Source organism: Kitasatospora sp. NPDC088742 (assembly GCF_055584905.1).
In genome coordinates this window covers 1-42,477 of sequence record NZ_JBVJLD010000066.1, presented here as the reverse complement: position 1 = coordinate 42,477, position 42,477 = coordinate 1, and the positions used below count along the sequence as shown (strand labels likewise).

Sequence of the window (42,477 nt, the reverse complement as noted above, 5' to 3'; positions counted from 1 at the left end):
ATCATCAGCAGCATGGCGCCGATGAACAGGTAGGTGGGCGCGGCGAAGGCCTTGCCGGACTCGCGGACGCCGCGCAGGTTCATCGCGGTGAGCAGTGCGACGAAGCCGACCGCGAGGAACACCCGGTGGTCGTCCAGGCCGGGGAAGGCCGAGATGATGTTGTCCACCCCGGAGGCAACCGAGACGGCGACGGTCATCACGTAGTCGACCAGCAGCGAGGCGGCCACCACCAGTCCGGCGTTGGGCCCGAGGTTGCGCGAGGCCACCTCGTAGGAGCCGCCGCCGCTGGGGTAGGCGTGCACGACCTGACGGTACGACAGCACCACGACCACCATCAGCCCCACCACCGCCGCCGCGATCCACGGGGTCAGGTAGAGGAAGGCGGTGCCGCCGACGGTCAGCACCAGCAGGATCTCCTGGGTCGCGTACGCGACCGAGGAGAGCGGGTCCGAGGCGAAGATCGGCAGCGCCAGCCGCTTGGGCAGCAGCGTCTCGCCCAGCTCCTCGCTGCGCATGGCCTTGCCGATCACGAGGCGCTTCAGCGCCTGGGGCAGATTGAACACACCGGCGAGAGTAGGACGCGGGGGTGATTCCCCGAAACGGGACGGAGTACCCCTCCAGGGCCGTGTTTCCGCAGGTAGGAGGGGGTTTCGGTAAGGTGACTGATCGTCAGGGAGGGTGTTAAGGGTCCGTCAAGGTCTGTACGCAGAATCAGGCCAAAGGGTGTATAGCGCTCAATTCGCCGAGCGCATCCGGAGCCGGAGGCGGCAGACCGTGGCGTCGGTGTGGCGCCGCAGGGCCCGGTCGATCACCGCCCCGCGCTGGTTCTGCAGCGCGCGCTGCCAGAGGTGGGCCGGCTCCACCTCGGGGATCAGCACCGTCACCCGGCGGCCCTCGCCGAGCCCGTTCACATAGGCCGCGATCGGCTGCCCGAGGCGGCGGTGCGGGTCGGTGATCTCCACCAGTTCGACGCCCGGCCGCCAGAGCTCCCAGTCCCGCCGCAGCGCCTCGGCGGCCTCCCGGTCCTCGCGGTCGGGGTCGGCCGGCACCACCGTGAAGGCGCGCACCTCGTCGCCGAGCGAGCGGGCGGTGGAGAGGGCCTCCCGGGTGAGCCGGGTGAGCGTGCCGACCGGGACCAGCACCAGGGACGGCGTGGCGGCGGTCAGCGGCCCCGGCACCCGGCCGAGTTCGAGCCGCGCGCCGATCCGGGCGTAGCCGCGGTGGACTGCCTCGAAGAGCAGGACCAGCAGCGGCAGGGCCAGGCAGATGCCCCAGGCGCCCTCGGTGAACCTGGTGCCGGTGACCACCACGGCGGCCACGCCGGTGAGCAGCGCGCCGAAGCCGTTCAGCACGGCGCGGGCGCGCTGACGGGCGATCAGCTGGTGCCGCACCATCCCGACCTGACAGATGGTGAAGCCGACGAACACCCCGATCGCGAAGAGCGGGACCAGCGTGTTGACGTCGCCGCCCGAGCCGGCCAGCAGGACGGCGGAGACCAGCGCCAGGAAGAGCACGCCGTGCCGGTGGACCCGGCGGTCGGCGCGCAGCGCGAAGACGTGCGGCAGGTGGTTGTCCCGGGCCAGCAGGTGGAGCAGGACCGGCAGGCCGCCGAAGGAGGTGTTGGCGGCCAGGCCGAGCAGGATCACGGTGGCGAACTGCACCAGGTAGAAGCCGAAGCCGTGGCCGAGTGAGGCGTCCGCCAGCTGGGCCAGCACGGTGACGCCCTCGACCGGCTGGAGGTGGAAGCGGCCGATCAGCACCGCCAGCCCGATCAGCATCACGCCCAGCAGGCCGCCGAGCGCGACCTCGGTGTGCTGGGCCCGCCGGACGGCCGGGGCCCGGAAGGAGGGGACGGCGTTGGCCACCGCCTCGACGCCGGTCAGCGCCGAGCAGCCGGCCGCGAAGGCCTTGAGCAGCAGCAGCGCGCCGACCGCGGTGGCGTTCTCGCCCAGCACCGAGGCGTGCCCGGCGGCCGCCTCGGTCGACAGCGGCGCGTCCCGGAACAGGCCGGCCATCACCAGCGTGAGGATCGCCAGCACGAACACCGCCGTCGGCACCAGGAACCAGCGCGCCGACTCGGCGATCCCACGCAGGTTCACCGCCGTCACCAGCGTCAGTACGCCCAGGCAGAGCCAGACCCGGTCCCCGTTCAGGCCGGGAAAGGCCGAGGTCAGTGCCGCCACCCCGGCCGTCACCGAGACCGCCACGTTCAGCACGTAGTCGATCACCAGCGAGGCGGCGGCGGTCAGCGCCGTGCGCCGCCCCAGGTGCGCCTTGGCCACCGCGTACGAGCCGCCGCCGTCCGGGAACGCCGCGATCACCTGCCGGTACGAGGCCACCAGCACCCCCAGCAGCACCGCGATGGCGACCGTCACCGGCAGCGTGAATCCCAGCCCGTACGACCCGGCCGCCGCGAGCACCAGCACGATCGCCTCGGGCCCGTACGCCACCGAGGCCATCGCGTCCAACGACAGCGCGGACAGCCCGCCCAGCGCCGTCAGCCGGTGCCGCTGCTGATCAGGGGGCTCCTCGGCCCCGGCCTCGGCCGGGGTGGCGACGGTGACGGACATGCTGGTCCTCCGGTGCGGCGGGATCGTTCCGTCCCGATCCTCGGCCCGCTGCCCGGCCGCGCCCCGTTCCCTGACGCTTTCCTGACGGCCCGGCAGCTTCCGTTGACGCCTCGTTGACGTCCTGGGCAGCCCGGCTGCTCAGCGGGTGCGGCCGTCCCGGACCACGATCTCGCGGTCGGCGTAGGCGGCCACCCGGGAGTCGTGGGTCACCAGGAGGACGGCGGCGCCGGTCTCCTTGGCGGTGGTGCGGATCAGCTGGAGGACGCGCTCGCCGCTGAGGGAGTCCAGGGCGCCGGTCGGCTCGTCGGCGAACAGCACGCGCGGCCCGGTCACCAACGCCCGTGCGGTGGCCACCCGGTGGGCCTGCCCGCCGGAGAGCTCGCCCGGACGCTGCCCGGCGGTGCCCTCGGCGCCGAGACGCTCCAGCCACTCCCGGGCCCGCGCCTCGGCGGGGCGGCGGCGCAGACCGGACAGCCGCAGCGGCAGCGCCACGTTCTCCAGGCAGGTCAACTCCGGTACCAGCTGGCCGAACTGGAAGAGGAAGCCGAAGTCGGTGCGGCGCAGCGCGCTGCGCTCGCCGTCCGAGAGCAGGTCCAGCCGCCGGCCGTCGTACTCCACGGCACCCGCGTCGGGCCGGACGATCCCGGCCAGGCAGTGCAGCAGGGTGGACTTGCCGGAGCCGGACGGGCCCATCACCGCGACCAGTTCGCCGGGGGCCAGCCGCACCGAGGCGTCGTGCAGGGCGGTGGTCGGTCCGTAGTTCTTGGCCAGCGCGGTGGCGCTCAGCAGGGCAGGGGTCACCTCCGCCTCCGTCCGGGTCTCCGCGGGCGCGGTCACCGCAGCACCTGCCCGCTCAGCTCGTCCAGCCGGGCCGCGGTCAGCTCCAGCCAGCGCAGGTCCGCGTCCAGGTGGAACAGCGCGTGGTCGCAGATCAGCTGGTCCGCCAGGTCCCCGCTCTCCTTGCGCCGGGTGAGCGCCCGCATCTGCCGCAGGTGCTCGGTCCGCTGGGTGTCCAGCACCTCCGCCGCCGGACGCCCCGTCAGCAGCGCCAGCACCACCTTGGCGTACAGCGTGTTCTGCAGGTACGGCTCCGGGCTCTCCGCCCGCCCCAGCCACTCACCGACGTCGGTGACCCCGGCCTCGGTGATCGCGTACCGCTTCCGCTCCGGCCCGTCCCCCGGCTCCACGCCCTCGACCTCGACCAGCCCGCTCTTCAGCAGCCGCGACAGTGTCGAGTACACCTGCCCGTAGTGCAGCGACCTGGTCCGCCCGAACTGCTCGTCATAGGCCCGCTTGAGGTCGTACCCGTGGCGGGGCTGCGACTCCAGGAGCCCGAGGAGGATCTGACCGAGTGACATGGTCCGCACTATACCCACGGTGTATAACCCGGCCGGATCGCCCCTGAGCACCGAGGGCGCGGCCCGATCGGGGAACGGACCCCGGGGTGCGGGGGCGGCAGGCTACGGTGGGCGGAGAGTCGGTCGGACCAGGGGGAGTGTCGTGCTCGATCCGCTGTCGGTGACTGCTGTGCTGACCGCCGTCGGGACGTCGATGGGCAGCGAGGCCGGGAAGGCCGCCTGGGTGTCCGTGGGCGGGCTGGCCCGGCGGGCGTTCGGGCGGGAGGTGGCCGCGCCGGTCGGGGCGGCCGAGCGGGAGGTGGTGGCCCTGCGGTTGGTCGAGCGGGCCGGGCGGGACCCGGAGTTCGCGGAGCGGCTCGGGGCCTGGGCCGGCGGCTACGCCGGGCTGGACGGTCACCAGCTGACGGTGCCTCGGCTGCTGCCGCCCTCGGTGCGCTTCTTCACCGACCGCAAGGACCCGCTGAAGGAGCTGGACCGGGAGGCCGACCGCAAGCCCGACGGCCGCCCCCGGATCGCCGTGGTGCACGGGCCGGAGGGCATCGGCACCAGCGCGCTCGCCGTGCACTGGGGCGTCCGCGAGGCCCGGCGCTTCCCGGACGGGCAGCTCTACCTGGACCTGCGCGGCGGCACCTTGGCCACGGCGCCGACCCCCGCCGCGCTGCTGCGCCACCTGCTGACCGACCTGGGCTGCCCGCCCGAGTCCGTGCCCACCGTCCTCGAGGACCTGCTGGACCGCTACCGGAACCTGCTGGCGGACCTCCGCCTGCTGCTGGTGCTGGACCACGCGCAGTCCGCCGCCCAGGTGCTGCCGCTGGTCACCGCCGCGCCGGGGGTCTTCACCGTGGTGGTGGCCCGTCGGCCGCTGGCCGGCCTGGACGCGGTGAGCGTGCCGGTCGGGCCGCTCTCCGAGAAGGACGCCCGGAAGCTGCTCACCGAACTGGCGGGCCGTCAGGCGATGGGCGAGGCACGGGCCGCACTGCCGGAGGCGCTGGCGCGCTGCGCCGGCTCGCCGTTCGCGCTGCGCGCCGTGGCCGAGCACCTGGCGACCGTCCCCGCGCCCCGGGCGGGCGATGCCGACGCCGTGCTGGTCGCGGTCGAGGACGCCTACGCCCGGCTGGGGCCGGAGGCAGCCCGGCTGTACCGGCTCTGCTCGCTGCGGCCGTGGTCGGCGATCGGCCCCGGGCTGGCCGCTGCGGTGGCGGGGAACTCCGGGGAGGAGGAGACGTCCGCGCTGCTGGAGGAGCTGGCCGGGCAGCGGCTGCTGGAGACGGTGCCGGACGGCCGGTACCGGTACCGCCCGCTGGTCCGGGCGCACGCCGAGCAGGCCGCCGTCCGCGAGGACGGGCTGGCCGCCGGCGCGGCGGCGGTCCGGCGAGGGGTGACGTGGCTGCTGCGCTTCGCGGTCGCGGCGGACCACGCGGCGCTGCCCAAGCGCTGGCATCTCGGGCCGCTCTACCGGGAGTTGGGCCCGGGTTCCTACCCCACCGAGGGCGAGGCGCTGGCCGCGCTCCGGGCCGAACTGGGCAACCTGGTGGAGGCCGCGCGGGCCGCGGAGGAGTTCGGACTCGAAGAGCTGGCCTGCCAGTTGACCGAGGCGCTGTGGGCGGTGCAGCTCAAGGCGGGCAGCCACGAACTGCTGCTCCCGGCGCTCCGGGCCGGTGCCCGTTCGGCCCCGGAGGGCACCGAGCTGGCCGGGCGGATGCACACCCAACTCTCCTTCGCCCTGGTGGAGTTGGGCCGCTACGACGAGGCCGAGACCGAGCTGATGGCCGCCGCCGAGGCCGAGCGGGCGGCCGGTCATCTGCGCGGGCAGGCCACCGCCGTGGAGTCGCTCGGGCTGCTGCGCCTGCGGCAGTGGCGCTGGGCCGAGGCCCGGGGCTGCTTCGAGGACGCGGCGGAGCTGCTGGCCGGGATCGGGCCGGGCGACCGCGGGGAGGCCGACCTGCCCAGGGCCCGGGCCCTGCTCCGCCGTCACCTGGGCCGGGCGCTCAAGGGCGCCGGGGAGTTGGCCGCGGCGGTCGAGGAGTCGACGGCCGCGCTGACCTGGTTCCGGGCCAACGGCGACGCCTACAACGCCGCCCGGACGCTGACCGAACTGGCCGAGGAGCACATGGACATGGGCCGCCCGGAGCAGGCCGCCCCGGCGGTGGAGGAGGCCCTCGCGCTGCTCACGGCCGAGGGCGCGGTGCTGCACCTGCCGTACCTGCGCGAGCTGCGCGGTCGGCTGGAGGGTCGTTAGCGGCTGCTCCGCTCCGTGACCCGGATGGTGTGGGTCGCGGTGCCGGTGCGGACGGTGAGGGGCGCCGGGGTCGGGCGGGCCAGTAGGGCGGAGGCCCAGGCGGCCGGGTCGGCGCCGCCGGTGACGGTGGTCAACTCGGCCAGCAGGCCGGAGCGGTGGCGTACCAGGCAGGTGTCCGGGCCGGTGACGTAGGCGGTGGCGGTGCAGGAAGGGAAGCGGGCCAGCACCTCGGCCGTCCAGGCGGCCGGAGAGCCGAAGCGGGGGTCGTCCGGGGCGCCGTGACGGTGGATCAGGTCGGCCAGCTCCAGGAGTTCGCGGTCGAGGGTGTCCTCGTGCACGGCGAGGTGATCCTCGCCCGGCCCGTCCGACGGGCGGCCGCTGTCCGCGACGCGGTGCAGCTCGACCACGCCGTCCGGCAGCACGTGGGTACGGACCCGCAACGGTGCGGTGGCGATGGGCGGTTCGTAGGGCGGCGGCACCAGGCGGTCGAGTCGGGCGGGGCCGGGCGGCTCGGGGAGTTCGAGCAGGCGGTAGCAGAGCTCGCGCAGCAGCCCGGCCGAGCGGCCGGGGGCGGAGGTGGTCAGCTCGGCCGGTCCGGGCAGGGGGCGGTGGTCGGCGAACAGCCGCTCCAGCTGCGGGAGCAGGGTGGCGTGCGGGTCCAGCCGCGGTGCCTTGCGGACGAAGTCGGCCACCGGGGTCTCCGGGCCGAGCGGTACGGCCTCGCCGGTGCCGAGCAGGACCGGGGTGCCGAGCGCGGCCGCGTAGTAGCTGACCGAGCCGAAGTCGCCGATCACCGCGTCCGCCGCCAGCAGGGCCTGCCGCCAGTGGTGGACCGGGTCGATCAGGGTCAGCCCGGCGCGGCGGGCGGCGTCCAGCCAGAGCCGCAGCTGGCCGGGGCCGTGGCCGTGCCAGATGTTGGGGTGCAGGACGGCCGCCAAGCGGTAGTCGTCCAACGGGAGTTCGGCCCGCACGCGGGGCAGCAGGAGTGGCAGCACGTCCACCGGGCCGCCGTCGCCGAAGAGCGACTCGGGGTTCCAGGTGGAGTTCAGCAGCAGGAGGCGTTGGCCCGGGTGGAGGCCGAGGGCGCGGCGGAAGCGGTCGCGCAGCGGGCGCTCGGCGAGCAGGCGGTCGTAGCAGGGGTCACCGGCGAGGACGGCGGTCGCGGCAGCCGGCGGGCAGGCGGCCGACAGGCGTTCGTACTGCTCGGGGTGGGAGAGCACCATCGCGGCCATCGTGGGGCGGCCGTCGGCGTCGAGCAGCCAGTGCGGGTCGAGACCGAAGACCGGCCGTCCGGTGTCCGGTGTCCGGTGTCCGGTGTCCGGTGTCCGGTGTCCGGTGTCCGGTGTTGTCAGCGTCTTATTGTAACCGACGCCGTGTGAGAGGACAGCCAACTTCCCTGGAATGGAGGAGAGTTGGCCGCCTAGGCTGGCGGTGAGCGCGAGGTCCACCGGAGTGGCGAGGGCCTGCTCCCAGGGCAGCACCGGCACCCCGAGTTCGGCGAACAGCTCCGGCACACCGGCCTGGAACGGCGAGGACCCGGTGCAGGTGGCGATCAGCTGCACCCGGAGGTCGTCGCGGAACAGCGGCATCACGTCGAGCAGCCGGGTGGCGGAGGTGACGTTGTGCACGACCAGCAGGACCAGCTTGGCGCCGCCCCTGGTCCGCCACCGTGCGGCCTCGTCCCCGACCGGGACCCGTACCCACTCACCCCGCCCATCGCCCACCCCCTCAACCTACCGTCGCGGGGGTGGGTGTGGGCAGGAGATCGCGGATCAGGCGTTCCTAGACCGACCGGCACATGGGGGGCAGCGTCGCGACGCCGGGGCACGCACCTCGACGGCTTCTCGTCAGTCGCCGATGCTCCGCATGGGCTCCCTCCTCGGCGCCGCCGAGGCACCTTTCGGAGCGGGGATCTGTCGTCTTCGACCCCAACATCCGTGCGCCGCAAGGGGCAAGGAGCAACGGGACGGTTCCGACCAAGGTCCGAGCCAGCCTAGGTCCGAAGACCTATCGGGCTTGTTGCACAATCAATGCAAGTACTTGAACCACTGCAACAAGAGACGGACCGAGGTAGGCAATGCCGGATTCACCCGTGGTGCTGGGCATCGAGTCGTCCTGCGACGAGACCGGCGCCGGACTGGTCCGGGACGGGGTCCTGCTCGGGCAGGCCGTGGCGTCCAGCATGGACGAGCACGCGCGCTTCGGCGGCGTCGTGCCGGAGATCGCCGCCCGGGCGCACGTGCACGCGGTGGCCCCCGTGGTCCGCGAGGCGCTGGACCGGGCCGGGCTGACCCTGGCCGACGTCGGGGCGGTCGCCGTCACCACCGGGCCGGGGCTCTCGGGGGCGCTCCAGGTCGGGGTGGCCGCGGCGAAGTCCTACGCTTTCTCGCTCGGCGTGCCGCTCTACGGCGTGCACCACCTGGCCGGCCACGTGGCCGCCGCCACCCTGGACGGCGGGCCGCTGCCCGACCCGTGCGTGGTGCTGATCGTCTCCGGCGGCCACACCTCGCTGCTGCTGGTCCGCGACCTGGCCCGGGACCCGATCGTCCACCTCGGGGACACCCTGGACGACGCGGCCGGCGAGTGCTTCGACAAGGTCGCGCGCATTCTCGGCCTGCCCTACCCGGGCGGCCCCGCGATCGACCGGGCGGCCCGGGAGGGGGACCGGAAGGCGGTGCGCTTCCCGCGTCCGCTGACGGGTGCTCAGGACGCCCCGTACGCCTTCTCGTTCTCCGGCCTGAAGACCGCCGCCGCCCGCTGGGTGGAGGCCCAGGAGAACCCGCACGTGCCGGACGCCGCGGCCGCCCTCCAGGAGGCGGTGGCCGACGTGCTCACCCGCAAGGCGGTCCGGGCCTGCACCGACCACGGGATCGGGACCCTGGTGGTGGTCGGCGGGGTGGCCGCCAACTCCCGGGTGCGCGAACTGGCCGAGCGCCGCTGCGCCTCGGCCGGCATCACCCTGCGCGTGCCCCCGCTGGGCCTGTGCACCGACAACGGCGCGATGATCGCCGCCATCGGCGACCTGCTGGCCCGCTCCGGCGCCGAGCCCGCCCCGGCCGACGTCTCGGTCGACCCCTCCGCCCCGCTGGAGTACGCCGCGCTGGTCCCGCTCGCCCACCGGCGCGTCAGGGCCGCCTGACGGTACGGTCGGCCCCGACGATCGAGCGACGATCTAGCGGAGGAGGGGCATGACCACCACGGTGCTGGACGCCAGGGCGCTCAACCGGGCGACGCTGGCGCGGCAGTTGCTGCTGGAGCGGGCCGAGCTGACGGTGCCGCAGGTGCTGGAGCGGCTGGTCGGGCTGCAGGCCCAGACGCCGCAGACCTGGTACGTCGGGCTGTGGAGCCGGATGGCCGCCGACCCGGCGGCCGAGGCCTCGGCGCTGCTGGCGGACGGTACGGCGGTGCGGATCGCGGTGATGCGCGGGACCATCCACCTGCTGACCACCGAGGACGCGCGCTGGCTGCGGCCGCTGGTCGACCCGGTGATCGAGCGCGGCACGCTGTCCGCCTTCCGCCGCAGGCTGGCCGGGCTCGACCTGGCCGAGCTGGCGGCCGACGGGCGGGCCGCGTTCGCCGAAGGGCCGCTCACCTTCGCCGAGTTGGGCAAGCTGCTGGCCGAGCGGCGGCCCGGGCACGACGGGGCGGCGATGGCGCAGGCGGTGCGGGCCGCGGTGCCGCTGGCCCAGGTGCCGCCGCGCGGGCTCTGGGGCCGCAGCGGGCCGGTGGCCCACCTGCCGCTGGAGCAGTGGACCGGGAAGGGCCTGCGGGCGGCGCCGGTGGAGGACCTGGTGCGGCGCTACCTGGCGGCCTTCGGCCCGGCCACCGTCAAGGACGTGCAGCAGTGGTCCGGGCTGACCAGGCTGGCCGAGGTGCTGGACCGGCTCCGGCCGGAGCTGGTGACCTTCCGGGACGGCGAGGGCCGCGAGCTGTTCGACCTCCCGCAGGCGCCCCGTCCGGACGGGGACGTCCCGGCCCCGGTCCGCTACCTCTACGACTTCGACAACCTGCTGCTCTCGCACGCCGACCGGACCAGGGTGCTGACGGTGGACTTCGCCGACCAGGGCTTCGCGGGCGTCAACGAGATGCCCCGCTCGGTCCTGGTAGACGGCACGGTGGCGGCCACCTGGCGGATCGAGGCCGGGAAGCAGGACGCGGTGGTGACGGTCCGTCCGTTCCGCCGGCTGACGGCCGCGCAGAAGCAGGAGCTGGAGCTGGAGGGCACCGCCCTGGCCCGCTTCCTCGCCCCGGAGGCCGGGCGGCACGAGGTCCGGACCACCGCTCCCGAGCCGGGCTAGCGGCACCTGACACTGTCCCGTCCGGACCATGGCGACCTTCACCGCCCGTTTACATACTCGGTGGTGCGCCCAACCCTCGACGACGAGGCGCCACAGGCACGTTGACCGGAAGAGGTGATGGTCGGTGCGCAGGGTGAGTGCGGCTGAGGGCTTCCTCGGTGCCGAGCCGTGGCGGGCGAACGGGCGCTGGGACGTGGTGGTGGTCGGGCTCCCGTACAGCGGGAGCAGCGCGGCCGGGCGGGCCGACCTCGGGCCCGGGATGCTGCGCAGCGTCTCACGGGCCGTCAGCCCGGGCCCGCTGCGCGGGCCGGTGCCGGGCTGGTACGACCGGGCGGAGCAGGAGCTGCTCTGCGCCGGGCTGACCTTCGCCGACGCCGGGGACCTGCGGATGGACCCGCTCAACGCCGGACAGGACCTGGACCTGGTGCCGGAGGTGCTGGAGCGGCTGCGCGGCACCTGCCGGCTGCTGGTGGTGCTGGGCGGCGACGACTCGCTGGGCTACTGGGTGCACGAGGGCTTCACCGGCGTGCTGGTGCACCTGGACGCCGAGGAGGACGCCCAGCAGCCGCGCTGCCCCTCCGGCCCGACCAGGGCCGACTTCGTCCGCCACCTGGAGCGGCTGGACGGGCTGCGGATCGTCCAGTACGGGCAGCGCGGCCTGGTGCAGGGCCGCCCCGAGCCGCCCGGCGACAGCCGGGACCTGGCCCGGGACGTGGCCGAGCTCAAGTCCCTGGTGGCGGGCTCCGGTTCGGCGGCCTGTGCGGTCTCGCTGGACGTGTCGGTGTTCGACCCCGGGGTGGTCCGGAGCGTGGCCGCGCCGCTGCCGGACGGGCTGACCGCCGAGCAACTGGGCGTCGCGCTGCGGGCGGTGGGCTCGGCGGGGGTGCCGGTGCGGCAGCTCACAGTGACCGAGTTCGCCCCGGAGGGCGCGGAGGGCGCGGCCGGGCGGCTGGACGCGATGCGGCTGGTGCAGCTGGTCGTCCGGGCCTGCCACGACTGGCTGACCTGAGCCGATACCCCGCCCGGCCGCTGCGGTGGTGGACCGCGGTGGTGGGCCGGCAACCGTCAAGTCCCGGTGCTGTGTGGCCGGTTCACCTCGTCCCGGACGGTGTCCCGAGGTCACGGTGGAAGGGCGCAGCCACCCCGGCTGCCGTTCGCCGAGGGACGAGGGTGCTGTGAACGAGTCCGCGCTGACATGGGGGAAGGCCCGGCGGCCGATGCGGGTGCCGGCGGCGGCGTACGCCGAGCCGGCCGACGACGTGCTGACCGAACTGGTCGCGGAGGTCTTCAGCCCGCTGCGCCGCAGGGACCAGCGCCGGAAGGCGGAGCAGTACCTGCACGGGCTGCTGCACGCCCAGGGCCGCAAGTCGATGCGCAACATCGCGGCGGCGCTGGCCGGGCCCGCCGCCGAGCAGAGCCTCCAGCACTTCATCTCCAACTCGACCTGGGACTGGCAGCTGGTCCGGGCCCGGCTGGCCCGCCACCTGGACCGGGTCTGCCCGCCCGAGGCCTGGGTGGTGCAGCCGATGCACATCCCCAAGGCGGGCAGCCAGTCGGCCGGGGTGGAGACCAGGTACGTGCCCGAGTACGGGCAGGTGATGAGCGGTCAGCAGGCCTTCGGCGTCTGGTTCGCCGACCGCGAGGGCTCCACCCCCGTCAACTGGCGGCTCCACCTGCCGCCGTCCTGGGTGGACGACCCGGTGCGGCGCGGCCGGACGGAGATACCGGAGGAGGTGACCGAGGAGCAGCCGGAGGCGTGCGCGGTGGCCGCCGTGGCCGGACTCCGGGGCTGGGGCCTGACCACCCGTCCGGTCCTGCTGGACGCCCGGCTGCCCGGGCTGCGGCCGGCGCTCGGCCGGCTGCGGGCCGAACACATGCCGGTGCTGGCCCGCACCACGGGCTCGGCCCGCTTCGAGGTGGCCGACCCGACGGTGCCGGGGTACGGGGCCGGGCCGGTGGCCGCGCAGCGGATCGTCGAGGCGGTCCGCGGGCTGCGGCGGCCGGTGGCCTGGACCGACCCGGTGGTGGGCTGGGGCACCCGCACCTCGCTGTACGTCCAGGTCCGGGTGCGGTTCCCGCAGGGCGGCGAGGCGGTGCTGCTCGGGGAGTGGCGCGATCCGCACCGGCCGCCGGCGCAGCTCTGGATCTCCACCCTCGCGGGCACCCCGGGGGAGGAGCTGGTGCGGCTCTCCAAGCTGAGCCGCCGGGTGTCCCGCGACGCGGCGGAGGAGGGCGGCCGGGTCGGCCTCCGCGACTTCGAGGGCCGCTCCTTCCCGGGCTGGCACCGCCACATGACCCTCGCCTCCGCCGCCCTGGCCGCCGAGACCCTCGGCGCCGCCCGCCGCCACTTCGTTCCACTGCCTTCCCGCCTGACGGCCTGACCGGCTGCCGCCGGGGGCCCGGGACGGGAAGGCTGAGGAGAGGGGTGGGTAGGGCGTCCGAAGGGAGCGGGACCCGTCGAGTCCGACCGGCTGCCGCGGCCTCGCTCCGCTCCCGTCCTGCCCGGCCGCCGCCGCTGGCCCTTCCCCGGTCGGCCCGCCGCCGGGCGGCTGCCGCCCCGGCTCAGGTGCCCAGGGCGCCGCGGGTGCGGTGGAGGCGGAGGGCGAGCTGGAGTTCCAGGGCCTGGGCGGGCTTCTGCCAGTCGGGGCCGAGGAGTTCGGTGATGCGTTCCAGGCGGCGGGAGACGGTGTTGGGGTGGACGTGGAGGGTCTCGGCCGCGTAGGTGGGGCTGCCGCCGGACTCGAAGTAGGCCAGCAGGGTGCGGGTGAGCTCGGTGAACCGCTGCCGGTCGTAGTCCAGCACCGGCCCGACGGTGGCGGCCACGAAGCCGTCCACGTCCCGGTGTTCGGCCAGCAGCAGGCCGAGGAAGCCCAGGTCGGCGACGGCCGCGCTGGTGCCGGTGCCGCCGAGGGCGCCGAGCGCCTCCAGGGTGCGGCGGGCCTCCTGGAACAGCCGGGCGAAGTCGGCCGGCCCCTGGCCGGGCCCCGCCGCGCCGACCGTGACGGGGTGTCCGATCAGCGGGGTGAGCTCCTCCCGGACGGCGCGGGCCGCCGCGCTCGGGTCCCGCCCGGGCAGCAGCAGCACCAACTGCCCGTCCCGGACGCACTTCAGGCCGCCGGTCCGGTGCGCGTACGAGGAGGCCCAGATGATCGCCCGGCCCGGCGCGCCGCCCTCCGGGCGGGCCACCACCAGGACGTGCGGGGCGTCCGGGTCCACCGACAACCGCCGCGCCCGCTCGCGGAGTTGGGCCTCGGGCCGGGGCGGGTCGGCCAGCAGGTCGTCCAGCAGCTCGTCACGGAGCGGCCCCTCGGCGACGGCCGCGCTGCGCAGCAGCACCAGCAGCAGGGCCACCGCCTGCGCGGTCAGGCAGAGCAGCCGTCGCCGGCGTTCGGCCAGCCGTCCGCCGGCCGGGCGGACCAGCAGCAGGCCGAGCCGTTCCGTCCCGGCGGTGACGGCGGTGGCCCAGACCCCGCCGGGCAGCGCGATCGGCCCGGGGGCGGCATGGGCGTCCAGGTAGGCGGCCACCAGTTCGCCCGGTGCCAGCCCGGCCGGGGTGCCGGCCCCGAGGCCCTCGAAGTCTCCGCCCACCGAGGCGAGTTGTTCCCCGCCCTCGCCGTGCACCGACAGCTCGCCGCCGAACGCCCCGGCCACCTCGCCGAGCAGGGCGTCGAGGTCCCGTCCGGCCAGCACCTGGTCGATCAGGCGGCTCTGCACGTTGCCCAGTTCGCGCACCTCGGTGAGGTTGGAGCGGGCCCGCGAGGTGTCCAACTCCAGTTCCAGCACCTCGGCCTGGGTGCGGTCGAGCTGCCGGGCCTTCTCGATCGCGATGGCGGCGAGGTCGGCCAGCGAGCTCATCAGGGCGACCTCGTCCGGGCTGAAGTACCGGATGCTGCGGGCGGCCACGTAGAGGGTGCCCAGGCTGGTGGAGCCGTGCCGCAGCGGCACCGTCATCATGGCCCGCAGGCCCTCGGCCCGGACCACCTCGTCCACCGGGTCGGCGTGGTCGAAGCGCTCGTCGGGCAGGTAGTCGGGCGTCCAGAACGGCGCCGAGTTGGCGTGTGCGAGCGCCCCCACACCCGAGTCCCAGTAGACCTTGAAGCCCACCGTCAGGGTGGTGGCGTGGCCGTCGGCGGTCCGGACGTAGGAGAAGCCGCCGGCCGGGTCGTGCAGGCTGATGTAGGACATGTCGAGGTTGAGCAGCAGCCGGGCCCGGCGGGTGATGACCTTGAGCAGTTCGTCCAGGTCGTAGGGCATGGTCAGGTCGCGGGCGGTGTCCACCAGGGTGGAGAGTCCGGCCTCGCGCTGCCGCCGGCGGCCGATCATCGAGTGGACCCTCAGGGCGAGTTGGCGGGCCTGCTCCAGGCGCTCCAGCTCGTCGGTCGGCACTCCGGCCCGCCGGGCGGCCCGGACCACCTCGTCCAGGTGCTCGGGCGGCGCCTCCTGGGCGAGCAGTTCCAGCACGGTGAAGGCGCCGTCCGGCACCTGGCCAGGTAACACACCATCCCTCCGGAGGGGTCGAGGGCCGATTTCCGCTCCCACCAGGGACGGTAGGTACCGCAACCAGTGTGGTCAAGATTACGTAAAGTGACGGATGCTCAGTTCTGCTGTCCAGTAAGGCCAGTGGTGTCCGGACCACCGGTCGGGGCGCTCACCGGTGTGGCCGGATCACCTGGCCGTCCGGGCGTAGCGGAATGCATGGTGCCACTGGGAGCGCCGTGTCCGGCGGCGCCGCACGGAGGTACGGGAGGGCGCCGGTGTCCGAGGTACGGAGCTATGAAAGGTCACTGCTGCGAAGCCGGGAGGCGCTCACCCGGAAGGACCGGCCGAAGACCTTCACTCTGTCAGGTCGGGAGTGGGACCTGCTGCCCGAGGTCTTCGCCCCGCTCTACTCGCCGTCCACCTCGACGGCCCTGGAGCTCCTCGGGCTGGAGGCGGGATCCGCCGACGCCGGGGGCTCCTTCCTGGAGATCGGCTGCGGCACCGGGGTGATCGCGGTCTCGGCCGCGCTGGCCGGCCGCCGTCGGGTGGTGGCCGCCGACATCAGCCCCGCGGCGGTGGAGAACGCGGCGCTCAACGCCGCCCGGCACGGGGTGGCCGGGACGGTCCGCGCGGTGCACAGCGACCTGTTCGACGCGCTGGATCCGGCGGAGCGTTTCGACACCGTCTTCTGGAGCTCCAACTACGTGCTGGCGCCCGAGGATTACCGCTACACCTCGGTGCACGAGCGGGCCTACGTGGACCCGGGGTACGCCGCCCACCGCCGCTACCTGGCCGAGGCCCCGGCCCGGCTGGCACCCGGCGGCCGGGCACTGCTGCACTTCAGCGACCGCGGCGACCGGGCCGGCCTGGACCGGATCGCGGCCGGACTGGGCCGCACCGTCCGGGTGGTGGCCGAGGTCGAGGTCCCCGAGGGGGAGCTCCCGGTGCGCCACCAGCTGCTGGAGATCGGGTGATCCGGAGATGCGCACCCTGCTGGTCGACAACTACGACTCCTTCACCCACAACCTCGCCCACCTGCTGGCCGAGGTGAACGGCCGCGAGCCCGAGCTGATCCGCAACGACGAGCCCGGCTGGCACCCCGGGCTGCTGGAGGGCTACGACGCCGTGGTGCTCTCGCCCGGCCCCGGACGGCCGGACCGCCCCGGGGACTTCGGGCACTGCGCGCGGGTCCTGGCGCACGGGAGGCTGCCGGTGCTCGGTGTCTGCCTCGGCCACCAGGGCATCGCCTGGGCGCACGGCGGCCAGGTCGACCGGGCCCCCGAGCCGGTGCACGGGCGCTCCGCCCTGGTCCGGCACGACGGCACCGGCCTGTTCGCCGGGCTGCCCGACCCGCTGGAGGTGATCCGCTACCACTCGCTGGCGGTCACCGCGCTGCCCCCGGAGCTGGAGCCGACCGCCTGGACCGAGGACGGCGTGCTGATGGGGCTGAGGCACCGTCACCGGCCGCTCTGGGGCGTGCAGTTCCACCCCGAGTCGGTCGGCACCGAGGGCGGCCACCGGCTGCTCGCCAACTTCCGCGACCTGGCCGGCGGACGCCGGGCCCGCCGCCGACGGCCCTCCCGCGCGGCTCCGGTGCCGACACCGGAACACCAGGCACCGCAGCGCCGGGTGCTGGCCAGGCGACTGCCGACGGCCTGGGACGACGAGACCGTCTTCGACCGGCTGTTCCGGCCGGAGCGGTACGCCTTCTGGCTGGACAGCAGCCGTCCGGGCGAGCAGCTCGGCCGCTACTCGGTGCTGGGCGCGGGCAGCCGGCTGGCCACCGCCGACGTCTGGGAGGGCACCGTCACGGTCACCGGCCCCGAGGGGCGGCGGACCGTGCGCAGCGGCTTCCTGGACTGGCTGGAGGCCGAGCTGGCCGGGCACCGGGCCGAGGCCCCGGCCGGGCTGCCCTTCGACTTCGCGCTGGGCTGGGTCGGCCACCTGGGCTACGAGCTCAAGGCCGAGACCGGCGGTGAGCGCGCCCACCGCTCCGAACTCCCGGACGCCGCGCTGACCTTCGCCGAGTGCGCGGTGGTGCTGGACCACCAGGAGCGCACCACCCACCTGCTGGCCCTGGAGGGCCCGGGCGCCGAGCGGTGGCTGGCGGACACCGCCGCCGCGCTGACCGCCCTGAGCGGCGAGCGCAGCCCGCTGGCCGCCGCCCCGGGCGGCAGGCGGCTGCCGGGGGAGGCGCTCGGCCCGGTCCGGCTGAGGCACGACCGGGCGGCGTACCTGGCGCTGGTCGAGGAGTGCCAGGAGCAGATCGCGGCCGGCGAGACCTACGAGGTCTGCCTGACCAACCAGGCCGAACTGGCGGGGGAGGTGGACCCCTGGCAGGCCTACCGCTTCCTGCGCCGGGTCAGCCCCGCGCCGTACGGGGCGTACCTGGCCCTCGGGGAGCTGACGGTGCTCTCCACCTCGCCGGAGCGCTTCCTCGCCGTCGGCCGGGACGGCACCGTGGAGTCCCGCCCGATCAAGGGCACCCGGCCGCGCGGCGCCACCGCGCGGCAGGACGCCGAGCTCGCCGCCGACCTGCGGGGGAACCCGAAGGACCGGGCGGAGAACCTGATGATCGTCGACCTGGTCCGCAACGACCTGGGCCGGGTGGCGGAGACCGGCAGCGTGGACGCCCGGGACATCCTCCGGGTGGAGAGCTACGCCTCCGTCCACCAGCTGGTCAGCACCGTACGGGCCCGGCTGCGGCCCGGCCTCGGGGCGGTGGACGCCGTCCGGGCGGCCTTCCCCGGCGGCTCGATGACCGGGGCGCCCAAGCGCCGCACCATGGAGCTGATCGACCGTCTGGAGGGCGGCCCGCGCGGGGTCTACTCCGGTGCGGTCGGCTACTTCTCGCTCAACGGGGCGATGGACACCTCGATCGTGATCCGCACCGCCGTGCACACCCCGGGCCTGGTCCGGTACGGGGTCGGCGGCGCGGTGATCGCGCTGTCCGACCCGGCGGCCGAGTTCGAGGAGACGGCGGTGAAGGCCGCGCCGCTGCTGGCGCTGGCGGGCGGGGCGGAGTTCCCGGGCCGGGAGACCGGGTTCCCGCGAGGGGCGGGCCGGCCGGGTCAGGCGGGAGCGGATCCGGCGCCGCTCCCGGCCGCGATGGCGCGCAACTCCGCCCAGGAGGCGGCCAGTTCGGCGAGGGAGCGGTCAGCCAGCAGCTCCAGCACCGCCTCGTAGCGGACCCCGAGTCCGGCCAGCCGGGACAGCACCTCGGCGGCGGCGCCGTGTTCGCCGGAGATGGTGTCGCCGCGCGGGTGGAAGCGGCGGCAGGCGGTGTCCAGCACCTCCTGCGGCGCGGAGTTGACGGTGCCCCAGGCGACCAGGCCCTCCAGGTGGCCCGGGCCCGGGGCGCTGGACTCCCAGAGCAGCCGCTGCGGCCGGGCGCCCGCCTCCACCAGCGCGCGCCAGCGCGGGCCGTCCAGCCGCTGCTCGTAGCGGTGGTAGGCGAGCCGGGCCACGGCGGTGCCGGCCGCGCCGTGCAGTCCGGCCGAGCGCGGCAGGCCCAGCCCGTCCAGCAGCCGGTCCACCGCCCGGTCCAGCGGGCCGACCGGCAGCGCGGCCAGCGAGGCGATCCCGGACAGCTCCCGCCCGGCCGTCCGGGCCCGCTCCAGCCCGGCGAAGTAGGCGTCCACCACCAGGCCGTAGTGCGGGATCGAGCGGACGGCGGTGACGTGCACCCCGATGCCCTCGGCCAGGCAGTCGGCCACGGCGCCGAGACCGTCCTCGGTGGCGGGCAGCTTCACCAGCACGTTCGGCAGCCCGACGCCCCGGCGCAGCTCCCGGGCCGCGCGCACCAGGGCCTCCCGGGCTCCGGCCGCCGGTCTGCTCAGGTCCGGCTCCAGGGCCAGGTCGGCCGAGACCAGCCCCCGGAAGCCGTCGCTCTGCCCGTACAGCGGCAGCAGCACCTCGCAGGCGGCGCGCGCGTCCTGACGGGTCAGCTCCCGGACGGCGGCCGCGGCGGAGGTGCCGGGCCGCGCGGCCAGGGCGGCCAGCCGGTCCCGGAGGGCGGCGGTGCGGGCCAGGGTGCGGGGGTTGGAGGTGGCGCCGCCGAGCCCGGCCTCCTCGACCAGGCGGGCCAGGCCGCCGTCGGCCAGGACGTCCCGGCAGAGCCCGTCGAGCCAGAGCGAGACGCCCTCGTCGGCCAGCTGCCGCAGTGCGCTGTACATCATCAACTCCCGTCCGTCGCAGGCCCGGTGGCGACCGGCAGGGTGTGAACGATAGCCCCGGGACTCCATCAGGTCAGCGGGGTGCCGGCAATCCGGTGGGATGCTACGAACGACCTGACAAGGTCAGGCGGAGGTGACCGGAAGAACGGCCGGGGCTTGTCGCCCTCCGGCCGTCGGCCGGAGGATCGGGGAAGTCCGTCGTATCCGTACCGAGTGACCCGTGGAGCACCGAACCATGGCCGTTGACGTCGCGATCGTGGGCGGTGGCCCGGTCGGCATGCTGCTCGCCGGAGAGCTCGCCCTGCACGGGGTGCGGGTCCTGGTGCTGGAGCAACTGCCCAGCCCCACCGGGGAGTCCAAGGCCGGGACGCTGCACGCCCGGACCGCCCAGACCCTGCACCGGCGCGGCCTGCTGGACGCCGTCCAGCCGGGCCGCCGCACCGGCGGCTACCGGCGCCAGGCTCGCGCCCCGTTCCACTTCGGCGGGATCTTCGGGCTGGACCTCGCCGCGGTGGTGGAGGAGGGCCCGGCCCTGGTCGGCAGCCCGCAGGCCCATGCCGAGCAGGTCTTCGCCGACCGGGCGGAGCACCTCGGCGCGGTGATCCGGCGCGGCGCCCGGGTGGCCGGCCTGACCGACCACGGCGACCGGGTCACCCTTGCCCTGGATGACGGCGAACTCCTGGACGCCGCCTGGGTGGTGGGCTGCGACGGGGCCCGCAGCACGGTCCGCAAGGCGGCCGGGATCGCTTTCACCGGCACCCCCGCCACCATGTCCTGCCTGATGGGCGAGGTCCGGCTGCGCCGCCCCGAGCTGGCCCCGGCGGGCTGGCAGCGCACCGAGCGCGGCTGGACCATCTTCTGGGTCGACCCGGCCGGCCACAGCCGGATCGGCACCTACGACTTCCGCGGCCCGGCCGCCGACCGGCAGGCGCCGGTCACCCTGGCGGAGCTGCGCGGCGAGGCCGAGCGGATCACCGGGCAGACGGTGGAGATGGACGAGCCGCGCTGGCTCAGCCGCTTCTCCGACGCCGCGCTCCAGGCCGAGCGGTACCGGTCCGGCCGGGTGCTGCTGGCCGGGGACGCCGCGCACGTGCACTTCCCGGCCGGCGGCCAGGGCCTGAACACCGGGCTCCAGGACGTGGTGAACCTCGGCTGGAAGCTGGCTGGGGCGGTGGCGGGCTGGGCCCCCGAGGGCCTGCTGGACAGCTACCACGAGGAGCGCCACCCGGTGGCGGCCGAGGTGCTCTGGAACGTCCGGGCGCAGGTCGCCCTGATGAACCCGGACCCGGCGGTGGACCCGCTGCGCGAGCTGTTCGGCCGGCTGATGCGGGCCGAGGAGGTCAACCACTACCTCTCCGGCCTGGTCTCCGGCACCGCCGCCACCTACCCGGCCGACCGCGGCGATCCGCTGGCCGGCCAGTTCGTCCCCGACCTCCCGCTCAAGCTCGCCGACGGCTCGGCCACCGAGCTGGCCGCCCTGCTCCACCCGGCCCGCCCGGTCCTGCTGGACCTGGCCGACGACCCGGCCCTGCGCGCCGCGGCCGCCCCGTGGGGCGACCGGGTCACCACCGTGACCGCCGCCCTGGACACCGAGCTGACCGCCCTGCTGGTCCGCCCCGACGGCTACGCAGCCTGGAGCTCGGCCTCCCCGGCCCCGCTCACCACCGCCCTGGCCCGCTGGTTCGGCGAGGCCGGGCCGGCCTGAGCGGCCTGACGGCGGATCAGAGCAGCGAGAGCGCCTGGTCGGCGGCGGCCCGGATCCGGACCCGGTCGGGGGCGGCCCGGGCGATCACCCGGATGCCCTGGAGCAGCACCAGCAGGAAGCGGGCCAGCGCGTAGGGGTCCTTGGACTCCGCCAGCTCGCCCTGGGCGTGCGCGCGGACCAGCGCGGAGGTGAGGGCGGTCTCCAGGACCGTCCAGCTCCGCTCCACCTGGGCGGCCACCACCGGGTCCCGGGAGGAGAGTTCGACGGCCGCGTTGACCACCAGGCAGCCGCGCTGCTCGGGGTCGTGCAAGGCCTCGTGCACCCAGCTCTCCACCAGCGCCCGGACGGCCGGGAGCGCCGGGCCCGGCTGGGACAGTGCCCCGACGAACCCGGTCTCCCGGCTCTCCAGGTAGCGCTTGAGGGCGCTCAGGTAGAGGTCGTGCTTGCTGCCGAAGGTCCCGTAGATGCTGGCCCGGGCGATGCCCAGGTGCTCGACCAGGTCGGCCATCGACGTGGCCTCGTAGCCGCGCTCCCAGAACAGGTCCATCGCCTGGACCAGCACGCTGTCCGGATCGAACTCCTTGGTCCTCGCCATGACTCCGACCGTAAGTGATTCGAGACCGTTCGGTCCAGTAGCGGGCTCAGGGAAGCCGCACCGACTGCCCGTGCCGGAACACGTCGCGCGGGTCGTAGGCCGCCTTCACCCGCTGCAGCCGGCCGTAGTTGTCGCCCCAGTAGAGCGTGGTCCACGGCACCCCGGAGGTGTTCTGCGCCGGGTCCGAGAGGTCGATGTCCGGGTACCCGATGTAGCAGCCGTCGGTGACCCGGTTCGGCACCGGCACCCCGCCGGTCTCGGCGTAGACGTCCCGGTAGAAGTCCCGCACCCAGCCGATGTTGGCCGCGTCGTCCGCCGGTGAGCCCCAGTAGCTCTGGAACAGGAGCTTGAAGACCGAGTCCCGGTGCACGCTGGCGCTGGCCGACGGGGCCAGGTCGTTGACCTTGGCGCCGTAGGAGCTGAGCAGCACCATGCCGTACGGGTTGGAGAAGTCGGTCCGGTTCAACTGCCGCCAGAGCGCCCGCAGTTGCTGCTCCGGGAAGCGGGCCCGCATGTACGCGGACTTCTGCTCGCCGCGCAGCGTCGGGTCCACCAGCATGGTGTTGGTGGTGCCCAGGAAGCGGGTGGCCTGGAGCCAGGGCAGCCTGGTCGGCGCGGCGAACTCGGGCATCGGCCCGTGCTCCCCGGCCGGGGCGGTGACGGCCCCGGTGGGCACGTCCACGCCCCGGGTCAGGTCGGCCAGGAAGGCGTCCAGCAGCTGCCGGGCGTCCGGCCGGGTGGCGTCGACCTGGGTGAGCAGGCTGATCTGCCCGTTGGAGCGGTGGTGCAGGTTGAGGTTGGTGAACAGCGCGTCGTACGGGGTGCCCGAGGCGGCGTGCGCCAGGTGCCAGTCCGCGTAGTTCTGCACCAGCCGGGAGAACGAGGCCTCGGTCAGCCGGGCCCAGTCCCAGGAGACCGCGCTCAGGAAGACCTCGGACGGCGGCCTGGGCAGCACCCCGGCCGGGTCGGAGCCGGTGGCCCCGGGGGAGCGGAACCAGTACCGGGTGACGATCCCGAAGGAGCCGCCGCCACCGCCGGTGTGGGCCCACCAGAGCTCCCGGTGGGGGTCGTTCGGCTCCCGGGTGGCCACCACCGCGCGGGCGGTGCCGGCCGCGTCCACCACCACCACCTCCACCGCGTACAGGTGGTCCGCCGCCAGCCCGTGCTGACGGGCCAGCAGGCCCCAGCCGCCGCCCGCCACGTGGCCGCCCGCGCCGACCGAGTAGCAGACCCCGGCCGGCACGATCACCCCGTAGGCCTTGTACATCCGCTCGTAGACGTGCAGCAGGGTGGCGCCCGCCTGCACGGCGAAGGCCGAGCGCTGCGGGTCCCAGGAGACCTCGGTGAACTCCGAGAGGTCCAGGATCACCTGGGCGTCGGGGTGGTAGACGAAGTCCTCGTAGCAGTGGCCGCCGCTGCGCACCGAGATCCGCTTGCCGGCCCGGACGGCCTGCTGCACGGCCTGCACCGCGCGCTCGGTGGAGTCGATCAGGTGCACCGCCTCGGGGCGGGCGGACCAGCGCTGGTTCATCCCGCGCACCAGGTCCGGGTAGCGCTGGTCGCCCGGACGGACCGTCACCGCGCCGAAGCCGCGCCCCTGTTCGCCCGTCTCGGCGGCGCCGGCCGGCAGGCCGGTCAGGCCCACCGCCACCGCCGCTCCGCCGCCCGCCAGCACACCGCGCCGGGAGATTCGGCTCATCCGTCACACCGCCTTGATCGAGAGGGAGTGCTTGAAGACGTTCTTCGGGTCGTACTGCGCCTTGGCCAGCTGGAGCCGCCGGTAGCCGGACTTGAAGTACAGCTCGGACCAGGCGATCCCGGAGGTGTTGAGCGCCGGGTCGGCCAGGTCGGCGTCGGCGTAGTTGATGAAGCAGCCGTCGGTGTACGCGTTGAGCGCGGGCACCCCGCCGCTGGCCGCGTAGACGTCTTGGTAGAGGCCGCGCACCCAGCCCGCGTTGGCCGCGTCCTGGGCCGGGTCGGTCCAGAAGCTGACGAAGTGCAGCTTGAGCACCGAGTCCCGCTGCGGGGTCGCGGTGGCCGCGGTGTCGACGGTGTTGGTCCGGCCGCCGAAGGAGGTGATCATCACCAGCGAGACCGGGTGCGTGTGGTCGGTGCGGGTCATGTGCTGCCAGAAGGCGGCCAGGTTGGCGTCGGTGAAGCCCTTCCTCATGTACGAGGACTTCGCCTTGAAGCGGGTGGTGGTGTCGGTGCCGGTGAAGCCGGGCCACTGGGTCACCGCGTGCAGCCAGGAGATGGTGCGCCGGTCGTTCACCCGGTAGGTCTGGCCGGAGCCCTCGTTCACCGCCGCCAGGAAGGAGTCCATCAGCGCGGCCGCGTTCGGCACCGAGGCGTCGATCTGCGCGGTCAGCGAGAACGAACCGGCCGACTTGTGCTGCGGCTTGAGCTGGGAGAAGAGCGAGGCGTACGGCGAGGTGGCCGAGCTGTTCTGCTCGTGCCAGAGGCCGAAGTTGCGCAGGATCCGGGTGAAGCCGGCCTGGGTCATGGTGGCCCAGCTCCAGCTGACGTCCGCCACGATCACCTCGGAGGGCGGCTTGGGCAGCTGGTCGGCCGGCAGCGTCGAGACCGGGTCGGGCGACCGCAGCAGGTAGCGCAGCACCACGCCGAAGGAACCCCCGCCTCCGCCGGTGTGGGCCCACCACAGCTCCCTGTTGGGGTCATTGGGCTCTCTGGTGGCCACCACCTTGCGGGCGGTGCCGGTGGAGTCCACCACCACGACCTCCACGCCCCACAGGTGATCCACCGTCAGTCCGTGCAGCCGGGAGAGCGGCCCGTAGCCGCCGCCGGCTATGTGGCCGCCGGCCCCGACGCCCGGGCAGCTGCCGCCGGGCAGGGTGACGCCCCAGCCCTTGTACAGGCCGCGGTAGACCTCGCCCAGTCTGGCCCCCGCCTCCACCGCGAAGACCCGGCGGACGGCGTCGTAGGAGACCTTGTTGAGGTTGGACATGTCGATCACCACGCGGACGTTCGCGTTGGTGACGAAGTCCTCGTAGCAGTGGCCGCCGCTGCGCACGGCGATGCCCCGGCCGGTGTCCACCGCGCTCTGCACGGCGGCCACCACCTGGGCGTCGGAGGAGACCAGGTGCACGTAGTCGGGGGTGCCCACCCAGCGGCGGTTGGCGCCCCAGCTGAGGTCGGCGTACCGACGGTCGCCCGGACGGACCGTCACCACCGAGCCCAGCCCGGTCTCGGTGTCCTCGGTGGCGGAGGCCGCCTCGGGCAGGAGCGCGGGCAGGGTTGCCGCGGCGCCGGTGACCAGCGCGGTGTCTCTGATGAATCTGCGGCGGGAGTAGCCGGCCATTGCTGTCACACCTCTTGTCGTTCCGAAAAGGTCTGGGGTAGTCAGGAGTTGACCCGGTAGCGGCTCTCCAGGCCCTCGACCATGAAGGTCAGGGTGTCGGAGAAGTACCGCTCGGTCTCGTGCCGGAAGTAGCGGGTGGACTCGGCCTTGGCCACGCCCTCGGGCGAGAGCGTCACCCGCAGCGTCAGGGTGGGCCGGCCGTCGGGGCCGTGGCCCTGCTCGTTGACGATCTCCTCGATGGCGGGGTCGTCCAGCGGCCGGAAGACCACCCGCTCGCCGGCGTGGAAGGTGACCCGTTCCCGCACCGTCACCTCGTCCCGGACGGTGATCTCGCGCAGGAAGCCGCCCTCGAACCGCTCCAGCACCCGGCAGCCGGTGACGGCCGGGACGTAGGAGCTCGGATGCTCCGACTTGTGCACCAGGCCGTCCCACAACTGCTGGTCGGTGAGGTCGACTTGGAGGGTCCAGCTGAACTGGTTCACGGCGTTCCGCCTCTCTCGTCCGGCTCTGCGATGCCGAGTCTGCGGCGCCGGACGAGCCGAGGTCATCACCCGTTCACGTGATCCCTTAAGCCCCTCGGAGGGGCGATAATTGTTCTATCTGGACCAAGCGTTCTTGAACTGCTACGGTTCAGGAACAGCCGAGATCCAGGCAACTGGACTCTATCTGGAACGATCGGTCTAGAAGAGCTGGAGGGGTGTCATGGCTGCGGACCTGGCCGTCGGGCCACCGGTCTTACGGCAGCGGGCCGCGTTCGCGCTGCTGGGTACGGTGCAGGTGGTGCTGATCGCCACGATCACCGTGATCACGGTCGCGCTGCCCGCGATCCAGGCCGAACTCGGCCTCACCGAAACGGACTTGGTGCTCGCCATCTCGGCGTACAGCCTCTCCTTCGGCGGCCTGCTGTTACTCGGCGGCCGGCTGGCCGACCTGCTCGGCCACCGCCGGGTGTTCACCGCCGGAGTGCTGGTCTTCGGACTGGCCTCGGCGCTGGCCGCCGCCGCGCCGAACCTGGCGCTGCTGGTGGCGGCCCGGTTCGGCCAGGGCGTCGGTGCGGCGGCCGCCGCACCGGCCGCGATGGCCCTGCTCGGCTCGGTCTTCCCGGCCGCCGAGCGGCGCGGACGGGCGCTCGCCGTCTGGGGAGTACTGGCCTCCATCGGGGCCAGCGCGGGGAACATCGTCTCCGGCGTGGTGCTGCACTGGGTCTCCTGGCGGTGGACCTTCGTGGCCCCCGCCGCGGTGGCCGCCGTGGTGGTGCTCGCCGCCCCCCGGGTGCTGCCGCCCGGGCCGGGCCCCCGCCGCGAACGGCTCGACCTGCCCGGCGCGGTGCTCGCCACCGCCGGCCTGGCCACCCTGATCTACGGTCTGACCGAAGTCCACAGCCTGTGGATCGTGGTCGGGATCGTCCTGCTGGCCGCCTTCGGGCTCACCCAGCTCCGTGGCTCCAGCCCGCTGGTGCCGCCCTCCTTCCTGGCCTCGCCCCGCCGGCTGGCCGCCCTGGCGGCGATCGCGCTGACCGCCGCCTGCATGGCCACCTACTTCTTCGTCCTCGCGCTCTACTTCCAACAGGTGCTCGGCTACTCGACCCTGGCCACCTCGGCGGCCTTCGTCCCGCCGGCCCTGGCGGTCATGCTGGCCGGTTCGCTGGCCGGCCGGGCACTGGCCCGCTACGCCCCCGCCGGCGTCACCTCCGCCGGGCTCGCGGTCTCCGCGCTGGGCCTCGCGGTGCTCGGCGGGATCACTGCCGACAGCTCCTACCTCGGCCCGCTGCTGATCGGGGTCGTGCTCTTCCCGGTCGGGGCCGGCCTCACCTTCTCCAGCGCCACGGTCTGGTCGGTCAGCGACGCCCCGCCCCACCAGGCCGGCCTGGCCGGCGGCGTGATGAACACCGCGATGGAGATCGGCCCCCCCATCGGCCTCGCCGTCCTGGTCCCCCTCGCCGCCGCCCACGCCGGCGCCGCCCCCTCCCCGGCCGCGGTCTCCTCCGGCTACGCCTTCGCCTTCCTCCTCGCCGCAGCCACCCTCGCGGTGGCCTCCGCCCTGGCACTGCTAGGGGCGCGAGGAACTGCGCGAGTACGGAAGGCGGACCACCGCTAGATCGGGGCACGTCAGCCAGTTGCACGTGCTGCCGTACCCCTGCACGCCCCGCGGCGGAGCCGCACATCAGCAGAGCCCCGCGCCCCCGGCGCAACCAACCCAAGGAGTGTTCCCATGTCCGCTCGCTTCACCGACAAGGTCGTCATGGTCACCGGAGCCGCCGGTGTCGTCGGCCGCACCGCCGCCCTGGCCTTCGCCCGGGAGGGCGCCACCGTGGTGGTCGCCGACCGCAACGAGGACGGCGTCAACGAGACCGTGAAGCTGATCGAGGAGGAGGGCGGCAAGGCCAGCGGCGTGCTGGTCGACGTCGCCGACTCCGCCTCGCTGGCCGCCGCGGTGCAGCACGCCGTCACCCACCACGGCGGCCTGCACGTGGCCTTCAACAACGCCGGCATCCTCCGCGGCGGCACCCCGATCGCCGAGCACGACGAGCAGGCCTGGCACGACTCCATCGCGGTCAACCTGACCGGCGTGTTCTTCGCCCTCAAGCACCAGATCGCCCACATGAGCGCCAACGGCGGCGGCGCCATCGTCAACACCGCCTCCAACCTGGGCGCCCACTGGCGGCTGGCCAACATGGCGGCGTACTCCACCTCCAAGGCCGGCGTCTCCTACCTGACCAAGACCGCCGCGCTGGAAGCGATCCAGCACGGCGTCCGGATCAACTCGATCAGCCCCGGCCCGATCGACACCCCGATGTCCTACCTGCCGGGCGAGACCCGCGAGCAGCGCGACGCCCGCCTCGCGCCGACCGTCCCGCTGGGCCGGGTCGCCGACCCGGCGGAGATCGCCAAGGCGGTGCTCTGGCTGGCCTCCGACGACGCCAGCTTCGTGGTCGGCCACGACCACGTCATCGACGGCGGCGCCACCGCCTGACGCCACGTCACCGGTATTCGCGAATGCGGAGGGAGCACGCGCTCCCTCCGCATTCGCATTTCCCTTTCGACCTGACGTAGTTCGTCCTCACCTGACCACATTTCGAGCACCTAACGGTATGACCCGGAGCGCCTTGTCCGGCATTCTCCCGACCGGCAGGATTCAGGTGTCGGATACCGCCGGGAAAACGGGGGAAGAGCGATCGTGAAGACCAAGGACAACGGACGCCGGGCCCGCCCGGCCCGCGCGCGGCACGGCTGGCCGTCGCTCACCCCGGCCGAGCTCAGGGTGGCCAGGCTGGTCGCCCTCGGCCTGAGCAACCGCGCGGTGGCACAGGAGTTGGTGGTCTCGCCGCACACGGTCGACTCGCACCTGCGGCACGCGTTCGCGAAACTCGGCGTGGCCTCCCGGGTGCAGCTCACCCGCCACGTTCTGCTCAACGACGCGGTGACCGTCTCCTGAACGTGAATTGCCTACGCGGGACCAATTCTGAGGATGAGGAGGACTGCCGATGTGCGGTCTGGCCGGTTGGGTGTGCTTCGGACGCGACATTTCCGCGGAGACGGGAATCGCGGAGGCGATGACCGAGACGATGGTGTGCCGGGGGCCGGACGCGGGCGGGTTGTGGAGCGCGCCGCACGCCCAGATGGGCCACCGCCGGCTGGCCATCATCGACCTGGAGGGCGGCCGTCAGCCGATGACGGTCGGGGACGCCGCGGCACCCGGCGAGCAGGTGGTGCTGAGCTACACCGGCGAGGTCTACAACTTCCGCGAGCTGCGGGACGAACTGTCCGGCCTGGGCCACGAGTTCCGCACCACCAGCGACACCGAGGTGGTGCTGCACGCCTACCTGGAGTGGGGCGAGGCCTTCGCGGAGCGGCTGAACGGCATCTACGCCTTCGTCATCTGGGACGCCCGCACCGAGGAACTGCTGCTGGTCCGGGACCGGATGGGCGTCAAGCCGCTCTACTACTACCCGACCGCGGACGGCGTGCTGTTCGGCTCCGAGCCCAAGGCGATCCTGGCCCACCCCGAGGCCGAGGCCGTGGTGGACGCCGACGGCCTCCGGGAGGTCTTCTCCATCGTCAAGACGCCCGGCCACGCGGTCTTCAAGGGCATGTACGAGGTGCTGCCCGCCACCGTGCTGAAGTTCTCCCGGGCCGGCCGCACCGAGTCGGCCTACTGGGAGCTGACGGCCACCCCGCACACCGACGACCTGGAGACCACCGTCGCCACCGTGCGCGGCCTCCTGGAGGACATCGTGGAGCGGCAGTTGGTCGCCGACGTCACCGTCGGCACCCTGCTCTCCGGCGGCCTGGACTCCAGCGCCGTCACCGCGCTCGCGGCCCGGGCGCTGGCCAAGCAGGGCGTCACCGAGCCGATCCGGGCCTTCTCGGTGGACTTCACCGGCCACGAGCAGCGCTTCACCAAGAACGTCCAGTGGGCCGACCCGGACACCCCGTTCGCGGTCCAGGTGGCCGAGCACGTCGGCGCCGAGCACATCGTCGTGGAGCTGGACAGCGCCGACGTGCTGGACCAGGACGTCCGCGCCCAGGTGCTCCGGGCCCAGGACCTGCCGGTCTCCACCGGCGACATGGAGTACTCGCTGCTGCTGCTCTGCCGGGCCCTGAAGGAGCGGATGACGGTCGCCCTCTCCGGCGAGGCCGCGGACGAACTCTTCGGCGGCTACACCTGGTTCCACGACCCGGGCGCCGTCGAGGGCGACACCTTCCCCTGGCACCACCCCTTCGAGCAGGCCGGCGGCATCGGCGCCCTGCGCGAGGTCGGCCTCTGGGACCGGCTCGGCCTCACCGAGTACGTCAAGCAGCGCTACCAGGACGCCCTCGCCGAGGTGCCGAGGCTTCCCGGCGAGACCGGACTCGAGGCCCGGATGCGGGAGTTGACCTACCTCAACCTCACCCGCTGGGAGAACTTCCTGCTCGACCGGAAGGACCGGATGAGCATGGCGGTCAGCCTGGAGGTCCGGGTGCCGTTCACCGACCACCGGCTGGTCGAGTACGTCTACAACACCCCGTGGGCGTTCAAGAGCTTCGACGGCCGGGAGAAGAGCCTGCTCCGCGCCGCGATGCGCGGCCTGCTGCCCGACGAGGTGCTGGACCGCAAGAAGAACCCGTACCCCTCCACCCAGGACCGGGGCTACGAAATCGCCCTGCGCGAAAGGGTGTCGGAGATCCTGGTGCCCGGCGCCCCGGTCTTCCGGATCGTCGACGAGCAGGACGTCCGCAAACTGCTGGACCGGCCGGTCGGCTCCTACGCGATGGGCGGCCCGTGGAGCGCCCGCGCCGTGCTGGAGCGGCTGATCGAGTTCGACACCTGGGTCACCGACTACCAGGTGACCGTCGAACTCTGACGCGGCGTCAACACGTGTGAGCGGGTCCGGACCACCACCCCCGTGGGTGGTCCGGACCCGCTCCGTCCTCCGGCTCGGACTCGCTCAGACCCGCCCGGCCTCGGCGATGACCCGCTTGGCCATCCGCTCCGCGAAGCGGTTGCCGGCCACGCAGCCCAGCACGATCGCGACCACCAGCATCACGGTGCCCAGCCAGACCATGGTCTCCACCGGCAGCACGTAGGCGAGGACCGCCTTGGCCGCGCACTCCGCCACCAGCACCGAGCCCCAGGCCAGCGAGAAGCTCCGCTCGTCCCGCCGGAACGCGGCCGAGCCGGCCATCAGCCGCTCCCAGGCCGCCTCCCGCTCGGCCCGCCCCTTCACGACGAAGGGCTTCATCCCCGCCGTCATCAGCGGCCGCCCGAGCAGCGCCGTCACGATCATCGAGCCGCCGACCACACTGCTCAGCAGCGCGTCCTTGACCATCATCAGCCGGGCGTCCCCCGACATCATCGACAGTACGATCCCGGCCACGTTCGCCACCAGCATCACCACCGCCAGCGCGTTCACCCGCCCGTCCCGCAGCAGCCCCGCCACCGTCCGCACCACCGGCACCGCACTCGCCACCGCCAGCGAGGCCACCAGCCCCACCCCCAGCACCGAGTGCGCCAGGTAGTACGTCCCCAGCGGCACCGCCACATCCACCACCAGCGGCTTCAGCCCCGCCCACGCGTTCCCGCCCTGCACCTGCTGCTGCTGGACCTTCGTGCCCTCGATGACCGCCATGACCACTCCCCGTTGTCCGCGCCCGCCACTCTCCGACCCCTCAAGAATCCCGCCCGGCAAGCCCCCTGAGGCAGTGCCACCCGTTGGTGAAACCGCATGACGGATGTCACGACGCCCCGCCACGGGCGGCCCGGCTCCGGTGGCGCCACTCACGCGGGGCGGTGAGGGTGGGGCGCGGGGGTCGGCTCTGGAGAGGAGATGTGCGGATGGTCGAGGTGACGGAACCGTATGCGGTCGGGACGCCCTGTTGGGTGGACCTGACGTCGAAGGACCAGCAGGCGGCGTTGGACTTCTACCGGGACCTGCTCGGGTGGCAGGGGCAGGTCGGGCCGGAGGAGTTCGGCGGGTACGCGGTCTGCGACCTGAACGGCCGGCCGGTGGCCGGGGTGATGGGGCCGGTGCCGACGGAGCCCGGGCAGCCGCCGGTGCCGCCGAACTGGACCACCTACCTGTCCACCGACGACGCGGACGCCACCCTGACCGCGATCGGGGACAACGGCGGGACGGTGATCTTCCCGGTGATGGACGTCGGCACCATCGGCCGGATGCTGGTGGCGGCCGACCCGACCGGTGCGGTGTTCGGGGTCTGGCAGGCGCTGGAGTTCCAGGGCGCGGGCGTCTGGGGCGAGGCCGGGGCGGTGGTCTGGAACGAGCTGCGCACGCCCGCGCCGGACGCGGCCGGGGTGTTCTACAACGCCGTCTTCGGGGTACAGATCGCCCCGATGGAGCAGATGCCCGAGTACCTGTCGTTCAACGTCAACGGCAAGAGCAGCGGCGGCGTCACCACGCTGGCGGGCGACCCGCCCGGGACGCCGCCGCACTGGCGCACCTACTTCGGCGTGGACGACACCGACTCCACCGTGGACGCCCTGGTCAAGGCCGGCGGCACCGTGCTGGAGCCGCCCACCGACTACCCGTGGGGCCGCAACGCGCTGGTGCAGGACCGGGACGGCGCGGTCTTCGCCCTGCTGAAGCCCAACCCGATGTGACGGACCGTCGGGCCGGGCGACCGGATCCGGACACCGCCCGTTCGCGACGCGCCAGAAACGCCGCGAATGGGCGGTTTCCCGTGTCATTCGGGCCAGACTGACAGCCATGCTGGGGCTTCCGGACCACATCCATGCGTTCCTGTTCGACCTCGACGGCGTGCTGACCCAGACGGCCAAGGTGCACGCGGCCGCCTGGAAGGACATGTTCGACGCCTTCCTGCGCGAGGAGGCCGGCCGCACCGGCGCCGCCTTCGTGCCCTTCGACCCCGTCGCCGACTACGACACCTACGTGGACGGCCGCCCGAGACTCGACGGCACCCGCACCTTCCTGGCGGCCCGCGGCATCACCCTCCCCGAGGGCACCCCGGACGACCCGCCCGGCACCCGCACCGTGGCCGGGCTGGGCAACGCCAAGAACGAGACCGTGCTGCGCCTGATCGAGGAGCAGGGCGTGCAGCCCTACCAGGGCTCGGTGGCGTACCTGCACCGGCTGGCCGCGCTCGGCCTGCCCCGGGCCGTGGTCTCCTCCAGCGCCAACTGCCGGGACGTGCTGCGCGCGGCCGGCATCGACGGCCTCTTCGACGTGGTGGTGGACGGCCTGGCGGCCCAGCGGGACCACCTGCCGGGCAAGCCCGCCCCCGACACCTACCTGGCCGCCGCGAAGGCGCTGGGCACCGAGCCGGGACGGGCCGCCGTCTTCGAGGACGCGCTGGCCGGGGTCGCGGCCGGCCGGGCCGGAGGTTTCGGCACCGTGGTCGGGGTGAACCGCACGGGGCAGGCCGACGCGCTGCGCGAGCACGGCGCCGACCTGGTGGTGGACGACCTGGCCGAGCTGATCCCGACGCAGGAGGACCACGGATGACCGCGCACAGCAGCTTCGCCGTCGACCCCTGGGGCGTCCTGGAGACCGGCCTCGACCTGGCCGCGATGGCCCGCTCCGAGTCGCTCTTCGCACTCTCCAACGGCCACATCGGCCTGCGCGCCAACCTCGACGAGGGCGAGCCGCACGGCCTGCCCGGCACCTACCTGAACGGCGTCTTCGAGCTGCGCCCGCTGCCCTACGCGGAGGGCGGCTACGGCTACCCCGAGTCCGGCCAGAGCGTCATCAACGTCACCAACGGGAAGATCATCCGGCTGCTGGTCGACGACGAGCCCTTCGACCTGCGCTACGGCGAACTCCGCAGCCACCAGCGCCGGTTGGACTTCCGGGACGGACTGCTGCGGCGCGAGGCGGAGTGGACCTCCCCGGCCGGACGGACCGTCAAGGTGGTCTCCACCCGGTTGGTCTCGCTGACCCAGCGGGCGGTCGCCTCGGTGGACTACCGGGTGACCGCCGTGGACGGGCCGGTGCGGATCGTGCTCCAGTCCGAGCTGGTGGCCAACGAGCAGCTGCCCGGCGGCCAGGAGGCCGACCCGAGGGCCGCCGCCGTGCTGGAGGCCCCGCTGATCGCCGAGGCGGCCTCGGCCTCCGGGACGAAGGCGGTGCTGGTGCACCGCACCCGGTACAGCGGCCAGCGGGTGGCGGTCGGGATGGACCACGTGATCGAGGGCCCCGACGGCTTCGACGTCATCGGCGAGTGCGAGGAGGACCAGGCCCGGATCAGCGTCACCACCGTGCTGAAGCCCGGGGAGGAGCTGCGGCTCACCAAGTTCACCGCCTACGGCTGGTCCGCGACCCGTTCGCTGCCCGCCGTCCGGGACCAGGTGGAGGCCGCGCTGACCGCCGCGCGGTACACCGGCTGGAACGGGCTGGTGGCCGAACAACGGGACTACCTACGGGAGTTCTGGGAGACCAGCGACGTCCAGATCGAGGGGGACGTGGAGCTCCAGCAGGCCGTCCGGTTCGCCCTCTTCCACGTCCTCCAGGCCGGTGCCCGGAGCGAGGAACGGGCCATCCCCGCCAAGGGGTTGACCGGCCCCGGCTACGACGGGCACAGCTTCTGGGACACCGAGACCTTCGTCCTCCCGGTGCTCACCTACTGCCTGCCCGAGGCGGTCAAGCAGGCCCTGCGCTGGCGGCACACCACCCTCCCGCTGGCCCGCGACCGGGCGGCCCAACTCGGCCTGGCCGGAGCGGTGTTCCCCTGGCGGACGATCCGCGGTGAGGAGTGCTCCGGCTACTGGCCGGCCGGCACCGCCGCCTTCCACATCGGCGCCGACATCGCCGTCGCGGTGGCCCGCTACGTACGGGCCACCGGGGACGTGGAGTTCGAACGCACCCACGGCCTGGAGCTGCTGGTGGAGACGGCCCGGATGTGGCGCTCGCTCGGCCACCACGACGCGGCCGGGCGGTTCCGGATCGAGGGCGTCACCGGCCCGGACGAGTACAGCGCGGTGGCCGACAACAACGTCTTCACCAACCTGATGGCGCAGACCAACCTGCGCGCCGCCGCCGAGGCCGCCGCCCGCCACCAGGTGGAGGCCGCCGCGCTCGGCGTCGGCACCGAGGAGACCGCCGCCTGGCGGGACGCCGCCCGGGCCATGTACATCCCCTACGACGAGAAGCTCGGCGTGCACCCGCAGGCCGACGGCTTCACCGACCACCAGTTCTGGGACTTCGACGCCACCCCGCCGGAGAAGTACCCGCTGCTGCTGCACTACCCGTACTTCGACCTGTACCGGAAGCAGGTGGTCAAGCAGGCCGACCTGGTGCTGGCCATGCAGGTGCGCGGGGACGCCTTCACCGACGAGCAGAAGGCCCGCAACTTCGCCTACTACGAGCGCCTGACGGTCCGTGACTCCTCGCTCTCCGCCTGCACCCAGGCGGTCATCGCGGCCGAGGTGGGCCAGCTCGACCTGGCCTACGACTACACCGCCGAAGCCGCCCTGATGGACCTCCACGACCTCGGCGGCAACACCCGCGACGGCCTCCACATGGCCTCGCTGGCCGGCGCCTGCCTGGCCCTGGTGGCCGGCTTCGGCGGCCTGCGCGACCACGCCGAACACCTCTCCTTCCGCCCCCGGCTGCCCGCCGGCCTGCGCCGCCTGGCCTTCGCCATGGTGGTCCGGGGCAACCTGCTGCACGTCGAGATCACCCACACCCGCACCACCTACACCCTGCGCCGGGGCAACCCGATGACCGTCCTGCACGAGGGCGAACCCCTACGCGTCGAACCCGGCCGCCCCGCCTCCCGCCCGATGGCCGTCCCCACCCCCGTCGAACGCTGCGTCCAGCCCCCCGGCCGCGAACCGGCCCGCCGCCAGCAGAGCGCCGGCCCGGCCGTCGGCAGCGGCGTCGAGCCCTCCACCCACCTCGCGGCCGAATAGCCGCGCGGGTCCCTGACGTACCGTCCGACGAGAGCGGGTGAACCTGTGGGCAGCAGCGTGGCCGAGCAGATGGTGGAGGTGCTCCGGGAGGCCGGGGTGGAGCGGGTCTACGGGGTGGTGGGGGACAGCCTCAACCCGGTGGTGGACGCGATCCGGCGGACCGAGGGCATCGAGTGGGTGCACGTCCGCAACGAGGAGGCCGGGGCCTTCGCGGCCGCCGGGGAGGCCGAACTGACGGGCCGTCTGGCGGTCTGCGCGGGCTCCTGCGGCCCGGGCAGCGTGCACCTCATCCCCGTCAGGCCTACATGTTATCAGGAGTCGCCCATCTGCCGCCTTGAGCAGGGGAGTTGACCAAGCGCCAGAGCCCCCGCCAGGAGGTCCTGACGGGGGCTCTGCGGGGCCTAGCGGGACATGATTGCCTCAAGGGCCGGTGCACAGTCGGCACAGCCCCACAGGGGCCGTGGTGGAGCGCTCGCGCGCTCTGAGTGGGCTACCACCGTCACGTCCGTGGCGGTGCCGCACAGGCAACAGGTCCCCTTGATAGGCCGGGCCTCTGCCTGCTGCGCACCTTCGGCCGAGGCGGTCACCATGCACCCGCCAGGCAGCCAGTCTCGTCGACGGCGTCCCCCAGCCAGTGGCGGGGGTCGGGGAGGCCTGCCCTGGCGGCCCAGCTCGTGACGATGCCCTCCGCTGTGCGCTGCGCCTCCCGGGCGTGGAAGTCCGCCTCCATTGCATCCAGCTCGGGCATCCAGGCGCCGGGGTAGTAGCGGCGGCTCTTACCCGTGGTGGGTCCGACCGGGATCTCCCGCACGTAGGGGCGTAGGTAGTCAGTGCCGAACTCGTCGGGGAGGCCCTGGGCGAACCGATCCTCGGGTGGCGTGGGGGTGTGGGGCCAGGCGGGGAATCGGTATCCGGCGTTAGCCGGGATGGGCGGCCGGGCGGTCGTCGCGGGTGCGCGGCGCGGTCGACGGCGGGGAATCCAGGCCCGGAGAACCCAGAGCAGCCCATAGGCGATAACGTAGAACACTGTCGGCTCCTAACCAGCTGACTGCCCCCGGCACCGGCCCTAATCCGGAGCCGGGGGTTTTGTGTTTGCACCGCCACCGTAGGTCACTTGTCTCCTACTTGTCTACAGCTTGTCTAGTCCCTGTCTGCTTACTGCGGTTTGCCGTGTCCCGACTACGCTTTGCCCCATGGCAGAACCACCCTTCGACCGTCGGTCCCGCTTGAGTACTGCGGAGCAACTGGCCGCACGCCTGGCGGATGAGATCCGGGCCGGGGCCTACGGGGCGGACGGCCCCCTGCCGTCGGAGCCGGACCTGGCCGCCCGCTTCAACGTGGCCCGGGAAACCGTGCGCAAGGGCCTCGCCGTACTGCGGGCTGACGGCCTGGTGGAGACGCTGCGGGGGCGGGGGACGTATGTGGTGCCGGGCGCGGCAGCGTCCGAAGATCGGCAGCCTCCGTCCGATTATCGGACAGGGGTAGATACGAAACTCGTATCTGCTGAGGGGATGGCAGAGCCCCGTCCGACCAGTGGTGACCGGTAGGACGGGGCTGAGGGCACATAGGAGGCGGGGGGTGTAGTCGCAGGAGACGCCGCACCCCGGTCTCCCGCCTTAGCCGTGCGGGTGCACTGCGGTCTCCGGCTTGTCGAGCCAGTAGCGGTGCGTTCCGTCAGGGGTGACGGTCAGGCCGAAGCGGTCCGGCCCCGGCTGCCCGTTGGCGAGCCACCAGGCGTGCGCCTCGGCCACCTCATCCCACAGACGCCGGGGCCCGTACTGCCAGACGGTGAACCCCTCGGCGCCCTCCCCGGCCCAGTCCACGGCTGCCCAGGACTTGGCATCGGTGGTGGCGAGCCAGAGCCGGCGGGCGACTCCGTCAACGTCGGGGTCGTCGTGCCACGTCTTCCAGACGTTGCCGAGGTGAACGCCGAGGGTGAACCCGAGGTCCCACCGGTCATCGGCGATCTCGAACACGGGAAGGGTGGTGACCGCTTCATCCGGCATGTGGTCGTCGCGAACAACGTCCCGGTAGATTCGGAGATCCGTGCGCTGCCCTCGGGCGAGCATGAACGCGCTGTGCGGACTGAATCGCCCTTCCGCAGAGCCGTCTTCGGCCACGTCGAGCAGCAGTAGGCCCCAGCAGACCCAGGGGTTGTCCCAGGGGGTGAGGAGCTTCCCGCCGGGCTTGACCTGCGCGAGCAGTGCACTCGGGATGTCCCGCAGGGCGCAGGTAGCCGAGATCCGGTCGTACGGGGCCCGGAGGCCCCACCCCCGAGTGCCGTCTCCACAGACCACCTCGGGGCTTAGGCCGACGCTTGCCAGGTTGGAGCGGGCGACCGCGGTCACCTGCGGGTCGACCTCGATGCTGACCACATTCTCGGCGCCGACGCGGTGACTCATGTACGCGGCGGTCAACCCGGTACCGGTCCCGACCTCCTCCACCGTCATCCCCGGGTGAAGGTCGAGCATCTCCAGCATTCGGAACACGATCGCCGGGGCCGAGGCGGAAGACGACGGCCACGGTTCGCCGTCGGGGTCCTTCCCGTCGTTGACCTGCGTCACGACCGGGGAATTGGCGTAGGCGGCAGCAGCCCAGCCGGCGGGGTCCGTCGCACGGTCGCACGGCACCAGGCCGTCACCGTGGTCGAGCCAGATCCGATCGGGGAGGAACTTCGTCCGGGGCACGGCCATGGCTGCCGCAGCCCACTCGGGGGCCACGTCGTGGCCGAGTTCGGTAGCGATGGAGCGGAGCAGACTACGCGCGGCAGTCTGCTCCTGCTCGTCGTGCTGAGTGGTCGTCACTTGTGCTTCGGCTCCGGCTTGCTCTTCTGGCTGTCGGGGTTCGGGGCGGCGGTACCCGGGTCCTTCTTGCCCCCGTGCTTGCCTCCTCCGCCGTCGTTGCCGCCCGATCCGCCGCCGCTACTTCCGCCCTTACCCGTTCCCCATGCCATGGTCATACCCTCCTGGTGGTGGCTACTTGGTGTGCGTGGTGTCCGTCTTCGTGTCCGGCGGCATCGGCCCGGGGCCGGGCGGCGGGTTCTTCGGGGGCGTACCCATGATGGTGACTCCTCACAGTGGACGGAACCCGGCGCGGGAGGCGCGCGGGGTCGTGCAGTGGTGCGAGGTACCGCCCGCCCTGGCCGAGGGGGGTACGGCCAGAGCGGGCGGTGGTGCTGTTCCTCACCCCTGCCAGGGGGCACCCCGTCGGGCGGACGGGAGAACGGGCCTGCGCAGTACACGGTCACGTCTGACGGCGCCTGTGTGCAGGCGTGAACTCCACATCGGGGAACAGCGGACCCGAGCCGGCGGGGGCATCTGCCCAACCGTCCGCCGGTCCGGGAGTCTGTGTCAGGCCCGGTAGACGGTCACGGTCGAACTGCCGGACCGGTGCGGCGGGTCCTGCTGCTTCGGCGGCTTAGGGGCCTGCTTCGGCTTGGCGGCCTGGTCGTTGTCGCTCATGCGGCGCGGACTCCCGCCGGCTCGCCGATGAACAGGACCGGCAGCCCGTGACCGGCCTCGCGGGCGTCGAGCGCGTATCCGATGCGGTCGGCCTGGTAGGTGGCGAGCTTGCCGGGGAACTGCGACGGCTTGAGCCACACCAACTCTCGGATCTCGTCACGCGCCGTGGCCGGGATGGACAGCCCGTCGGCTTCCTCGGCGGTCAGTACCCCGCCGTCGAGCACGACGTTCACACCCTCGTTGGCACCGGTCGCCGTGTTCGCCTCCATCTGGTCGACCGCGAGAATGTGCGTCAGGTCCCGGCGCAGGCCGGTCTCCTCCAACAGTTCCCGCGCCGCAGCGTCGGCGATCCGCTCACCCTCGTGCGCGCCGCCACCGGGCAGGATCGGCCGGTCCTTGTACGTGGTCTGCACCATGAGCACGGCCCCGGTGTCCGCGCGGGTGATCAGCACCACGCAGCCGAGGCGGCGCCGGGGCTGCTTGTCGTGCTCAATCTCGTTGTGCGTCAAGGGAGTTCCCCACTGGAGTAGTGATTGTGTAGGCCCCGCCCCGGGCCGTCGGTGTGAATGAGCACCCGGGACGGGAGTTGGAGCCCCAGGGATACCGCCAAGAGGAACGCGGCAGCCCCGGGGAGTCTGGTGGTGGCCCCCACCGGCCGGACCGCCCGAGAGTCCGGTGAGCCCCGGCGGGGGCCATCGGCCCGCACGCTGCTGCTCACACCAGCAGCGGGGCCAACCCGTCCGCACCTGCCGCACCAGGACGCAGGCAGGGGACGGGAGTTCAGTCGTTCGGTCTCACCGAGGCACCCCGGGCCAGCGCGGCACGCGCCCGGCGTCGTCGCTGCCACCCCTCGGCCCAGTCGGGACCGAACGCGGTACCGATCATGGCGAGCGACAGGGCCACGAAGCACAGCACCCAACTTCGCGCGCTGGTCGGCTGCGCCATGGCGATGCCGAGGGCGACCCCGGCCGGTCCCGCGCCGATGCCGAGCACCAGCACACCGGAGACCAGCGTCACCCGGGTCATGCCGACCGCCGGGACCGGTCGAGCTGGGATCGGAGGTTCGTTCGGCCTCGGGCAACCTTCCGTGCCCGGTCCCACGCCGGAGCCATCTCGGCCTCGATCTTGGCGGCCACCTCCTCGGCGGTCAGCGGCATCTCTGCGAGAGCGATCGTGCCCGCCCGGATGACCTCGGCAAGTCGCATGATCACGTCCGGCCGGGCCCGGCCCAGGTCGATCAACGGCGCTCCGCCGATCCGTGCCACCGGGTCAACTCCCAGCGTGGGCAGCGCACATCCGGCAGCAGTCGCCGCTTCTTGCAGTTCGTCAAGCGCTTGCTGCGCCTGCCTGCGCTGCTCCCGTGTGATGCAGGAGAACAACGAATCACCCACGATGCACCTCGCGTCTCGCATCTCGACTGGTGCCAATTCAACGGTGATGCTGCCTGTCTCCAGGACTCCAAGGTGGTGACTCCAGGTTGGAGTCTGCGCACTCAGGGTGGGTTTACGATCGGAGCACCATGCCAGGGGAGCGAACCAGTGGACCAGCAACTACCGGACCCGCGCGATGTTGTGTCGGGGATGCTCAGCGATGAACGCTTGCTGTCCATCCTTCGGACCCGAGACATGGGGGCACTGTTCAAGCTGCTCAACAGCCGAGGTATCAGCACGCGTCGCATCGCGACGGCGGCAGGGGTCGGCCAAGGACGGCTCTACGACTACATGAACGGCCGTGTTCGGGTTGAGAAGCTCTCGATGTTCGAGCAGATCGCCGACGCCTTCCATATCCCCGGCGGCCTGTTGGGCCTCGCCCGCCGTTCGTGGGAGGCAGCACCCGAGACGCCACATCAGGCACCGCTAGGCGAACTGCTTGCCGATGCGGATGACCTCTCGGCGATGGACGCCTTCCGGAACGCCGATCGACAGGCCGGAGGTGGACGCCTCTACAGCGCTGTGGTCAGGCACCTAACAGTCAGTGTGGCTCCGCGTCTGGTTGACGGAGCATCCGGGCCTGCTGTGTTCGGGGCGGCTGCCGCGCTCACCGAGATGGCTGGGTGGATGGCCCACGACTCAGGTCACGACGGGCTAGCGGCAGCGCACTTCTCCAAGGCGCTGCCACTCGCTCGGACCTCTGGCGATCTACCGCTGGCTGCTCATGTCGCGGCAAGTAGCAGCCACCTTGCGCTACAGGCCGGCGATCCCGGCGAAGCCGCGCACTGGGCGGTGGTCGGGGTGGAGTTGGCCCGTTCCGGCCCCCACCTTCCGAGCCTCATGGCCCGATTGCACACGATGCACGCCCGTGCCCTCGCTGCGACAGGTCAGTACGGATCCGCGACCGCATCACTAGACCAGGCCGCTACCTCCCTTGAACTTGGAGCCGACGATGAGCACCCATGGCTCTCGCCCTTCGATCGCGCAACCCTCGCCAGTGAATCAGCCTTGGTCTTTGGAGACTTGGGGAGTCTTGGACCAGCGCTCAGCTTCGCCGAGCAGGCAGTGAGTCTGAGAGAGGAGGGCCGGGCTCGCTCCCTGGCCCTCAGTCGGATCACCCTCGCTGAGCTGCAAGTTCGGCAGGGCGACCTCGATGCTGCTCTGGAAGTCAGCGTCCAGCTTCTCGCAACCAGCCCAACCATGGGATCTGTCCGTGTAGTTCGGCAGCTTGACGACCTGCGCATTCAGCTCAGCCAGCACGCCGCCTACGCCCCTGTTCGTGAGTATCTGGCACGATTCGACGAAGCACGCCGCACACGGGCGCTGCTGCTCGCTGACCTCATGCCACAGCCAAGGGGAGGAACCGCCCTTGAGGACCCCACCCACGCCTGACGATCCGGAAGCCTGGAACGCGTATCTGGCTGAGGGCAACGCCAAGCAACCACGCAAGCGCGTTGCCGTCGACATGATCATCCGAGACCAAAGTGGCCGCGTACTGATCGTTAACCCGACCTACAAACCAGATTGGGATCTCCCAGGCGGGATGGCAGAGGCCAACGAACCACCCGCAGACGCAGGAAGCCGGGAGGTACGGGAGGAGCTCGGGCTCGACCTAACGCCGCGCCAACTGCTGGTGGTGGACTGGGTGCCGCCACATGGCCCGTGGGACGACCAGGTCTCGTTCATCTTCGATGCTGGGCATCTATCGGACACGCAGGCCGCGCAACTGCGGCCCCATGACGATGAGTTGGTGGAGGTGGCGATGATGGAGCCTGGGGCTGCACGGGCACTACTCCGCCCCCGGTTGCAGCCGCGCTACGACGCTGCCCTGGAAGCACTGGCGGACGGGCGGGCTCGATACCTCCAGGGCGGCTACCCGATCTACTGACGCCGAGGGCCCCGCCGCTCTGCCGCGGAGCAGCGGGGTCTCCGGCGTCCTGGCGGAGCCGGCGATCAGGCTGCCTCCGGGGCCACCGCGATCGGGGCGCCGTGGTCCCCGGCGGCCCAGAGGAGGGCGGGGAGCCAGCGGCCGGTCTCGTTGGACCTTGCCCACTCGGCCATGCCGAGCATCACCCCGGCGGGCAGGTCGTGGCGGATCGTCACCCGGTAGCCATGTGCCCCGGCGGCGGGCACCATCGGGCCGACCAGGCGGCCGACGAGTTCGAGCGCGGTCAGGATCTCCGCCCAGCTTCCGACGAAGGCTTGCCCAGCAACAGCATCGAGATTCGGACATGATCGCCATACGGCGAGTCCGGCTGCATTGTGGACACCTACCTCTACGCGGAAACCGACCTTGACCTGCACAAACATCCCATGACCCTACGCAACGTAACCGGGTGCGAACAACCTTGTTTAGGGCTGGTCCAGCCCGGATTTCGTCACGGTTCAGTACTAGGGCCTGTTTCAGAAGTGGATCAAGGTCATGCGATGATCTTGATCCATGGCTCGGGGAGATCTGACGGACGCCCAGTGGGCAGTGCTGG

At 73.0% G+C, this 42,477-nt stretch carries 37 protein-coding genes and 1 pseudogene; 19 read left to right on the top strand and 19 right to left on the bottom strand.

Annotated elements, in window-relative coordinates; translation table 11 throughout:
* The 4 genes from ACZ6ZR_RS34915 to ACZ6ZR_RS34900 all read right to left on the bottom strand — a co-directional run.
* Positions 1-515, bottom strand: a 515-nt coding sequence (locus ACZ6ZR_RS34915; protein WP_465649415.1) for an APC family permease, incomplete at its 3' end; no start/stop codon positions are given.
* Between the two features lie 219 nt (positions 516-734).
* Positions 735-2,570 carry an APC family permease gene (locus tag ACZ6ZR_RS34910; protein ID WP_465649411.1) on the bottom strand — a complete coding sequence of 612 codons (1,836 nt, stop codon included), beginning with the start codon at positions 2,568-2,570 and terminating at the stop codon, positions 735-737.
* A gap of 138 nt (positions 2,571-2,708) precedes the next feature.
* The gene (locus ACZ6ZR_RS34905; RefSeq protein ID WP_465649413.1) at positions 2,709-3,371 is read right to left on the bottom strand and encodes an ABC transporter ATP-binding protein; all 663 of its coding nucleotides are present in this window, start codon (positions 3,369-3,371) and stop codon (positions 2,709-2,711) included.
* A 32-nt stretch (positions 3,372-3,403) separates the two neighbouring features.
* Positions 3,404-3,928 carry a PadR family transcriptional regulator gene (locus ACZ6ZR_RS34900; protein WP_396293030.1) on the bottom strand — a complete coding sequence of 175 codons (525 nt, stop codon included), beginning with the start codon at positions 3,926-3,928 and terminating at the stop codon, positions 3,404-3,406.
* Positions 3,929-4,070: 142 nt separating this feature from the next.
* Here ACZ6ZR_RS34900 and ACZ6ZR_RS34895 point away from each other — a divergent pair, with 142 nt between their 5' ends.
* Positions 4,071-6,167 carry a tetratricopeptide repeat protein gene (locus ACZ6ZR_RS34895; protein ID WP_465649409.1) on the top strand — a complete coding sequence of 699 codons (2,097 nt, stop codon included), beginning with the start codon at positions 4,071-4,073 and terminating at the stop codon, positions 6,165-6,167.
* Here the strand turns inward: ACZ6ZR_RS34895 and ACZ6ZR_RS34890 are convergent.
* On the bottom strand, positions 6,164-7,891 hold the full coding sequence (locus ACZ6ZR_RS34890; protein ID WP_465649407.1) for a hypothetical protein: 1,728 nt from the start codon (positions 7,889-7,891) through the stop codon (positions 6,164-6,166). The two genes, ACZ6ZR_RS34895 and ACZ6ZR_RS34890, sit on opposite strands and share 4 nt — an antisense overlap.
* A gap of 353 nt (positions 7,892-8,244) precedes the next feature.
* Between ACZ6ZR_RS34890 and tsaD the strand changes: the two genes are divergently transcribed.
* The 4 genes from tsaD (at position 8,245) to ACZ6ZR_RS34870 (ending at position 12,846) form a co-directional block, all read left to right on the top strand.
* Positions 8,245-9,306, top strand: coding sequence for a tRNA (adenosine(37)-N6)-threonylcarbamoyltransferase complex transferase subunit TsaD (gene tsaD / locus ACZ6ZR_RS34885; RefSeq protein ID WP_465649405.1), 1,062 nt, complete (start codon positions 8,245-8,247; stop codon positions 9,304-9,306).
* Between the two features lie 49 nt (positions 9,307-9,355).
* Positions 9,356-10,465, top strand: coding sequence for a winged helix DNA-binding domain-containing protein (locus ACZ6ZR_RS34880; protein WP_465649403.1), 1,110 nt, complete (start codon positions 9,356-9,358; stop codon positions 10,463-10,465).
* Positions 10,466-10,589: 124 nt separating this feature from the next.
* Positions 10,590-11,474 (top strand): arginase family protein, encoded by an 885-nt coding sequence (locus ACZ6ZR_RS34875; RefSeq protein ID WP_465649401.1) that lies wholly within the window; start codon positions 10,590-10,592, stop codon positions 11,472-11,474.
* Between the two features lie 166 nt (positions 11,475-11,640).
* Positions 11,641-12,846 (top strand): IS701 family transposase, encoded by a 1,206-nt coding sequence (locus ACZ6ZR_RS34870; protein WP_465649400.1) that lies wholly within the window; start codon positions 11,641-11,643, stop codon positions 12,844-12,846.
* Positions 12,847-13,027: 181 nt separating this feature from the next.
* On the opposite strand, the gene ACZ6ZR_RS34865 is transcribed toward ACZ6ZR_RS34870, so the two are convergent.
* Complete coding sequence (locus ACZ6ZR_RS34865) at positions 13,028-14,962, bottom strand: helix-turn-helix domain-containing protein (protein ID WP_465649398.1); 1,935 nt, start codon at positions 14,960-14,962, stop codon at positions 13,028-13,030.
* A 257-nt stretch (positions 14,963-15,219) separates the two neighbouring features.
* On the opposite strand from ACZ6ZR_RS34865, the gene ACZ6ZR_RS34860 reads away from it, so the two are divergent.
* Entirely contained in the window at positions 15,220-15,918 is a 699-nt protein-coding gene (locus ACZ6ZR_RS34860; RefSeq protein ID WP_465649396.1) for a methyltransferase domain-containing protein, read from the top strand.
* A 7-nt stretch (positions 15,919-15,925) separates the two neighbouring features.
* Complete coding sequence (pabB, locus tag ACZ6ZR_RS34855; RefSeq protein ID WP_465649395.1) at positions 15,926-18,130, top strand: aminodeoxychorismate synthase component I; 2,205 nt, start codon at positions 15,926-15,928, stop codon at positions 18,128-18,130.
* Here pabB and ACZ6ZR_RS34850 read toward each other — a convergent pair.
* Positions 18,016-19,122 (bottom strand): transaldolase family protein, encoded by a 1,107-nt coding sequence (locus ACZ6ZR_RS34850; RefSeq protein WP_465649393.1) that lies wholly within the window; start codon positions 19,120-19,122, stop codon positions 18,016-18,018. The genes pabB and ACZ6ZR_RS34850 overlap by 115 nt on opposite strands.
* 232 nt (positions 19,123-19,354) lie before the next feature.
* Between ACZ6ZR_RS34850 and ACZ6ZR_RS34845 the strand changes: the two genes are divergently transcribed.
* Positions 19,355-20,824, top strand: coding sequence for an FAD-dependent monooxygenase (locus ACZ6ZR_RS34845; protein ID WP_465649391.1), 1,470 nt, complete (start codon positions 19,355-19,357; stop codon positions 20,822-20,824).
* 16 nt (positions 20,825-20,840) lie between these two features.
* Here ACZ6ZR_RS34845 and ACZ6ZR_RS34840 read toward each other — a convergent pair whose 3' ends face one another.
* From ACZ6ZR_RS34840 to ACZ6ZR_RS34825, 4 genes are read right to left on the bottom strand one after another with little or no spacing between them, the layout of a single operon-like run.
* Entirely contained in the window at positions 20,841-21,419 is a 579-nt protein-coding gene (locus tag ACZ6ZR_RS34840; protein WP_465649390.1) for a TetR/AcrR family transcriptional regulator, read from the bottom strand.
* Positions 21,420-21,465: 46 nt separating this feature from the next.
* Positions 21,466-23,118, bottom strand: coding sequence for an FAD-binding oxidoreductase (locus tag ACZ6ZR_RS34835; protein ID WP_465649388.1), 1,653 nt, complete (start codon positions 23,116-23,118; stop codon positions 21,466-21,468).
* A 3-nt stretch (positions 23,119-23,121) separates the two neighbouring features.
* A complete protein-coding gene (locus ACZ6ZR_RS34830) occupies positions 23,122-24,738 on the bottom strand; it encodes an FAD-binding oxidoreductase (protein WP_465649386.1) in 1,617 nt (538 codons plus the stop codon).
* A gap of 41 nt (positions 24,739-24,779) precedes the next feature.
* Positions 24,780-25,220: an AtaL-like protein gene (locus ACZ6ZR_RS34825; RefSeq protein ID WP_465649384.1), complete on the bottom strand. Its 441-nt coding sequence runs from the start codon at positions 25,218-25,220 to the stop codon at positions 24,780-24,782.
* A gap of 220 nt (positions 25,221-25,440) precedes the next feature.
* Between ACZ6ZR_RS34825 and ACZ6ZR_RS34820 the strand changes: the two genes are divergently transcribed.
* The 4 genes from ACZ6ZR_RS34820 to asnB all read left to right on the top strand — a co-directional run bounded on the left by ACZ6ZR_RS34820 (position 25,441) and on the right by asnB (position 30,082).
* Positions 25,441-26,835 (top strand): MFS transporter, encoded by a 1,395-nt coding sequence (locus tag ACZ6ZR_RS34820; protein WP_465649382.1) that lies wholly within the window; start codon positions 25,441-25,443, stop codon positions 26,833-26,835.
* Positions 26,836-26,949: 114 nt separating this feature from the next.
* Entirely contained in the window at positions 26,950-27,711 is a 762-nt protein-coding gene (locus tag ACZ6ZR_RS34815; RefSeq protein WP_465649380.1) for an SDR family NAD(P)-dependent oxidoreductase, read from the top strand.
* A gap of 204 nt (positions 27,712-27,915) precedes the next feature.
* A complete protein-coding gene (locus ACZ6ZR_RS34810) occupies positions 27,916-28,173 on the top strand; it encodes a response regulator transcription factor (RefSeq protein WP_465649379.1) in 258 nt (85 codons plus the stop codon).
* A 49-nt stretch (positions 28,174-28,222) separates the two neighbouring features.
* Entirely contained in the window at positions 28,223-30,082 is a 1,860-nt protein-coding gene (gene asnB, locus ACZ6ZR_RS34805; protein ID WP_465649377.1) for an asparagine synthase (glutamine-hydrolyzing), read from the top strand.
* 84 nt (positions 30,083-30,166) lie between these two features.
* Here the strand turns inward: asnB and ACZ6ZR_RS34800 are convergent, their stop codons facing one another.
* The gene (locus tag ACZ6ZR_RS34800) at positions 30,167-30,847 is read right to left on the bottom strand and encodes a VC0807 family protein (RefSeq protein WP_465649375.1); all 681 of its coding nucleotides are present in this window, start codon (positions 30,845-30,847) and stop codon (positions 30,167-30,169) included.
* A 206-nt stretch (positions 30,848-31,053) separates the two neighbouring features.
* Between ACZ6ZR_RS34800 and ACZ6ZR_RS34795 the strand changes: the two genes are divergently transcribed.
* From ACZ6ZR_RS34795 to ACZ6ZR_RS34780, 4 genes and pseudogenes are all read left to right on the top strand, one after another.
* Complete coding sequence (locus tag ACZ6ZR_RS34795; protein WP_465649374.1) at positions 31,054-31,836, top strand: VOC family protein; 783 nt, start codon at positions 31,054-31,056, stop codon at positions 31,834-31,836.
* Between the two features lie 106 nt (positions 31,837-31,942).
* Positions 31,943-32,698 (top strand): HAD family hydrolase, encoded by a 756-nt coding sequence (locus ACZ6ZR_RS34790; protein WP_465649372.1) that lies wholly within the window; start codon positions 31,943-31,945, stop codon positions 32,696-32,698.
* Entirely contained in the window at positions 32,695-35,103 is a 2,409-nt protein-coding gene (locus ACZ6ZR_RS34785) for a glycoside hydrolase family 65 protein (RefSeq protein WP_465649369.1), read from the top strand. The genes ACZ6ZR_RS34790 and ACZ6ZR_RS34785 overlap by 4 nt, the downstream gene beginning before the upstream one ends.
* 69 nt (positions 35,104-35,172) lie before the next feature.
* A pseudogene (locus ACZ6ZR_RS34780) lies at positions 35,173-35,394 on the top strand (thiamine pyrophosphate-binding protein); the annotation flags it as partial.
* Between the two features lie 292 nt (positions 35,395-35,686).
* Here ACZ6ZR_RS34780 and ACZ6ZR_RS34775 read toward each other — a convergent pair.
* The gene (locus tag ACZ6ZR_RS34775) at positions 35,687-36,130 is read right to left on the bottom strand and encodes a hypothetical protein (protein ID WP_465649367.1); all 444 of its coding nucleotides are present in this window, start codon (positions 36,128-36,130) and stop codon (positions 35,687-35,689) included.
* A 166-nt stretch (positions 36,131-36,296) separates the two neighbouring features.
* On the opposite strand from ACZ6ZR_RS34775, the gene ACZ6ZR_RS34770 reads away from it, so the two are divergent.
* Positions 36,297-36,650: a winged helix-turn-helix domain-containing protein gene (locus ACZ6ZR_RS34770; protein ID WP_465649365.1), complete on the top strand. Its 354-nt coding sequence runs from the start codon at positions 36,297-36,299 to the stop codon at positions 36,648-36,650.
* A 69-nt stretch (positions 36,651-36,719) separates the two neighbouring features.
* On the opposite strand, the gene ACZ6ZR_RS34765 is transcribed toward ACZ6ZR_RS34770, so the two are convergent.
* The 5 genes from ACZ6ZR_RS34765 to ACZ6ZR_RS34745 all read right to left on the bottom strand — a co-directional run bounded on the left by ACZ6ZR_RS34765 (position 36,720) and on the right by ACZ6ZR_RS34745 (position 39,955).
* Positions 36,720-37,907: a methyltransferase domain-containing protein gene (locus tag ACZ6ZR_RS34765; RefSeq protein ID WP_465649363.1), complete on the bottom strand. Its 1,188-nt coding sequence runs from the start codon at positions 37,905-37,907 to the stop codon at positions 36,720-36,722.
* Positions 37,904-38,056 carry a hypothetical protein gene (locus tag ACZ6ZR_RS34760; RefSeq protein ID WP_465649361.1) on the bottom strand — a complete coding sequence of 51 codons (153 nt, stop codon included), beginning with the start codon at positions 38,054-38,056 and terminating at the stop codon, positions 37,904-37,906. Before ACZ6ZR_RS34760 ends, ACZ6ZR_RS34765 begins: the two co-directional genes overlap by 4 nt.
* 504 nt (positions 38,057-38,560) lie before the next feature.
* Positions 38,561-39,073 carry an NUDIX domain-containing protein gene (locus ACZ6ZR_RS34755; protein WP_465649360.1) on the bottom strand — a complete coding sequence of 171 codons (513 nt, stop codon included), beginning with the start codon at positions 39,071-39,073 and terminating at the stop codon, positions 38,561-38,563.
* Between the two features lie 271 nt (positions 39,074-39,344).
* A complete protein-coding gene (locus ACZ6ZR_RS34750) occupies positions 39,345-39,590 on the bottom strand; it encodes a hypothetical protein (RefSeq protein WP_465649358.1) in 246 nt (81 codons plus the stop codon).
* The gene (locus ACZ6ZR_RS34745) at positions 39,587-39,955 is read right to left on the bottom strand and encodes a hypothetical protein (protein ID WP_465649356.1); all 369 of its coding nucleotides are present in this window, start codon (positions 39,953-39,955) and stop codon (positions 39,587-39,589) included. Before ACZ6ZR_RS34745 ends, ACZ6ZR_RS34750 begins: the two co-directional genes overlap by 4 nt.
* Positions 39,956-40,102: 147 nt before the next feature.
* On the opposite strand from ACZ6ZR_RS34745, the gene ACZ6ZR_RS34740 reads away from it, so the two are divergent.
* Positions 40,103-41,386, top strand: coding sequence for an XRE family transcriptional regulator (locus tag ACZ6ZR_RS34740; RefSeq protein WP_465649355.1), 1,284 nt, complete (start codon positions 40,103-40,105; stop codon positions 41,384-41,386).
* Entirely contained in the window at positions 41,364-41,882 is a 519-nt protein-coding gene (locus tag ACZ6ZR_RS34735; protein ID WP_465649353.1) for an NUDIX domain-containing protein, read from the top strand. Before ACZ6ZR_RS34740 ends, ACZ6ZR_RS34735 begins: the two co-directional genes overlap by 23 nt.
* A 65-nt stretch (positions 41,883-41,947) precedes the next feature.
* Here the strand turns inward: ACZ6ZR_RS34735 and ACZ6ZR_RS34730 are convergent, their stop codons facing one another.
* A complete protein-coding gene (locus ACZ6ZR_RS34730; RefSeq protein WP_465649351.1) occupies positions 41,948-42,304 on the bottom strand; it encodes a hypothetical protein in 357 nt (118 codons plus the stop codon).
* Between the last annotated feature and the right edge of the window lie 173 nt (positions 42,305-42,477).

What these genes read in the sequence shown, in the direction of transcription:
- ACZ6ZR_RS34910 (WP_465649411.1), bottom strand. Translation starts at nt 2,570, where the DNA reads ATGTCCGTCACCGTCGCCACCCCGGCCGAGGCCGGGGCCGAGGAGCCC.
- ACZ6ZR_RS34900 (WP_396293030.1), bottom strand. Translation starts at nt 3,928, where the DNA reads ATGTCACTCGGTCAGATCCTCCTCGGGCTCCTGGAGTCGCAGCCCCGC.
- tsaD (WP_465649405.1), top strand. Translation starts at nt 8,245, where the DNA reads ATGCCGGATTCACCCGTGGTGCTGGGCATCGAGTCGTCCTGCGACGAG.
- ACZ6ZR_RS34880 (WP_465649403.1), top strand. Translation starts at nt 9,356, where the DNA reads ATGACCACCACGGTGCTGGACGCCAGGGCGCTCAACCGGGCGACGCTG.
- pabB (WP_465649395.1), top strand. Translation starts at nt 15,926, where the DNA reads ATGCGCACCCTGCTGGTCGACAACTACGACTCCTTCACCCACAACCTC.
- ACZ6ZR_RS34850 (WP_465649393.1), bottom strand. Translation starts at nt 19,122, where the DNA reads ATGATGTACAGCGCACTGCGGCAGCTGGCCGACGAGGGCGTCTCGCTC.
- ACZ6ZR_RS34845 (WP_465649391.1), top strand. Translation starts at nt 19,355, where the DNA reads ATGGCCGTTGACGTCGCGATCGTGGGCGGTGGCCCGGTCGGCATGCTG.
- ACZ6ZR_RS34840 (WP_465649390.1), bottom strand. Translation starts at nt 21,419, where the DNA reads ATGGCGAGGACCAAGGAGTTCGATCCGGACAGCGTGCTGGTCCAGGCG.
- ACZ6ZR_RS34835 (WP_465649388.1), bottom strand. Translation starts at nt 23,118, where the DNA reads ATGAGCCGAATCTCCCGGCGCGGTGTGCTGGCGGGCGGCGGAGCGGCG.
- ACZ6ZR_RS34830 (WP_465649386.1), bottom strand. Translation starts at nt 24,738, where the DNA reads ATGGCCGGCTACTCCCGCCGCAGATTCATCAGAGACACCGCGCTGGTC.
- ACZ6ZR_RS34820 (WP_465649382.1), top strand. Translation starts at nt 25,441, where the DNA reads ATGGCTGCGGACCTGGCCGTCGGGCCACCGGTCTTACGGCAGCGGGCC.
- ACZ6ZR_RS34815 (WP_465649380.1), top strand. Translation starts at nt 26,950, where the DNA reads ATGTCCGCTCGCTTCACCGACAAGGTCGTCATGGTCACCGGAGCCGCC.
- asnB (WP_465649377.1), top strand. Translation starts at nt 28,223, where the DNA reads ATGTGCGGTCTGGCCGGTTGGGTGTGCTTCGGACGCGACATTTCCGCG.
- ACZ6ZR_RS34800 (WP_465649375.1), bottom strand. Translation starts at nt 30,847, where the DNA reads ATGGCGGTCATCGAGGGCACGAAGGTCCAGCAGCAGCAGGTGCAGGGC.
- ACZ6ZR_RS34795 (WP_465649374.1), top strand. Translation starts at nt 31,054, where the DNA reads ATGGTCGAGGTGACGGAACCGTATGCGGTCGGGACGCCCTGTTGGGTG.
- ACZ6ZR_RS34790 (WP_465649372.1), top strand. Translation starts at nt 31,943, where the DNA reads ATGCTGGGGCTTCCGGACCACATCCATGCGTTCCTGTTCGACCTCGAC.
- ACZ6ZR_RS34785 (WP_465649369.1), top strand. Translation starts at nt 32,695, where the DNA reads ATGACCGCGCACAGCAGCTTCGCCGTCGACCCCTGGGGCGTCCTGGAG.
- ACZ6ZR_RS34770 (WP_465649365.1), top strand. Translation starts at nt 36,297, where the DNA reads ATGGCAGAACCACCCTTCGACCGTCGGTCCCGCTTGAGTACTGCGGAG.
- ACZ6ZR_RS34760 (WP_465649361.1), bottom strand. Translation starts at nt 38,056, where the DNA reads ATGGCATGGGGAACGGGTAAGGGCGGAAGTAGCGGCGGCGGATCGGGC.
- ACZ6ZR_RS34750 (WP_465649358.1), bottom strand. Translation starts at nt 39,590, where the DNA reads ATGACCCGGGTGACGCTGGTCTCCGGTGTGCTGGTGCTCGGCATCGGC.
- ACZ6ZR_RS34730 (WP_465649351.1), bottom strand. Translation starts at nt 42,304, where the DNA reads ATGTTTGTGCAGGTCAAGGTCGGTTTCCGCGTAGAGGTAGGTGTCCAC.